Genomic DNA, 57671 nt, shown 5'->3' with positions numbered 1-57671 from the left:
GTTTCGGTGAATGACATCCTGAGCGCAGTCACTCCAAAAACCCGCATCGTCTTCGTCTGCAATCCCGGCAATCCGACCGGAACGGTTATCCCGAACGCTGAGATTGTGCGCCTGCGGACCAGCCTTCCCAAGAACGTTCTGCTGGTCGTCGATCAAGCCTACGCCGAGTTCTCGGATGCCGAACATGATCCGGCAGAGATATTCGCTATGATTCAGCGCGGCGATACGTTCATCACCCGGACGTTTTCCAAAGCCTATGGGCTGGCGGGCGCTCGGGTCGGGTGGGCCTATGCTCCGCCCGAGATTGGAGCAGAGCTGCGCAAGCTGTTGAACCCAAACAATGTCTCGATCCCCTCGCAGGCAGCGGCTGCTGCGGCGATGCGAGATCAGGCGCATATGCGAGAGGTTGTGGCAAAAACTGCCGAAATCCGTGATGCGTTCATCGAAGATTGTCGCTCTATGGGGTTAACCGTCCCGCAAAGCCACACAAATTTCGCCTTGCTGCGTTTTGCCTCAGTCGATCAAGCGCAGCGGGCCGATGCCGCTTTGCGCGCAGAAAACTTGCTGATGCGCGGGATGGGCGGCTATGGCCTAGGCGATTGCCTCCGCGCCACGATTTGCACACCAGACGTGATGAACCGCGCCCGCGATGTGTTGGAAGGAGTTCTGAAATGACCGAGACCCGAACTGCGGCCAAGATCGGCGTTCTGGTGCCTTTCACCAACACAAATCTAGAGCCGGATCTTGCGTTGATGCGCCCGCCCAACACCACGCTGCATTTTCAGCGCATGGGTGGGTATGACGTGGACGAAATCCCCGGCTCGGATCAGATGGCCGGTTTGGGCGCGTCGGATATCAGCCATGATTTGCGGATGATCTCCGGCGTGCGGCCCGACATCGTTCTGTACGGCTGCACCTCGGCCACGCTGACCCACGGCCCATCTTTCGACGCAGAGTTGGCCGAGCAGATCAAATCCGGTGCCAATGCCAAATCAGTCACAGCCGCTAGTGCTCTGATCGCGGGCATTCAGGCGTTTGGGGCCCGCAAAGTCGGCTTTTCGTCGCCCTATCTAGGCGAGATCAATACGCAGGCCATCGCGTTCATGGCCCAAAATGGGATTGAAACGGTTAAATGCGCCGATGTGGGCCGGGAACTGGGCAATTACGGTCAGGGAGAATTGACCCCGGACGAAGTCTTTGACCTCGCCTGCCAGGCCGACCACTTGCAGGCCGAGGCGATTGTTCTGAGTTGCACCGATATGCGGTCCGTTGAGGCCATCGAGCGGGTTGAATCCACGCTGGGCAAACCCGTCGTAACGTCCAACCAGGCGATGATGTTCTGCTTGCTGCGCGAACTCGGGCTACCACGGCATCATGGGCTGCCGGGGCGATTGTTCAACTGCATTTGAGGGACTAGGAACCGGGTGGAGCGTCATAAATCAACGCGCCAAGATCCGAGAAAGTCGATACCGGATTTCTCAGCCCCAGAACGGCGTCGCGTATGGCAGAGGCTCTTTTCTCGCCAAGCGAGGGTGTTGCGAACTCCATGAATTTCGCGGCCACTTCGGCCTGATCCATAGGAGCCTCGGGGCCGCCGCGCGCATGAACGTCGCCAGTCTCCAGCACCCGCCCGTCGTGCAAGCGGATCGTGACATCGGCAATACGACACTCGGGGAAGCGGGCCGAGTGCCGCTCGTCTTCGGCAACGGAAATACGCTCCAACAAAGAGGCCACCAAAGGATCGGAAAGACCCGCGCCCGATATATGCTCAACCCCGATCCTCCCATAGGCCATCATCACTGCAACCGCGAATGGCAGCGAATACTGTGCCTTTGAGGTGTCGTCTGGCATGCCCTGAAACAAACAGGCGCTCTCGCGGAAGGTATTGACCTGGACCGAGGCGATGTCTTCATGGCTCAGATCATGTTCACGCATGAGCTGCCGGACAGCGTCGATCGCGGCGTGCGCCCAACGGCAGATCGGGTAGGGTTTCACATATTGATGCTGCATCTGCCAGAACTGACCAAGGTCCTGCCAGTAACTCGAGACCTTTTCGGCTTCGATTGTGATTGCGGGCGCGCCTGTAAAGCCTTTCTCGGCCAGAACGGCCGAAGACACGCCCACCAAAGCCCCCCAACCCGAGCCATCATGCAACATTGTGGGGTTGGCGATCTCGCGCATCATTTGGCTGCGGGGGCCGTGATATTCGGCGATGCCCATAGCCTGCCGCAATTGGTCCACTCCCAACCCACGCATCCGAGCAGCGACAGCGACGACACCCAAGGCGTTCCACGCCCCCGAAGTGTGATAGTCGCTGACCGTATCATGCAGAGAAATCCCCGCGCGCCCGGCGACCTCATATCCGATGGTGACAGCAGTCAGAGCTTCGGGGCCCGAGAAATCCTGAATCGTTTCCGCAAGCGCGCATAGCGCCGGCACGACAGCGACACCAATATGCCCTTTGGTCGGGTTGTAACCGTCATGCCCATCCAGATTGTCAGTCTGCGTCGCAGCGGCATAGGCAGACCCGGCCGCGCTGACCCGGCGGCCATCAAACAGCATCCGCGCGCTGAGCGCCGGATCACCTGCCCCATAGAGCACAACAGCGGTTTCTCGGGCGATTGACCCCGCCGCCATAGGACCCGACGCTATCGTAATGCCCAGCGTGTCCAGCAGCATCAACGCGGCGGAGTTCAGTGTTGCATCAGGGATATCCTCGGGTGTCAAACCAAGGGTGAAATCAGCAACTCTTTGGAAGGTATCTGTCACGGCCTGCTCCTAGCTCAACACCTCTCGAGGCAGGTTAGGAGGTTTCGAATGGGATGGCACGAAAACAATTGAGAACGAACGGTCCGGCGTTCTAGTGCCGGACCGCCCCATGTTTAAAGTCCGAGGATTACTGCCCCATCGGATCAACCAGCTTGTTCAACACACGGTCTTTTGTGACCTGACCGATGATCGCCCCGTTCTCGATCACGCCAACCGGTGCGTTGTTCTGGTCGAAGCCCTGGATAACGTCGCGAATATCCGTATCCGCATCAATCGAGCGATCCGGCGTACCGGTTGCAGGCTCCATCACGTCCCGCGCGCGCAAAACGCCCAGTGGGTTCATATGCGCGACAAAGTCGGCCACATACTCGTCCTCAGGCTTTGAGTAGATCTCGGATGGGGTGCCACATTGCACGATGCGACCGCCCTCCATGATGGCGATGCGATTGCCGATCTTGAAGGCCTCATCAAGGTCATGGGACACGAAGATGATGGTGCGTTTCAGCTTTTCCTGAAGGCGCAGCAGCTCATCCTGCAGCTTGGTCCGGATCAGCGGATCGAGGGCCGAGAACGGCTCATCCATCAGCAGGATCGGTGCTTGGGTGGAAAAGGCGCGGGCCAGACCGACGCGTTGTTGCATACCGCCCGACAGCTCTCCGACCTTACGATCCGCCCAGTCGGACAGACCGACCAGAGCAAGCTGCTCATCGGTGCGCTGCAACCTCTCAGTGCGGGACATGCCCGACAGCTCCAGCCCCAGCCAGACGTTTTCGCGCACAGAGCGCCATGGAAGCAGGCCGAATTGCTGGAACACCATGGCAATATGGTTCTGCCGCATCCGGCGCAGGGTTCGGGCGTCGGCGTTGGTGACATCCACCATCTCCGATCCGTCCGAGACCCGAACCGCGCCGCGGATCACCGGGTTCAACCCGTTCACCGCCCGCAACAACGTGGATTTGCCAGAACCGGACAGCCCCATCAGCACCAGCGTTTCGCCCTCATGCACGGTCAGCGAGCAATTGTGGACGCCCAGCACCTGCCCGCAGGCCTCTTTCACGGTTGCGCGGTCTTTGCCTTCGTCCATGAAGGGTAACGCACTTTTGGGGTCGTTGCCGAACGCGATTGAAACATTGTCAAATTCAACTGCGGTCATGGATCAATGCTCCACTCTGAGGACGCGATCGAGGATGATCGCTACAACAACGATGACAAAGCCGGATTCGAAACCAAGGGCCGTGTTCACCTGATTAAGAGCCCGCACAACCGGCACACCCAAGCCGTCAGCGCCAACCAGAGCGGCGATCACAACCATCGACAGCGACAGCATGATGGTCTGGTTCAGACCGGTCATGATCTGCGGCAGTGCGTAAGGCAGCTCGACCTTCCACAGGGTCTGGGATTTGGTCGCGCCAAAGGCCTCGGCCGCTTCAAGTAGCGGGGTCGGCGTCGAGGAAACACCCAGATGTGTCAAACGGATCGGAGCGGGCAAAACGAAGATCACGGTTGCGATCAGGCCCGGCACCATGCCGATACCAAAGAACACGATCGCGGGGATCAGATAGACGAAGGTCGGCAGGGTTTGCATCAGGTCCAGCACCGGTCGCATGCCGACATAAAGCTTGGGCCTATGCGCCGCCGCGATGCCAATAGGCACGCCAATTGCCATACAGACCAGACAGGCGGATAGAACCAGAGTCAGGCTCTCCGTCGTTTCTTCCCAATAACCCTGATTGAGAATGAACAGGAACCCCAGCGCCACAAACAGGCAAACCTTCCAATTCCGCTGCAACAGCCACGTGATGCCTACGAAGACGCCTACAACGATCAAAGGATGCGGGGTTTGCAGCACCCACAATATGCCATCAATCAGCGCCTCAAGAACCCAGGATAACCAATCGAAAAATGGCTCCCCTATTTCTTGGAGCCATTCAAAAACCGCTCGGGCCGTCTTGCCGACGGGTATCTTGTTGTCGGTCAGCCAATCCATCTGTCTGCCTTTCAGAGTATTCCGGGCCTGAGATCAGGCCACAAAAAAGCCCTCCGCCACAGACACGCGGCGAAGGGCGTTTAAGGTTATTGACCCAGTGCTGCGCTTACTGCGGCGACTGCGTCACCACCGTCACGGGTCGTGACACCGTCCAGCCATGGGGTATAGGCATCCGGGTTGGCTTTCAGCCATGCGCTGGCTGCGTCTGCCGGGTCTTCGCCACCATCCAGAATCGCGGCCATGATCTCGTTTTCCATCGCCAGCGAGAATTTCAGGTTGTTCAGCAGCGCGCCAACATTCGGGCATTCCTCGGCATAGCCTTTGCGGGTGTTGGTGAACACGGTCGCGCCGCCGAAGTTGGGGCCAAAGAATTCATCGCCACCGGTCAGGTACGACATCTCGAAATTGGCGTTCATCGGGTGCGGTTCCCAACCAAGGAACACGATCGGATCGCCTTTGCGCGAGGCGCGATCCACCTGCGCCAGCATGCCCTGCTCCGAGCTTTCTGCGACTTCGAAACCAGAGAGGCCAAACGAATCGCCATCGATCATGGATTGAATCAGACGGTTGCCGTCATTGCCCGGCTCGATTCCGAAGATTTTGCCGTCCAGAGCATCGGAGTGTGTTGAAATATCAGCGAAATCCTTGATGCCCAGCTCGGCGGCTGCGGCGTTGACGGCCAGCGTGTACTTGGCGCCTTCAAGGTTCGCGCGCACGGTTTCAACTGTTCCCGCCTCGCGATACGGCGCGATATCGCCTTCCATGGTCGGCATCCAGTTGCCCAGGAACACGTCGATATCGCCTTCGGCCATCGAGGTGTAAGTCACTGGAACGGAAAGAATCTTGATCTCGGTATCATAGCCCAGAGCGTCAAGAATGGTTGTCGTTGCGGCAGTGGTCGCGGTGATATCGGTCCAGCCGACATCCGAGAATACGACCTCGTCGCAATTGGCCAATGCCGCCCCGGCAGATGCCAGAATGGCAAGGGTTGAAATGGTTGTTAGGGCTTTCACTGGAGCCTCCCTGTTTTTTTGATTGACTGGTTAGTTAGGAAAAATAAATGACACATAGTCAAGTCTAATTGTTCACATGCAGCCAGATTCAGGCAACAGTTTCTGTCGCGCGCTGAACAATTCACGGATTGCGTGGCATGGATTTCAGTTTGGCTGCGTTCGGGTTGTGGCGCAGGTTTGAAGTGCTGTTGCCCCATTGGGCTGGCATGTCCTAGTTTAATATGACACGCGCATGCAATCCGTTAGCAGGCCGCCCAAGGAACCCTTGGGCACAGCTGATAAAGTGTTACGGCCCCATCGAAAGAAGGAGCCGCCGAGAGGGTTCAGACCCCAAATTTGCTTACTTGCCTTTCCACACAGGATCACGCTTTTCCGCGAACGCGCGCGCGCCTTCCAGCTGGTCCTCACTGGCATAGAGAGTATCGACGGTACGCAGCTGCCGTTTGGTAATACGGTTCATGGCGTCCTGAAACTTGCTGTCTTCGGCATCGCGAACGACCTCTTTGATCGCGGCATAAACCAGCGGTGGGCCCGAGGCCAACAAGCGGGCGAGTTCCCACGCACGATCCATCAGCTGATCCGCGGCCACGATCTCATTCACCAATCCCCAGCGGTTGGCCTCTTCCGCGTCGAACCAGCGGCCCGTCAGTAGCAGCTCCATCGCGATGTGGTACGGGATACGTTTTGGTAATTTGACACTGGCCGCATCCGCGACGGTGCCCGAGCGGATTTCCGGCAGCGCAAAACTCGCATGGTCTGCGGCGAGGATCATGTCGGCGGATAGCGCAAGCTCCAGCCCTCCGCCACAGGCAATGCCGTTCACGGCTGCGATGACGGGCTTGTTCATGTCGCGCAATTCCTGCAGGCCACCAAAACCGCCAACGCCATAGTCCCCGTCCACCGCATCGCCATCGGCTGCGGCTTTCAGGTCCCATCCGGGGCAAAAGAACTTCTCTCCCGCACCTGTCAGGATCGCGACGCGCAGCTCCGGGTCGTCGCGGAACTCGGCGAAGACGTCACCCATGATCCGGCTGGTGGCCAGATCAATGGCATTGGCCTTGGGCCGGTCCAACGTGACCTCAAGGATCGCGCCGTTACGGCGGGTTTTGATCGGGTCCATATCTCAGGCCTTTCTGATGAGAGCATCCACGGCGACCGCCTTGTCGGGCGTGCAGAGGAGCGGGTTAATTTCGACCTCGCCAAGCGTGTCGGCGTTTTGCATGACATAGGCCTGAACGGCCTCAACAGCGGCCACGATGGCATCCATATCAGCCGCCGGTTGACCGCGATAGCCAGCCAGAAGCGGTGCAATCTTCAATTTACCCAAAGCGCTGCGGATATCATCGGCAGAACTGGGCACCAGCAGGGAGGCGGTATCGCGCAGCACTTCGGTCAGCACACCGCCTGCGCCCACGGTCAGGACAAACCCATGCGCCGGATCGCGCACCACGCCCACAAGAAGCTCGGCCACTGTTCCGGTGATCATCTCTTCAATCAGGATTTCAGGGGTGCCGACATCTGCGGCGACATCGGCCACGTCTTCGGCAAGAACACCCAATCGCACGGCCGCGTGTTCTGATTTATGAGCCAGCCCGACGCCCTTGACCGCATAGGGCGCGACCATGTCCTGAACGGCAGCGCGCGCCTGATCAGCACCTGTGACTGTACGGTTCTGCGGGATACGCAATCCGTGCTCGGCCAGAACGCGTTTGGACTCGCCTTCGGTGAGTGTCCGACTAGCCTCGGCCGTTCCGGGCAGTGTGACCGGTTTGTCCGAAGGGGCTGTGATCTGGCCCGCCGCTTCGGTTGCTGCAAGGGCTTCGCGCAGCCCCATGAAGGGCACCACGCCGCCGTCCATAAGCTCTTGCGCCACATCTTCGGGCAGCAATTCCGGCAGTGTCGCGGCAACGGCAAATCGCGCGCCGGTCTCCGCACGCACTTTCTTCGCCGCACGCGAGGCGTAGGCCCAGTCGCTCGCATCCGTGGTTGGATAGTCGAGGATCGAGAACGTCAAATCGATGTCATCGCCCGTCATCCCGGCCCAGGCCTGCGCCATCGCCGCTTCATCCCGCCAGATATAAGTGTGGTAGTCCAGTGGGTTATTCAGCGCCACCATCGGACCGAGTGCTTCGCGCAGGTGGGCTTTCTGACCGTCGCTCAGACGCGGGAAGGACAACCCGGTTCCAACGGCCATGTCAGCGATCAGGCTCGCCTCACCACCGGAACAGCTGATCGAGGCAATGTTGCTGCCCGGAAGCGGGCCACAGCAATGCAGCAGTTTCAGTGTTTCCAGAAAATCGGGCAAGGCCGACAAGCGTGGAATGCCGAGACGCTCCAAAAGGGCCTGCGCACCCGCGTCGCTTCCGGCCAGAGAGGCGGTATGCGACACGGTCGCGGCCTGCGCCTGTTCGGACGCGCCGACCTTAAGCGCCACAAGAGGGATACCTTTGGAGTGGGCCTTCTGCGCCAGAGCCTCCCATTCGCGGACGTCCTTGAAGCCTTCGATATGCAATCCGACAGCAGTCACACGCGGATAGTCCAGCAAGGCCGAGGCAATCTGCGCCTGACTGGTCTGCGCCATGTTCCCACAGGTCACCATATAGGCGATGGGCAGCGCGCGTTTCTGCATGGTCAGGTTGATCGAGATATTCGAGCTTTGCGTCAGGATCGCGACGCCAGAGTCGACCGGCTTTGCCCCGTGCTGGTCGGGCCACAGCAAAGCCCCATCCAACGCGTTGATGAAACCATAGCAATTGGGTCCCAGAATGGGCATGTCGCCCGCAGCTGCCACCAATTGTGCCTGCAGATCGCCGCCTGCGTCATCCTCGGCCACGGCCTCAGAAAAGCCAGACGCAAAACACACCGCTCCACCGACGCCGGTGGCGGAAAGGGTGCGAACGGCCTCAATCGTGGCATGGCGGTTGATGCCGATGAAAACGGCATCTGGCGGTGCAGGCAGATCTTCGAGGCAGGCATAGGCCCGATGGCCAGCGATCTCGGTCGCTTTGGGATGAACAGGCCAGATCTGACCCGCATAGCCCATACGTTCAGATTGCAGAATGACCTGCTGACACCAAGCACCACCGCCGATCACGGCGATGGATTTCGGGCGCAAAAGCCGGGTGAGGTCCTTGGTCATCGTCAGGCGCCCAAGGGACGCAGAAGATCGCGGCTGATGATGTGACGCTGGATTTCGCTGGTGCCATCCCAGATCCGCTCGACCCGCGCGTCGCGCCAGAAACGCTCGATCGGGAAGTCGTCCATCAGACCCATGCCGCCATAGATTTGCAGCGTCGCGTCGGTGACCCGCGCCAACATTTCCGAGGCATAGAGCTTAGCCGAGGCGATTTCGCGGTTCGAAGGCAGGTTTTCGTCCAGACGCCAGGCAGCCGACAGAGTTAACCAGTCTGCGGCATCAATCTCGGTGATCATGTCGGCGATCTGGAACCCAATGCCCTGGAATTTACCGATGGGCTGACCGAACTGTTTGCGCTCGGCGGCATAGTTCAGCGCATAGTCGAAACAGCGCCGCGCCCGACCGACCGAGAAGGCCGCAACCGTCAGACGGGTCGCATAGAGCCACTCGTTCATGACAGCGAAACCACCATCGACCTCGCCCAGAACCTGCGCGTCCGGCAGGCGGCAATTGTCGAAATAGAGGATGTAGTTCTTGTAGCCCTTGTGGCTGACCGAGTTATACCCTTCGCGCACCTCAAACCCGGGCGTGCCGCTATCCACCAGGAAGGTTGTGATGCGCTTTTTAGGCCCTTTTGGTGTCTCATCCACGCCTGTCGCAATGAAGACGATGAAGAAATCCGCGTGTTCCGCGCCCGAAATGAAGTGTTTGGAGCCGTTGATGACCCAATCGCCTCCATCCTTCACAGCCTGACACTTCATGCCCCTGACGTCCGAGCCCGCATCGGGTTCGGTCATCGCCAGCGCATCCATCCTTTCTCCACGCACAGCTGGCAGCAAATAGCGTTCGCGCTGTTCATCATTGCAGGCCATCAGAATGTTCTGCGGGCGGCCAAAGAAATGGGTCAGAGCCATCGAGCCACGACCCAGCTCGCGCTCGACCAGCGTAAAATCGAAATGCGAAAGGCCTGCGCCGCCGACCTCTTCGGGGAAGTTGCAGGCATAAAAGCCCAGGTCGATGCATTTCTGTTTGATCTCTTCGCCCAGCTCATGCGGCACCTGACCGGTGCGCTCGACCTCGACCTCATGTGGGTAGATCTCGTTTTCGACAAAGCTGCGGACTGTCGAGACGATCATGTCCTGTTCTTCGGTCAGACCAAACTGCATGGCGCGATATCCTTGGATGGGTGATTGACGCAGGAAATGAGATTCCTCATGGTCACGGCATGCAGTTTTCGCCGCATATCATGCAAAGTTAGTAAAATATTGAACCACAGATTTAACATCCTGCTGTTCGATGGGTTCTCGAACCACTGCCTCGCCAACATGGTCGAGCCTCTGCGGGCGGCCAACACTCTGTCCCGGCAGTCTTTGTATGAGTGGCGGTTCTGTTCCGTTGACGGAGACCCCGTCCACAGCTCCAGCGGGCTTGCGGTGACACCGGATGCCGCCCTGACCGACCAGCGTGGGGATGTTCTGGTTGTGATGCCCTCCTACGGGTTCTTGCAATTGGGCACGCCCCCGACGCTGCGTGCCCTGCTGGCGGCTGCAAAAAGGCACGCACAGGTGGCCGGACTGGATACCGGTAGCTGGTTGATGGCGCAGGCCGGGTTGCTCGATGGGCACCGAGCGACCATTCACTGGGATGAGCTTTCCCGATTTGAAGAAGGTTTTCCCGCCGTGGACGTCGTGCAAGAGCGCTACGTCGTTGATGGCAGGCGTCTGACCTGTTCCGGGGCGATGGCGGCGTTTGATCTTGCCCTGGCACTTATCCGCAAGGATCACGGCCCGCTTTTGTCGATGGAGGTCGCCCATCTGTTTATGAGCCGTGGCCGGAGCGACCACTATGCCTTACCAATGCAAACCGAAGACACTCTGGTGAATCGCGCCCTGGCCATCATGCAAGCAAACCTTGAAACACCGCTGTCGATCACGCAGGTCGCGCGCAAAGCGGGGTGCACTCAGAAACGGCTGGAAATGCGCGTTCAGGCGGACCTGAAAACCACACCGCAGGCGCTCTATCGTCGGTTGCGTCTGAACCTTGCGCGCAGGCTGACCGAAGAGACCGAGCAATCCATTGCCGAGATCGCCAGCCGGTCGGGCTATGAAAATGCCAGCGCGATGACCCGCGCCTTCAAGGCGGAGTTCGGGCAGACCCCCTCGGCCTTCCGCAACAGGGTTTAGCGGGGCAGCACAGGAAATACGCGCGCATAGTTCGACCAATTCGAAATTCCGCGCGAAACTGACAGGATTGACGATCTGCGAGAAATACAGAATTTTGACGCGTCACTCTACGCTGATCGGTGTCCAAAGCAAGAAACAGCGCGCACCCTCTTCCGGACTTGCCCGGCCGAGCAAAGAACATACCCACAAAAAGGAACACATCCCATGCCTCAGACCGCCGACACTAACCGCCGCATCGTTCTGAACGAACGCCCCAAGGGGGAACCCGATGAAAATACGCTGCGGCTTGAGACAACGGATATCCCTACTGCGGGCGCAGGCGAGATGCTGATCCGCACCTGCTACCTGTCGCTGGATCCGTATATGCGCGGGCGGATGAATGACGCAAAATCCTATGCCGAGCCTGTGGCGATTGGCGGGGTCATGACCGGACAAGTTGTGGGAGAGGTTGTGACCTCGAACCTCGATGGATTCGAGGCGGGTGACTACGTGCTGTCGGGAAGTGGCTGGCAGGACTACGCGATCTCGGACGGGACCGAGGTCATAAACATGGGCAAAGCGCCGCAAAACCCGTCCTGGGCGTTGGGTATTTTGGGTATGCCCGGCTACACCGCCTATGCCGGGTTGCTACAGATCGGCGAGCCCAAGCCCGGAGAAACCGTGGTCGTTGCCGCCGCATCCGGCCCTGTCGGAGCAACCGTCGGGCAGATCGCCAAGATCAAAGGGTGCCGGGTCGTCGGTGTTGCGGGCGGGGCCGAAAAATGCGCGCATGTGGTCGAAAATCTGGGCTTCGACGCCTGTATCGACCACAAGGCCGCCGACTTCGCCGATCAGTTGCGGGCCGCCTGCCCGGATGGGATTGATGTTTACTTCGAAAATGTCGGCGGCAAGGTGCTATACGGTGTCCTGCCCCTGCTGAACGCGTTTGCGCGCATCCCGATCTGCGGCGTGGTCTCGTGGTACAACCTGCCCGGCTTGCCGGATGGCCCGGATATGGGGCCTGCGATCATGGGCACGCTGCTACGGATGAAGGTTAAGGCGCAAGGGTTCATCATCTTCGACAGCTTCCCGGCCTCGCTCTACAAAGAGTTCGTCAGGGAAATGACAGGCTGGATTCAGGACGGATCGGTCAAATATCGCGAGCACATGGTCGAAGGGTTAGAGGCCGCGCCCGAGGCGCTGAACCAACTGCTGCGCGGTGAGAATTTCGGCAAGATGGTAGTGAATGTCGGGGCCTGATTGCTCCGGCCAGCCCCTAGATAGCGCCCCACTCCGAACTAAAAATGACAGTTGCCGCACCGATCCGCGGCGACTGCTCTACGTCAGGCCGTTTCAAGCCCACCAATCGCGGTAAGCGCGCTGACGATTTCGGGCACACCCTGCCGTTGACGCAGTGAGGCGAACAAGAACGGCCGACCTTTACGCATAAGCGTGGCGTCTTCCTGCATCACCTCTAGCGACGCGCCCACATGCGGTGCGAGATCCGTTTTATTGATGATCAACAGATCCGATTTCGTGATCGCAGGCCCACCCTTGCGCGGGATTTCTTCGCCCGCAGCCACATCAATCACGTAGAGCGTCACATCCGCCAGTTCAGGGCTGAACGTGGCCGACAGGTTATCGCCGCCGCTTTCGATCAGCACGACCTCAATCTCCGGGTGGCGCGATTGCATCTCGGCCACGGCCGCAAGGTTGATTGAGGCGTCCTCACGGATCGCGGTATGCGGGCAGCCACCGGTTTCAACGCCGATGATCCGGTCCTGAGGCAGGATCTGCATCCGCATCAGCGCCTCGGCGTCCTCTTGCGTGTAGATGTCGTTGGTGATCACGCCCACCGAACAGACATCGCGTAGCGCCTCGGACAGCGCGGCGGTCAGCGTAGTTTTGCCCGCGCCGACGGGGCCTCCGATGCCGACACGGAGTGGGCCGTTCGTACTGCTCATGTTCGGAAAATCCTTGAATACTGGGTTTCATGCTTCATTGCCGCGATATCCGGCAGGAACGCCGTCGAACTCAGATCCTCCAGACCCGCGTCCTGCGCCTTTGCGGCAATCGTTGTGCAGAGGGGCGTTAGGTCCCGTATCAGCCGCTGCGCATCGGTTTGCCCCAAGGGAACAAGGCGCGTTGCGCAGGCGACCAGATTACTCAGGAACGCCTGCAGGAACATCTCGGTCACCAACGGCAGCGGCAAGTTCTGCAATCGTGCCGCACGCCCTACCGCCACCGGATAGGTCAGGTGCTGCAAGTTCAAACCCCAGACATCCCCGGTCACGGCTCCAAACGCCTGCCCGAGCAAACTGGTTTCCATCAACCGCTCGGATGAGGCGCTGAACGCGCGCGCTGTGGCGTCGATGTCGGTCAGGTCGACCGGGGTTTCGGCGGCGTAAGCCGCCCCCAGAAAAAGCGCGTCGTTCCAGCCAGAGCCATACTCCAATACGTCCGACACCCAAGCGCCCGTATCCTGAGGGCTGGCAACCGAACCAAGTTCAATCGCGGCCTCCAACCCATGAGAATAGGCGAAGCCGCCAACCGGATAGGCCGGAGACAACCACTGCACCAAGGTTAGGATATCGGAATTAGTGAGCGTGGCCATGTGTCCTGCCATGACCATAGGCGCCGCCTTCGGGGGTGAAGGGTTCAACGACCTCTTGGATTTCGGCCCCCAGTTTCAACAGCATATCACGAATGACATGATCACGTTGGATCAGTAGCCGGTCGGTTTCGATCTGACAGGGCGTGTGGCGATTGCCGATGTGCCAGGCGAGGTGCAGCAGGTTGTCCCCGCTGATTTCCAGCAACTCTTCCGGTGCGGCGATGATTTCAATCTCGCGCCCATCCTCCAGCACCAGAACCCCACCATGGTCGAGGGATTTCGTGTGCGCCAGATCGACCAAAAAGGACTCACCATCATCGGTGGCCAGCATTTTACGGCGCAGGAAACGCCCGTCATAGTCCAGCGAGACCTGAGCATGCGCCGGATCGTGGTGGTGATCGTGATAGATACGGGCGGTTTTGATCGCAGTGGTCATCGTGGCCTCCTTTTCAAATCAGAACATGAAATAGCGCTGCGCCATCGGCAGCACTTCGGCAGGTTGACAGGTGAGCAGCTCCCCATCGGCTCGGACCTCATAAGTTTCCGGGTCAACCTCGATCTGGGGCGTTGCGTCATTCAGCAGCAAATCCTGCTTGCCGATATCGCGCGTGTTGCGCACGGCGACGGTTTGTTTCGCCAGACCCAGTGTATCACCAATCCCGCCCGCTTGCGCAGCCTCCGAGACAAATGTGATCGCCGAGTTTTCAACCGACCGGCCGTATGCTCCGAACATGGGGCGGCTATAGACCGGCTGCGGCGTAGGGATCGAGGCATTTGGGTCGCCCATCTGCGCACAGGCGATGGTGCCACCCAACAAGACCATCTCGGGCTTCACCCCGAAAAAGGCCGGGTTCCACAGGACCAGATCGGCGCGTTTGCCTTCCTCGATACTGCCGATCTGATGGCTCAGGCCATGCGCAATCGCCGGGTTGATGGTGTATTTCGCGATGTAACGACGGACCCGCAGGTTGTCGTTTTCACCTGTCTCGTCGGGCAGGCGGCCGCGTTGTTTCTTCATCTTGTCGGCGGTTTGCCACGTACGGATCAGCACCTCCCCCACCCGGCCCATGGCTTGACTGTCGGAGGCGATGATCGAGAACGCGCCCATGTCGTGCAGGATATCCTCGGCCGCGATCGTCTCGCGCCGGATGCGGCTTTCAGCAAAGGCCACATCCTCGGGGATGGATTTGTCGAGGTGGTGGCACACCATCAACATATCCAGATGCTCTTCGACCGTGTTCACGGTGAAGGGGCGCGTGGGGTTGGTAGACGAGGGCAGAACGTGGTTCTCGCCACAGATCTTGATGATGTCCGGTGCATGGCCGCCGCCTGCGCCTTCGGTGTGGAAGGCGTGGATCGTGCGGCCTTTCATGGCGCCCACGGTATTCTCGACAAAGCCGGATTCGTTCAGCGTGTCGGTGTGGATCATGACCTGCACGTCCATCGCATCGGCCACTGAAAGGCAGCAGTCGATGGCGGCAGGGGTCGTGCCCCAATCTTCATGCAGTTTCAGAGCGCAGGCCCCTGCGTTGACCTGCTCCTCCAGCGCGGCGGGCAGAGAGGCGTTGCCCTTGCCCGCAAAGGCCAGGTTCATCGGAAACGTATCCGCCGCCTGCAACATCCGCCCGATATGCCAAGGACCCGGTGTGCAGGTGGTGGCCAGAGTGCCATGAGCCGGTCCTGTCCCGCCGCCCAGCATGGTGGTTAGGCCGGAGTGCAACGCATCCTCAATCTGCTGAGGGCAAATGAAGTGGATATGGCTGTCAAAGCCCCCTGCGGTCAGGATACGCCCCTCGCCCGCAATGGCCTCGGTGCCCGGGCCGATGATGATATCGACGCCGGGCTGGGTATCGGGGTTCCCGGCCTTGCCGATTTTGGCGATGCGGCCGTCCTTCAGACCCACATCCGCCTTGTAGATGCCCGAGTGGTCCACGATCAGCGCATTGGTGATAACCGTATCCACGGCCCCCTCGGCGCGCGTGGCCTGAGATTGCCCCATCCCATCGCGGATCACCTTGCCGCCGCCGAACTTGACCTCTTCGCCGTAGAGCAGCGCATTATCGCCCGTCCCACCGGTAGCGGCAGCGCCCGCACGTTCAGCGGTCAGGTCGCGTTCGACCTCGATCACCAGATCGGTATCGGCCAGCCGCAGCTTGTCGCCGGTGGTCGGGCCGAACATGGCAGCATAGTCAAAACGTTTGATTGTTGCTGGCATCAGAGCGACCCCATGACCTTTTGATTGAACCCATAGACCTTACGCGCGCCGCCGATCGGGATCAGCGAGACCTCGCGCGCCTGACCAGGCTCGAACCGAACGGCGGTGCCCGGCGCGATGTCCAGGCGCAGCCCGTGTGCAGCTGCACGGTCAAAGTCGAGCGCCGGGTTGGTTTCGGCGAAATGATAATGCGAGCCGACCTGAACAGGGCGATCGCCGGTATTGGCGACCAACAGGGTGATCGCCTCTGCGCTTGCGTTCAGGGTGATCTCACCCTCGGCCGGGAACAGCTCTCCGGGGATCATTTGTTCAACTTTACCATCAGCGCGATCGCGGCCACTGCGACAACTGCCAGACCAACGCCAAGGGTCGCATAGTCCGTGCCGTGCGCATGGATATGCGTATCGGTGTGGGCTGCAGCAGGGCCAGCAACGATCAGAGCAGGGAAAAGCATACGGGTCATATCTTGGTTCCTTTGTTAGCGAATGGGGTTGTGGACGGTCACAAGCTTGGTGCCGTCGGGAAAGGTGGCTTCGACCTGAACCTCGTGGATCATCTCGGGCACACCCTCCATGCATTGATCCCGGGTGATCACTTCGGCTCCGGCCTGCATCATGTCAGCCACCGAGCGACCGTCGCGCGCACCTTCGACAACAGCGTCGGTGATCAGGGCGATGGCCTCGGGGTGGTTCAGCCTGACCCCTCGGGCAAGGCGTTTGCGGGCAACTTCGGCGGCCATGGCGACCATCAGCTTGTCTTTTTCACGGGGGGTCAGGTTCATCTTAGATCATCCAGCATCGGGGAAGAGTGTTGTTGTTGAGCTGCCGCAGAATCGGCATCAGCGCACGGCGCAGGGCAAAGCTGTTTTCGGCCAGCATCCGGATCACCAGCAGATCGTTTTGGATCAGCGTGGCACCCGCCGTGTCGGGCAGCATCCGGCGCACCGTGTCCAACTGACCCTCGGCCGAACTGCAGGCAAAGACGACCAGAGCCATTGCACCCGCCCCGTCTGCCATATGAGGTCTCAAAAGATGGGCGTGCAGGTCGCCGGCAAATCGCATTGTGTCTAGGAACAGAGGGGCTCCACCGCGCCGTATTTCGATCCGGTCCCACAGACGGATATCGGTCAGGTTTTCGCCCATCGCCGCGCGCCCAAAGACCAAAGGCTCGACCATCAGCAGCGTCGCGTCCGGCTCCATTTCGACCAGTAGTCGACGATCCAGAGCACTACCGTTGAACAGGATTGTCTCTTGCGGCATCCAGTTCATGCGAGCACCGGGCGCGACGGCCAGGTGATTGACGACCTGACCATAGGGACCGGGCTGCGCCTTGTAAGCGCGCTCACACGCCTGCGTCGTCATTGTCAGAGTGGTACCTTCACCCGCTGTTCCGGTGAACCGAAACGCATCCCCACCGGTGACGCCGCCAGCAGTGTTCAGCAAAACCGCGTCCAACGCGCGCGATTCAGTACGAGGGAACAAGCACTTAGAAGAACCAGATTGGCGGAATACGTCCAGAACCGACCGCATGCCCAACGGTTTGGTGCTAATCGACACGGCCCCCTTGGCACGGGGCGGGGTTTTGTCCGCTGTGGGTGTTATTTGGGCAAGACTAGTAATTGGGCACCCCCGAGGCGTCAGTTCATGCCCCGTGTTTCGGGCCTCGGATGGCGGAAAACCATTCTTGGGCGTCGCAATCGAACACAAAACCGATGCAGGTGACCAAATTTTTTGCACACACTCAGGCAATGGATTAAAAATTAATCAGATGCGGCTGATTTTTGCATTTACCTGATCGACAGGTTGCCAAGATTGCCGCGATGCAGAAACCGTATGGGTGCTCGTCGGGGGAAACGCCTCGAAGGGTGTGTGACGGCTGCGCGAATTGGACCTCGGACACAACCGCCACACGATAACGCAACAACAGTTGCGGGGATCAGGTAGAAGAAGAGTGCGCCTTTGTGCAAGCCCTCTCTCCCGGCCCCGCCCAGGAGGATTACATGAAATCGCTCAAATCCACGCTCGTCGGATCACTGGTATTTGCGGCCATGGCCACCGCTGCACTGTCGGCTGAAGACACGATCAAGGTTGGCGTGCTGCATTCGCTGTCTGGCACGATGGCAATCTCGGAAACCACGCTGAAAGACACGATGCTGATGCTGATCGACCAGCAAAACGCCAAGGGCGGCCTGCTGGGCAAGAAGCTTGAGGCGGTTGTGGTCGACCCGGCCTCGGACTGGCCGCTATTTGCTGAAAAAGCGCGCGAGCTGCTGACCGTGCATGAGGTGGATGTGATCTTTGGCAACTGGACGTCGGTCAGCCGTAAATCAGTTCTGCCCGTGATCGAAGAACTGAACGGCCTGCTGTTCTACCCGGTTCAGTATGAGGGCGAAGAATCCTCGAAAAACGTTTTCTACACCGGTGCTGCGCCGAACCAGCAGGCAATCCCTGCGACCGACTACTTTCTTGATGAGCTGGGGGTCGAAAAATTCGCTCTGCTCGGTACCGACTATGTGTATCCGCGTACCACCAACAATATCCTGGAAAGCTATCTGAAGGGCAAAGGCATCGCGGATGACGACATCTTCGTCAACTACACCCCCTTTGGTCATTCTGACTGGTCCAAGATCGTGGCCGACGTCGTTGCGCTGGGTGCGGATGGTAAGAAAGTCGGCGTGATCTCGACCATCAATGGCGACGCAAATATTGGCTTCTACAAAGAGCTGGCGGCTGCGGGCGTTTCAGCCGATGACATCCCGGTCGTAGCCTTCTCGGTCGGTGAAGAAGAACTCTCGGGTCTGGATACCACCAACTTGGTCGGTCACCTGGCCGCGTGGAACTACTTCCAATCAGCAGATACTGACGTGAACGCCGAATTCGTCGAAACATGGAAAGCCACCATGGGTGAAGACCGCGTGACCAACGACCCGATGGAGGCGCATTACATCGGCTTCAACATGTGGGTAAACGCCGCGACCGAGGCTGGCTCGACCGAGGTCGACGCGGTGCGCTCGGCCATGTACGGGCAGGAATTCCCGAACCTGACTGGTGGCACGGCTGTGATGCTGCCGAACCACCACCTGGCCAAGCCGGTTCTGATCGGTGAGATTCAGGAAGACGGTCAGTTCGATATCATCAGCGAAACCGACGTCGTTCCGGGCGATGCATGGACCGACTTCCTGCCGGAATCGGCGGTTCTGATCTCGGATTGGAAAGAGCTGGGTTGCGGTATGTACAACACCGAGACCAAGACCTGCGTCCAGACCCTGTCGAACTACTAACCTTCTCGCAAGGCGGGTGTCATCGCCCGCCTTGCCCTAAAGACACCTCGGGTTTCACCACATGTTACGACTATTCCTTGCGGGCCTCGCAATCCTGTGCGCCTGCCTGACGGCCAACGCGCAAGAGGCCGGTCTGCAACCGATCCTGCAAGAGCATCAGGAGATCATCGCCAAAAGCTCGCGCAAGACGATTGGGCCTGCGATTGATGCGATTGCCAGCAGTGGTCTACCGCAAGCACAGGTGATGCTTGAGACATGGGCCGCCAAAGACGTGTGGATGCGCAAGTCGGATGGCCTTTTCTTTGCAGGCAAAAAGGCCGAGGGGCGATCGTATGAACTGACCGATTTCGACACCGGAGAAGTCGTTGGCACGTATCAAAAATCCGACCTGAAACAGTTGAAACCCAATAGCGGCATCCGCGCGATGATCGGTACGGCGCTGGTGCAATTCCAGCTGACCGACTCAGATCGTGCAAAGCGACTGGCCGCTTTGACGTCTATTCAACGCGATCCCGAAGGCGCTCTGCTGGAGCCGCTGCGCGCCTCGATTGAGGACGAGCCCGATGCCGATCTGAAAGCGCAGAAGCAACGCCTCGAGCGGTTGCTGACCATCGGGTATGACGAGGACACGGCAGCGCGTGTGGCCGCGATTGAAGAGATGTCCGACGATCTGAGTGTGGACGTCCGTGCGGCTCTGAACCCTTTGGTCGTGACGAAGCGAGAGGCGGGCACTGATCTGCCTTCTGATGCGAATATCGCCACTATTCTAGACCCCGGATCGGAAGCCCTGTCGCGGGATGAGGCATATGATCTTTTGGTTGCCAATGATCTTGCTGCACCGCGCACGTCGCCCGATGACATACGCGCCGCACTGGCCGCCAATATCGACGGCGGCCGCGTTTGGGGCATTTCAGTCGCGCAACTGAACTCTGACGCCACGCGTGCTCAGGCTTACGCTGTTCTAGCCGAAGCCGGCCTCGTGCCTGCTTTGATCGCCGACGCCGATATCGATACCGCGTTGGAAACACATGTCTTCTTTGAGACCTATTCCGAACCATCACCCGAAGTCACAGCCGCCGCCGAAAAGGCGCTGGGACAAATCGAGCTGAAGGTTGGCCTAAATCAGACCCTCGACCTGACGCTGGACGCAATCTCGTTGGCGTCAATCTATTTCCTGGCTGCCATCGGTCTGGCTATCACCTTCGGCGTGATGGGTGTGATCAACATGGCCCACGGTGAGTTTATCATGATGGGCGCCTACACCGGCTACGTGGTGCAGCAGTTCATCCCCGACCATACGCTCTCAATCATCGTCGCCATCCCGATGGCCTTCGCGGTCACCTTCGCCATGGGCGTCGCGATGGAGCGGCTGGTGATCCGCTGGCTCTATTCACGACCGTTGGAAACACTGCTGGCAACGTTCGGCATCTCGATCGCCCTTCAACAGCTGGCCAAGAACATCTTCGGCACGCAGGCCCGGCCTCTGACTGCGCCCGGCTGGCTAGACGGGGCGTGGGTGCTGAACGATGTGGTCTCGATCAGCTATATCCGCATCGCAATCTTCGTTCTGGCGATGATCTTTCTGGGACTTTTCCTTTACATCATGAAACGCACCCGGCTGGGGCTTGAAATGCGCGCGGTGACGCAGAACCCGCGCATGGCGGGGTCGATGGGGATCAATCCAGGGCGGGTGAACATGCTGACCTTTGGGCTTGGTTCCGGTATCGCAGGAATCGCCGGGGTTGCGATTGGTCTCTTCGCCAAGGTCACCTCGGACTTGGGCAGCGACTATATCGTACAAAGCTTCATGACCGTGGTAGTCGGCGGTGTCGGCAACATCTGGGGGGCGCTGGCAGGCGCAGGCATGATTGGCTTCCTGCAAAAGGGGATCGAGTGGATGAACCCCTCGAACACCCTCGCGGCGCAGACCTACATGATCATCTTCATCATCATTTTCATCCAGTTCCGGCCAAGGGGCATCATCGCCCTCAAAGGCCGCGCGGCGGGGGATTGAGCCATGGAACGCAGCTTTGTCGCCAAGAACCCCTCGGTGCTGGTCTTTCTGGCCATCCTGTCGCTGTTCACTTTGGGCGTAACCGTCCTGTCCGAAGGGTTCGGGATCGGTGTGATCTCAACCAGCTTCGTCAAAACATTGGGCAAAACCCTGTGCCTGTGTCTGATTGCCGTGGCGATGGATCTGGTCTGGGGCTTTACCGGCATCCTCTCACTGGGCCATTTCGCCTTCTTCGGCCTAGGAGGCTACATGATCGGCATGTGGTTGATGTACGAGCGCACCCGCCTGATCGTGGTCGAGTCGCTATCGCAAGCCGAAATCCCCCCTACCCCGTCCGAGGTCGTGGACGCCATCGGAACGCAGATATTCGGCGTGGTTGGATCATCGGATTTCCCTCTGATCTGGGCCTTTTCCCATAGCCTGACCCTGCAACTGATACTGGTCGTTTTGGTGCCCGGACTTCTGGCGCTGATCTTCGGCTGGCTTGCCTTCCGCAGCCGGGTGACAGGTGTTTACCTGTCGATCCTGACCCAAGCCATGACGCTGGCGCTGGCGCTCTACCTGTTCCAGAACGACAGCGGATTGCGCGGCAATAACGGCCTGTCCGGCCTGCAGAACTTGCCCGGTGTCACAGCCTCGCAGGACGTGGTGTCTATCTGGTTCCTCTGGGCCTCGGCGCTGGCCCTGGGGCTGGGATATATGCTGGCGGCGTGGGTCGTGTCGGGCAAGTTCGGCTCGGTCATCCGCGGCATCCGAGATAATGAGGCGCGGGTGCGGTTCCTTGGCTACTCGGTCGAGGTCTACAAGCTGGCCGTCTTCACCCTGACCGCCTGTATCGCCGCCATCGCGGGCGCGCTCTACTACCCTCAAGCTGGGATCATCAACCCCGAAGAGATGGCCCCCATCGCTTCGATCTATCTGGCCGTTTGGGTCGCCATTGGTGGGCGTGGACGCCTGTACGGCGCAGTCATCGGGGCGGCTTTCGTCAGCCTGCTCAGCACATGGTTCACCGGTGGACAAGCGCCGGACATCCCACTTGGGTTCTACACGATCAAATGGGTCGACTGGTGGCAGGTGCTACTGGGCGTCTCCTTCGTGCTGGTAACCCTGTTTGCACCAAAGGGTATCGGAGGGCTGTTCGACCTCTGGACCAACCGCCGTGCGCCGCAGCGCCACGGTGCGCCGCTTGGACCCGACGACAGCGCCCTGCGCGAAAAGGAGGCTACGGAATGAGCACTCTGCTAGAGGTTAGCGGCGTTTCGGTTACCTTCGACGGGTTCCGCGCCATCAACAATCTCTCCTTCCAGATCGGCGAGGCCGAACTGCGCGCCGTGATCGGCCCGAACGGGGCTGGAAAGACGGCCTTCATGGACATCGTCACCGGCAAGACGCGACCAGACGAAGGCCGTGTGATCTGGGGGGAAAAATCCGTCTCTCTGCTGCGGATGAGCGAGGCGAAAATCGCGCAGGCCGGCGTCGGCCGGAAATTCCAGAAACCCACCGTGTTCGAGGACCAAAGCGTTAGAGAAAACCTGCTGATGGCCCTCAAAAACAAGCGCGGTTGGCTTGCGGTCTTATTCTATCGCCCCACGAACAGCGACCTGGACAAGGTCAAGGAGCTGGCCGAAGAGATCGGCCTGAAGGACGAGCTTGACCGCAAATCCGGTGAGCTGAGCCACGGACAGAAGCAATGGCTCGAAATCGGGATGCTGCTAGCGCAGGAACCGCGCCTTCTGCTGGTTGATGAGCCCGCCGCCGGGATGACTCCGCAGGAGCGTGAACATACGACCGATCTGCTGGTACAAGCCGCCAAGACCCGCGCCGTTGTGGTTGTCGAACATGATATGGAATTCGTTCGCCGCCTGAACTGCAAGGTCACGGTCCTGCATGAAGGATCGGTTCTGGCAGAGGGGTCGCTGGACCATGTGACATCAAATCAGGACGTCATTGACGTCTATCTGGGGCGTTGAGCGATGCTGAAACTAAACGATCTGACCTTGCACTACGGCCATTCTCAAATCCTCAACGGTATCTCGATGGAGGCCGAGAGGGGTGAGGTGACCTGTGTGATGGGCACCAATGGGGTCGGCAAGACAAGCCTGATCAAGGCGATCTCGGGCACCCATCCCCGCTCTGGCGGGTCGCTGACACTGGATGGCGAAGCCCTTGGCCCGCTGCCCGCGCATCAGATGGCCTGGAAAGGTGTCGCCTATGTCCCGCAAGGGCGCGAGATTTTTCCGCTGCTGACGGTGCGCGAGAACCTCGAAACCGGGTTCGCCTGTCTTCCCGCGGCTGAGCACTTCGTACCCGATGAGATCTTCGATCTGTTCCCGGTTCTGGCCCAGATGCAGCATCGTCGTGGCGGAGATCTGTCCGGTGGCCAGCAACAACAGCTTGCGATCGCCCGAGCGCTGATCACGAAACCACGGCTCTTGCTGCTGGACGAACCTACCGAGGGCATTCAGCCCAACATCATCCAGCAAATCGGAGAAGTGATCCGCCATCTGCGCGATCAGGGTCAGATGGCAATCCTACTGGTCGAGCAGTATTTCGACTTTGCCTACGACCTCGCCGACCGGTTTGTCGTCCTGCGTCGGGGCGAAATCCTGCTGGAAGGCCGCAAGCAGGATGTGTCACGGGATCAAGTCCTTCTAGGCGTCTCGGTCTGACCGAGACGACGCTTTTCAGTTACCGCTGTTGCGACGTTCCAACCGCTCAAGGTTGACCACGGTCGAAAGCATAAGCCGGTCTTGGCTCCATCCGTCGGTCTCGCGCAAACTGGCCGAGCCCCAGGCCAGTACAATCGCAAAGATCAGGCTGAAAGACAGGACCATCGCATGCAGCGGATGCCCCCCTTTGGGTCCGTCCGCCAAAGCGATCACACGCTGTCGCAGCACCCGCTTCGCCTTGCTCCCATTGACCAGCGCAACATTCAGGACCTGCGGACGCTCGCGCGAGACAGTGCGGGCACAATAGTCCAGCAGGCATTTGGCATAATCCACCGTATCCAGTCTGCGTCTGGCGACAATGGCCTGATCGCAGCCAAGCTCACGCAGCCGCTCAAACTGATAGCGCAGGATGTGATAGGCCGGATTCCAGAAGAACAGCGGGCGCAGAAACTCCAGCACCAGCTCCCATTCGACGTCGCCGCTGCGGACATGCTGGAACTCATGGGCAATCGCGAACCGCAATTCGTGGCGATCGTTCAGCAGGTTGCTGGGCAAGATCACGTGGCGACGGCGCAGGCCCCGCACGGCAAAGGGAACTTTGATGTGATCCGACAGACGGACATCCACCTTGGCTGAGCGTTTCCACAGGAAACTGTCCAGGACCGTCTGACGGATTTGCAACGCAGCCCAGATCACGCGGATGACCAGCATGGCCGAGACCAATGCCAAGGCCGCAAGTGCAGCAATCGCCCAGACTGAGCGACCATCCAAAGCGGCCTCGACCCAGCGCTGGCGCGTGTTCAAAAGCGTTTCAAACTGGGTTGCAGGCAGTGCGATCTCACCCCTCAGATAGGCCGCAACGGCCACGTCGCCGATGGCCATCGGCTGACCGGGCCAGAGAAGTTCGAACAGATGCGCCGCCCCAAAAGCCAGCAGCGGGCTGAGCATAAGGCAAAGCACCAGCGCCCTGAGCAGGCGAAACTGATCGGAAAAGGACAGTCGCATCGAGGTTCGAGACAGGACAAATCGGGCTGCGAACCACAACACGACCGATAGGATCAGAACAAAATTCAGTTCGAGATAGGCATCGAGAACCGGCTTAACCGCTGTCATTTTGCAGTCTCCTTTCTACCAATGCCCGAATATCCTCAAGATCCGCCTCGCTCAGACCCGCATCATCCACCAAGCGCGCCACCAGCGAGGCTGGTGTGTTGTCAAACAACGTCCGCGAAAGGTTCTGAAGCGAGCGGGCCTGATACCGATCCTTGTCCAGAAGCGGTCTGTAGATCAGGGTCTTTCCGTCCTTGCGGCTTTCGACAAAACCTTTTTCGTCGAGAATACGCAGGATCGTTGCACCTGAAGTATAGGCCAGATTCCGTTCCGGTGGCAGGCGGTCCAATACATCACGCACCGAGCCTTCCCCTAGGGACCAAAGCTCGTTCATGAACTCCAGTTCAACCTCGGTCAGCAGATTTGTCGTCTTTTTCTTTCGCATCGCTCTTGGTGTCGTCATGATTGGTGTGCCTGTCAGACAAGCATCCTTTCGTGTTTTGTCAAAGCCTAAACTTTCCAGAAAACGAAGAAACCCCAGCCGATGGACAGAAACAGCGGTGTCCAGACCGGTTGGCCCACGAAACCGAGCCAGGCCAGAAAGATATAGGCCGAGCCAAGCAGCGTGATGAACAGGCGGTCGCCCAGCGTTGTGGTCAGACCCAGCACGCCCTTGCGTTCAATGCCGTCGCGGAATTTGAACCCTTCCAGCACGCCGATCAGCGCAATGGCCGAAAAGATGCCGATGAACAAAGCCAGCGTGGCTGGCGTCCAAGCCATCCAGAAATCAGGCCAAAGTGGATCGGTCCACGAAAAGCCTTTTTCCTCTTGCTGGCCGACGCTGCCCCAACCCGCCTGCTGGGCAAATGCCGCAGAGGGCAGGAAGGGAAGGATGATAAGAAGTTTGCGCATATCGAACCTCATACACGTCCCATCGCGAAACCACGCGCGATGTAGTTGCGGACAAACCAGATGACGATGGCACCGGGGATGATGGTCAGGGTTCCGGCAGCGGCCAGCAGACCCAGCTCATACCCCGCGCTCGAGGCGGTGCGGGTCATCACGGCGGCGATGGGTTTGGCTTCCACAGCCGTAAGCGTCTTAGCCAACAGCATCTCGACCCACGAGAACATGAAGCAGAAGAACGCCGCCACACCCACGCCTGCTTTGATGTTGGGCAGGAAGATCGTCACGAAGAAGCGCGGGAAGGAATAGCCGTCGACATAGGCCGTCTCGTCCAGCTCTTTCGGGATACCCCGCATGAACCCTTCCAAAATCCACACTGCCAGCGGCACGTTGAACAGCGTATGCGCCAAAGCTACGGCCAGATGGGTGTCAAACAGCCCGATCGAGGAATAGAGCTGGAAGAATGGCAGCGCGAACACCGCCGCCGGAGCCATCCGGTTGGTCAGTAGCCAGAAGAACAGCTGCTTATCGCCCAGAAACCGATAGCGCGAGAACGCATAGGCCGCAGGCAAGGCCACACAGACCGACAGCACCGTGTTGATCGTCACATAGATGATCGAGTTGATATAGCCCCAGTACCACGTCGGATCAGTAAGGATGGTGGTGTAGTTCTCCAGCGTGAAAGTCTGGGGGAACAGGGAAAAGCCTGACAGGATCTCGTTCGTGGTCTTGAAGGACATCGCCACCAGCCAATAGATCGGCAGCATCAGAAACGCGATATAGAGGATCGGGATAAGAGACCGCTTCTTCATTGCGCGTCATCCTTTGTCATCAGAGTGTAGAAGACCCAGCTGACCAGCAGCGTGATAGCAAAGTAGATCAGGCTCATCGCGGCCGCAGGGCCAAGGTCGAACTGTCCCAGCGCGATCTTCACAAGGTCGATCGACAGCAAGGTGGTTGAGTTGCCCGGACCACCGCCGGTCAGAACGAAGGGCTCGGTATAGATGTTGAAACTGTCCATGAAGCGCAGCAGAACGGCGATGGTCAGAACGGTTTTCATCTTGGGCAACTGGATATAGCGGAACACCGACCATGGGCTGGCGCCGTCGATCTTCGCCGCCTGATAATAGGCATCCGGGATCGACACGAGGCCCGCATAGCACAGCAGCACAACCAGCGACGTCCAGTGCCAGACATCCATGACAACGACCGTGATCCAAGCCGACAGAGGCTGTTGCGTCATGTCATAGTTGATGCCCAGAACGTCATTCAGAAAGTAGCCAAGCAGGCCGATCTTGGGCAGCGTGAAGATGTTCCACATCGAGCCAACCACGTTCCACGGGATCAGCATCGGCAGGGCCATCAGCACCAGACAGACCGGCACCCAGAACCCTTTGCGCGGCATGGAAAGCGCGACGATGATGCCCAAAGGCACTTCGATAAGAAGGATCAGGAAGGTAAACAGGAACTGACGTCCCAGCGCGGCCTGAAAGCGATCCGAGCGCAGGATTTGCTCGAACCAACCCAACCCTTCCCAGAAGAACTGGTTGTTGCCGAAGGTTTCCTGCACCGAGTAGTTGACCACCGTCATCATCGGCACCAGCGCGTTGAACGCGACAAGTGCCAGCACCGGCAGGACAAAGAACCAGGCTTTTTGGTTTTCTGTTCTCATCAGCTGCGCTCCTCGGTTGCGATCCAGCCGTCGCGGTAAACGCGGGATTGTTCTGGTTTGAATTGCAGGAAGACCTCTGAGCCCGGTTCAGGCACACTATGTTCGGTCACGGCCTTGAGGGCCGTATTGCCGACCATCGCGCTTACGACATAGTGGCGGCCGATATCGGACACTTTGGTGACATGCGCCGGAATACCGGTATCGCCGAAGCCTACATATTCCGGGCGGATACCCAGATCGGTGCGGCCTCCGTCGCCATGGGTTGGGCCTTCCAAAATCACTTCATGGCCCTCAAACACGGCCCGGTCGCCTTTGGCCTCGCAGGGCAGAACATTCATGCCAGGGGAGCCGATGAAGTGGCCAACGAATGTGTGCTGCGGGCGCTCGAACAGCTCCACCGGAGTGCCGATCTGCACAACCTCGCCGTCTTGCATCACGACCACCTCATCCGCGAAGGTCAACGCCTCGGTCTGGTCGTGGGTCACGTAGATCATGGTTGCCTGCACTTTCTGGTGCAACTCTTTCAGCTTCGAGCGCAGCTTCCATTTCAGATGCGGGTCGATCACGGTCAGCGGCTCGTCAAACATCACCGCGTTCACATCGTCGCGCACCAGTCCGCGCCCCATCGAGATCTTCTGCTTGTTGTCCGGGCTGAGGCCGCTGGCACGGGTGTTCAGCATATCGGTAACGTCCAGCATCTCGGCGATCTCATCGACGCGCCGCTTGATCTTGGCAGGGTCGACGCCGCGGTTCTTCAGCGGAAAGGCCAGGTTTTCGCCCACGGTCATCGTGTCGTAGATCACCGGAAACTGGAACACCTGCGCAATGTTGCGCTGATCGGGTGGCAAAGCTGTAACATCCTGACCGTCAAACAGAATCTGCCCCTCAGACGGTGTAAGCAGACCTGAGATAATATTCAGCAGAGTGGACTTGCCGCAGCCCGAGGGCCCCAGCAACGCATAGGCACCGCCGTCGCGCCACGTGACATCGACTTCTTTCAGCGCATAGTCCTCAGGGCCTTTCGGCGCGGGCATATAGCTGTGTCGCAGGTTGGAAAGCTTGATCTGTGCCATGTCAGGCCACCCTTTGGCCATCTTGGCCGAAATACCGGCAATGCGCCGGGTTCATATAGAAACTGTGATCCTCACCGACTTGATAGGGGTGAACCCCTGCCGCCAAAGACACCCAGTCGTCCGCGCCATGCCGGAAATGCGCGCTGGAGTCCGATCCCGACAACTCGGTCACGATCACGCGGCCTGTCAGTTCCACGTCAGCCTCAGATGTCCGGATCGGCGTGACGCGATGAGGGCGTACGGCAACCATGTATTCGCCATCGGCCATGTCCTGAACCGCCCAGCCGCCGCCTCCGGCAAGCTGCGCTTGTGCGCCGGATACCGTGATACGCGCCACGTTGATCGGTGGGTCCGAGAATACGCGTGCGGCGGCCAGATTTTCAGGATTGCGGTAGATATCGGCCGTCGGGCCGAACTGCGTCACATACCCGTCTTCCATCAGCGCGGTATGACCACCCAGCAACAGCGCCTCTTCGGGTTCCGAGGTCGCATAGACCACCACGGCGCCACGCCCGGCGAACAGATCGGGCAACTGCTCACGCAGTTCTTCGCGCAGCTTGTAGTCAAGGTTGGCCAGCGGCTCATCTAGGAATACGGCACGGCTTTCTTTCGCAATCGCACGCGCCAGCGCGGTGCGTTGTTGCTGACCACCAGACAGCTCGTGAGGGCGGCGATGTAGCATCGGGCGCAGTTGAAGCAGATCAGCAGCCTCTTCCACGCGGCCTTCGATTTCGGATTTCGCCATACCAGCCACGCGCAGGGGCGAGGCGATGTTGTCGAAAACGGTCATATGCGGGTAGTTCACGAAGAACTGGTGGACCAGGCTGATCTGCCGCTTCTGCGTGTTCAGCTTTGTCACATCTTGCCCATCCATGAAGACCTTGCCCGAGGCAATTGGGTCCAACCCGGCCATCATCTTGATCAGAGAGGTCTTGCCCGATCCTGTCGCCCCCAGAAGCACATTGAAATGGCCGGTCTGCAGCGTCAGGGATGTCGGTTTGATATGGATGACGTTCCCGACCCGTTTGGTCGCGTCTTTAAGTTCGATCATGTCCGTGAATTCCGATACCGCAGCGCGATGCGCTGTCTTGGTCTTGGGATGGGGATGCCGCAATCGGCACCCCCGGTTTCAATCGCTTACTGAGACTGCCAGCGCTGAACCAGTTCGTCATAGTTGACGGTCTGGCCTTGCGGCTTTTCGTTCTCAAGCTTGGCCTTGGGCGAGCCCTCTTTCTCCAGCCAGAAGGCAGGATCCTGCGGCTCGTTCAGACGTGGGCCGCAGCCACCGTAGACACCGGCACTTTCATCCGCGGCCTGCATACGGGCCATGGTGATGTCCATTTCCTCGGCCAGGCGATCCATCGCCTCTTGCGGGGTGAAGGCGCCCGAGTTCACGTCACCGATCTGCTGCCACCAGATCTGGGCCAGCTTCGGATAATCCGGAACGTTGATGCCGGTCGGCGACCATGCCACACGGTCGGGCGAGCGGTAGAACTCGACCAGACCACCCAGCTTGGGTGCGCGTTCGGTGAACGACTCGTGGTTGACCGAGCTGTCGCGGATGAAGGTCAGACCCACATGGGACTTCTTCACGTCAACAGTCTTGGACGTCACGAACTGAGCATAGAGCCAAGCCGCCTGAGCACGATCCTCGGGGGTCGATTTAAGGAACGTCCAGGAACCCACGTCTTGGTAGCCGACCTTCTGGCCTTCTTCCCAATAGGGGCCGTGCGGGCTGGGCGCCATCCGCCACAGCGGCGTACCCTCATCATCCACGGTGTTGTTGCCTTCGGACTTCGGCTTCACCATGTCAGCGGTAAAGGCGGTGTACCAGAAGATCTGCTGGGCCACGTTGCCTTGGCTAAGCGCTGGCAGCGACTGGTAGAAGTCATAAGACGCCGCACCCGGAGGCGCATAGGCCCGAAGCCACTCATCCCATTTGCGGATCGCATAGACCGCAGCCGGGCCATTGGCCGCACCACCGCGCGATACGGAGGCACCGACAGGGTTACAGGTGCCCGCCTCCATGCGGATGCCCCATTCATCAACGGGTACACCGTTCGGCTCGCCTACGTCACCGGCACCGGCCATCGACAGCCACGCGTCGGTCATACGCCAGCCCAGGTCAGGCGCGCGTTTGCCGTAGTCCATGTGACCGTAGATTGTTACACCGTCGATCTCTTTCACGTCGTTGGTGAAGAATTCGGCAATGTCTTCGTAAGCGGACCAATTGACTGGAACGCCAAGGTCATAGCCATACTTCTCTTTGAAGGCGGCCTTGTTGGCCTCGTCATCAAACCAGTCCTTGCGGAACCAGTAGAGGTTCGCAAACTGCTGGTCAGGCAACTGATACAGCTTGCCATCCGGACCGGTGGTGAACTGAATGCCCATGAAGTCATCCAGATCCAGCGTCGGCGAGGTCGTCGCCGCCCAGTCGCCTGCCATCATGTCGGTCAGCGGATAGGCCAGTTGCAGGCGCGAGTGCGTGCCGATCAGGTCGCTGTCATTGACGTAACCGTCATAGAGGTTCCGGCCCGTCTGCAGCTGAGTCTGCACCGCCTGAACCACTTCGCCCTCACCGAGGATCTGGTGGTTGACCTTGATCCCGGTGATCTCTTCGAACGCCTTGGTCAGCACCTCGGATTCATACGAGTGCGTTGGAATGCCTTCTGACAGAACGTTGATTTCCATGCCGGCATAAGGCTGTGCAGCTTCGATGAACCACTTCATCTCGCCCATCTGTTCGTCTTTCGACAGAGTCGATGGCTGGAATTCGTCGTCGATCCAACGTTGTGCTGCGGCTTCGTCGGCCCAAACGGGACCGTGCCCCGCAATGACGGCAGCCGCCGCCACTGCGGAAAGTAGATGTCTCCGCATCTGTTTCCTCCCAAAAACTATGGATTCCGGCGCGAACCGGATGGCAACCAACATCAGCGATTTACCGCGCATCTGTCAAACTAAATTTTTAGTAATTGACGCGAGGGCAGAAATATTTCTCCTTAACCCCTGTTAACGTTGAGTTTTCCCAACATATCGAAGTATCCAGATTTCAGAACCTTGGCGGCAATAGACCGGATTGGAACCAGGTCACAAAGCTGACAATCGAGAAAACGGGTAATCCCGTCGCACTTTGAATATCTGCCGCATAGGGGCACATATTGGTGCATTCCAGAACGATTGCGCCCAGCTCAGGATGGTTCTCTTGCAACTGCAGAGCCGCCTCGACATTGTCAGCGCGCGCCTTTTCGACATCCAGAGCCTCCTCATTGCCCAGAATCGCGCGCGTGAATTCCTGCCCCCCTTCCGTCGTCCCGATCGGCGTTCCATCGGGCACCTGCGCTTTCCGCAAATGATCCTCGGTCAGAGTCGAGGCCGAGATGGTCAGGACCCCAGCACGTTTTCCAGCTGGCAGAATGCGATTGACCATCTCGACCTGCATCAACGACGAGGTCACCACCGGAACCGAAACGGCCTCGGACAATTCTTGCTGGAACAAGGACAGAAAACCACAATTCGTGGTGATGCCGTCCGCGCCATCGCGAACAAGGTCACGGGCCGCATCGACAAACGCGCTCAACATGCCTTCAGCGCCGCGCCGCACAACAAGGTCAGGCGAGGCATCGCGCACGATCCGATACAGCACCGGAAACGGCCAGGTCGTTGCGTTGCCCATGTCGCCCGGAATGCGCGGAAACCGCGCATCGAGCATCAAGATACCCACCGACGCCCCGTAGATGGATTTCCCCCCCTGTGCGATCATCTGCCCCTCCTCCTGCGTTCTGAGCGTCGAATCCGCCCGACAGTTTCACATCCTCATGCGACTTGCCAACAGCGTTATCCGCTCGTCTGCCGTTCGTCAGGTACCGCGCCCTTGGCAAAGGTCTCAATCGAGGTCATCAACTGCGCCAGAAACGCCTGCCCGATGGCGGAGAGCGGGCGGCCTTTGGCGGTGATGACCGCAAGATCCAGCATCACGGGCGGCTGAAACGGCCGGGTTTGATAGCCTGTTTCACCATCGAACGAGACAGTAAACGGGTCGATCATAGCCACGCCCATGCCCTGCTTGACGAAGCTGAGCAGGTTTTCCGACAGGTGCGTGTGGATCTTGGTCCGCCAATCGCGCCCGGCCTTCTGGAATACCTCACGCGTCCGGCGGTGGGTTTGATGCTCCGGCCCCATCACGATGAACGGCTCGTTTTCAAGCAGTTCAGGGGTCAGGACCTCGTGCGCAGCCAGAGGGCTGTTTTCAGGAAACGTCGCCAGCGTTTCAAACCGAAAAACCTTGGCGTTCAGGGTATCGTGCAGAATGGGCATCTCGACAATGCCGATCTCGAACAGGCCCGACGTCACCCATTCCTGAATTTTCGACGAATATTGCGATTGAAAGCTGACCGACAGATTGGGGCGGGATTTCGAGAAGCGCGCAATCTCACGCGGCATGAAGCCGAAGGAGAGCATATGCGGGGCGGCGACCTGCAACTGACCGGGGTGTTTGTTCTGCAAATCCGTAACCGCCTGCGCCACGTGATCGAGCCCGCGCACCACGGTATCGACCTCACGATAGAGAAGCTCCGCCTCGGGCGTGGGCAGCAAGCGTCCTTTGGTGCGTTCGAACAAGGGCAAACGCGCCTCGCGCTCTAGCTGAGACAGAAGATTGCTGATGCCCGGCTGTGAAATCCCAAGCACTGACGCGGCGCCGGTGACCGTACCGGTCTCCATGATCGCGTGAAAAGCCTGTAACTGACGAAATCTGAGGGACATTAGATCATCATTTTTTCTGATAGTATAAGCAAGATATAGTATTTGAAATGATATTCTGGTCAAGGCAGGCTGCGTCCTGACCGGAGGTGGGATGTCTGATCTACAACAGAAAATTACGGGCTACGATCTGTGGCACCTTGCGTTGCCAGTAAGGTCACGTCGGGATCATGGCATCGGCTCCGTCGAAGGGGTCTGCGAGGTCGTCATCCTCAGATTGACCACTGAGGACGGCACGCAAGGGTTTGGTGAGGCCTCGCCTTGGTCGGTTTTTACCGGCACGCCCGAGGCCACGTTTGCCGCGCTGGACCGCTATCTGCGCCCGCTGGTTTTAGGCGCGCGCCTGTCCGACCGGGCGGCGATCATGGCCCAGGCCGCCCATGCCGTCGCCCATTGTACCGAAGCCAAAGCCGCGTTGGAGGCCGCGCTGCTGGACCTGACTGGCCGCATCTCCTCACTGCCGGTTTGGGCCTTGTTGGGCGGCAAGTGCCGTGATGCGATCCCGCTGAGCTGCTCCATCGCCAATCCTGACTTCGCGCAGGATATCGACCTGCTGGCGCTGTTGCGCGACGACGGTGTTCGGATCGTGAAACTCAAGACAGGGTTCAAGGATCATGCCTTCGACATCATGCGACTTGAATATCTGGCCCAGAACCACCCCGAAATGGCCGTCCGCGTAGACTATAATCAGGGGCTGAGCATCGAGGACGCCCCGGCGCAGGTGCGCGACGTGGCCCAGTTTCAACCCGACTTCATCGAACAGCCCGTTCGGGCGCATCACTTTGGCATGATGGGCCAGCTGAGGCAGATGATCGACATCCCTCTGCTGGCCGATGAAAGCGTCTTTGGCCCCGAGGACATGGAGCGCGCCGCGCGCGAGGGGATTTGCGATGGCGTCTCGGTCAAGATCATGAAGTCTGGCGGTCTGACACGAGGCCAGACGGTCGCCCGCATCGCCGCCACCCATGGGCTGAGCGCCTATGGCGGCGACATGTTCGAAGCCGGCTTGGCCCATCTCGCCGGAACCCACATGATCGCCGCAACGCCCGAGATCACGTTGGGCTGTGAGTTCTATCAGGCCAGCTATTTTCTGACCGAAGATATCCTCGAAACCCCTTTCGAGGTACGGGACGGTCAAGTCATCGTGCCAGACGCCCCCGGACTAGGCGGGAGGCCGGAACTGGCCAAGCTCAACCACTATGCGGTTGCGAAATCGGGGGCAGCATGAGTGACAAGAAAACCATAGCCATTATCGGTGCCGGGATTGTCGGCGTCTCGGCCGCTGTCTGGCTGCAGCGGGATGGGCATGATGTAATCCTGATCGACAAGGCAGGACCTGCCGAGGGGACCTCTCATGGCAATGGCGGGGTACTTGCCTCCTGCTCGATCGTTCCGGTGACGGTCCCGGGCCTGCTAGGCAAAGCCCCCCGCATGCTGTTCAGCCCATCTGAGCCGCTGTTCATGAAATGGGGCTACTTCCCCAAGCTTGTGCCATGGCTGACCCGCTACCTGAGCCACGCAAAGGCCCACGAGGTAGACCGGATCGCCGCCGCCCTGACCCCGATCATTGGCGACAGTTTGAACGACCACAAGGCCTTGGCTGAAGGGACCGGGGCGGAGAAATGGTTGGTCCCCTCGGACTATCTGTTCCTCTATCGCGACCGGGCTCATTTCGAGGGGGACGCCTTTGGGTGGGGCATCCGGCGCAAACATGGGTTTCACTGGGATGAGCTCGAAGGGCAGGCCTTGCAGGACTATGACCCGGTCTTCAGCCGCGACATCTCATTTGCGACACGGTTGGCGGATCACGGCCACATCACCGATCCGGGCCGCTATGTGAAAGACCTTGCCGCCCATGTCGAGGCCAATGGCGGGCGCATTCTGCGCGCCGAGGTCGAGGACGTCACCCGTAATGCGGGCAAGGTAAACGGCGTGCGCGCGGGGGGCGAGACCATCTCCTGCGACACGACCATCGTCAGCGCGGGCGTCTGGTCCGGGCCTCTGGCCAAACGGCTGGGCATCTCGGTCCCGCTGGAAAGCGAGCGTGGCTACCATCTTGAACTGGTCACACCATCGGCCATGCCCCGTAGCCCGGTCATGGTGGCCTCTGGTAAATTTGTTGCCACACCGATGGATGGGCGCATACGGTTGGCGGGTATTGTCGAATTTGGCGGGCTGGACGCTCCGCCCTCACGCGCGCCATTTGAATTGCTGCGCAAGAACGCCCGTGCAGCCTTGCCCGGCGTGACATGGAAGGAGGAAATTGAATGGATGGGGCACCGACCGGCCCCGGCGGACTCGATCCCGATCATCGGTGAGGTTCCGGGTATTTCCGGAGCCTATATGGGCTTTGGTCACCACCATATCGGCCTGACCGGCGGCCCCAAAACCGGCCGTTTGCTGGCTCAGATGATTGCAGGGCGCACGCCAAACACAGATACCAGCGTTTATGCGCCAGCGCGGTTCGCAACATGAATAATCCGGCTCAAGAAGCCAGTCCAACGCATAACAATAGGGAGACTATCATGAAGAAACTCACCAGCCTTCTTGCGGCAACCGCATTGACCGCCGCCGCGGCCGCCCCCGCCATGGCCGAGAAATGGGACATGCCGATGGCCTATTCGGCCTCGAACTTCCACTCGGCCACGGGTGCTGAATTTGCCAAATGTGTAACCACCGGAACCGGCGGCGAGATCGAAATCGTGACCCACCCCTCGGGCTCTCTGTTCAAGGGTGCCGACATCAAGCGCGCGATCCAAACCGGGCAGGCTCCAATTGGTGAGCGCCTGTTGTCCGGCCACCAGAACGAAAACGCACTGTTCGGCTTCGACTCGATCCCCTTCCTTGCCACGTCCTTCGATGACAGCGCCAAGCTGTGGGAAGCGGCCAAGCCCTCGATCGAGAGCCTGCTGGCCGAGCAAAACCTGACGCTGCTTTACGCCGTGCCTTGGCCGCCGCAGGGGCTGTATTTCAAGAATGAGGTGAACTCGGTCGCCGATATGAAAGGCATCAAGTTCCGGTCATACAACAACGCCACCTCACGTCTGGCTGAACTGACGGGCATGCTGCCGGTGACGATTGAAGCCGCGGAGATCAGCCAGGCCTTTGCAACGGGCGTGGCGGACTCGATGGTGTCCTCCGGGTCGACTGGCTATGACCGCAAGGTATGGGAAAGCCTGAACTACTTCTACGAAGTCGACGCCTGGCTGCCGCGCAACTACGTGATGGTCAATTCGGACGTCTGGTCGGGTGTGTCTGACGCCAACAAGAACGTCATCAAAGCCTGTGCGGAACTGGCCGAATATGCCGGCAACTGGCGTGCCAAGGAGTATACCGGCTTCACACTGCAGGGTCTGCGCGATGGTGGCATGACGGTTGGCCCGGCCTCTGACCAGATGGTGGGTGAGCTGAAAGAAATCGGCGTCACCATGACCAACGAATGGCTTGAGGCTGCGGGCGACGAGGGCAAAGCCATCGTCGATGCGTTCAACGCCGCGCAGCAATAACGCCAAAACGGGCGGCAGGTCCTTCTGCCGCCCGCAACATCTCAAAAAAAACAAACCAAGCGGGGACAGTATGGCGGTTATGCGTGGGCTTCGGTCCGTTCTGGATTTCATTTATCAGGCCGCAGGCGTTCTGGCCGCGCTGAGCCTGATCGCCATTTTGCTGCTGATCGTGGTGCAGATGCTGGCTCGCTGGACCGGAGAGGTCTTTCCCGGCGCACCCGACTATGCCAGTTACGCGATGGCGGCCGCGTCCTTTCTGGCCTTTGCCAACGCGCTGAACCGAGGCAGCCATATCCGCGTTTCCATTCTGTTGAACGCCGTGCCGGACGGATTCAGGCGTGTTCTTGAAATCTGGTGTTTCGCCATTGGCACAGCGGTGATGTGGTATTTCTGCTGGTACGCCTACCGCTTTGTCTATTGGAGTTGGAAATTCAACGATGTCAGTCAGGGGCAGGACAGAACTGCTCTGTGGATTCCTCAATCCGCCATGCTGATCGGCGCCGTGATCCTCGCTATCGCACTAACCGACCATCTGCTCCACGTGCTGTTCAAGGGGGATCACCGCATCACCCCCGATCTGGCCGACCAGAGCCAGGGGGAATGAGCGTATGGAAAACCTTTCGATCATCATCCTGTTCATCTTCGTCCTCTTCACCCTGCTGGGCACCGGCGTTTGGGTCGGCCTTGCCCTGATGGGCGTCGCCTGGGTCGGGATGGAGCTGTTTACAACCCGCCCCGTCGGCGATGTCATGATCACCACGATCTGGTCCGCGTCCTCGTCCTGGACCCTGACCGCCCTGCCCATGTTCATCTGGATGGGGGAAATCCTGTATCGAACGCGATTGTCCGAGGATATGTTCAAAGGGCTATCGCCTTGGATGGCCCCTCTGCCCGGCGGTTTGGTGCATACCAATATCGTCGGCTGCACGGTCTTCGCTGCGGTATCTGGATCATCTGCGGCAACACTGACCACCGTGGGCAAAATGTCGATCCCGGAACTGCGCAAGCGCAATTACCCCGAACGTATGATCATCGGCACCCTGACCGGAGCGGCAACCTTGGGCCTGATGATCCCGCCCTCGCTGACGCTGATCGTCTACGGCGTCACCATCAATGAATCGATCACCAAGCTGTTCTTTGCCGGCATCCTGCCCGGCCTCGTTCTGGCCGCGATGTTCATGGGCTATGTTGCGATCTATTCGAAACTTGGCAAGGACTGGCAGCCCAACGTCGAAGCCAAGCTGAGCTTTCGCGAGAAAATCCACAACTCTCGCTTCCTTTTGCCGGTGATCTTGCTGATCACGGTGGTGATCGGCTCGATGTATCTGGGCTATGCCACTGCAACCGAAGCCGCCGCCTTTGGCGTGATCGGAGGGCTGTTGCTGGCCGCCGGTCAAGGTTCGCTCAACTGGAAGACCTTCACCGAAAGCTTGATGGGCGCAACGCGCACCAGCGCGATGATTGCCCTGATCCTTGCAGGCGCGGCCTTCCTGTCGTTGTCGATGGGCTTCACTGGCCTGCCTCGAGGCCTCGCCGACCTCATTGCCGGGTGGGAACTGACACGGTTCGAGCTGCTGATGGTGCTGCTGGTCTTCTACATCATACTGGGGTGTTTTCTGGACGGCATCTCGTCGGTCGTGCTGACCATGGCCGTGGTCGAGCCGATGATCCGCGATGCGGGGATTGATCTGATCTGGTTCGGCATCTTCATCGTCGTTGTCGTCGAGATGGCCCAGATCACGCCACCCATCGGCTTCAACCTGTTTGTGATGCAGGGCATGACCAACCACGAGATGAGCTATATCGCCCGCGCCGCCATTCCGATGTTCCTGATTATGGTGCTGATGGTATTTGTTCTGATCTGGTTCCCTGAGCTGGCCACTTGGCTGCCCGAGAACCTGCGCCAGAGCCCTGGCGGGTAGCGCCACTTGAACCCGCTACATCTGGCGGCCCGCAATGGCCCCAACGTACTGGTCGCGGGGCTGGTTGCCGGTCTGCTCTTACCCAGCCTCGCCGAACCGATGCGCCCGCTGTTGCCGCCGCTCGTCATGGTGCTTCTGTTCGTGACCGTCCTGAGGATGGAGCCAACTACACTCATTGGCTCGCTGTCAGACCTGCGCAGCGTGATCCGCACGATTGCGGCGCTTCAACTTGCGGTGCCGCTGACCCTATTGGCCATCGGATACACGGCTGGCTGGATGAGTTCGCCGATCTTCCTGTCACTGCTCATCGTCGCCGCAGCGCCCTCAATTTCCGGCAGCCCGAACATGTGCCTGATGATGGGACACCCGGCAGAACACGCCGTGCGGCTAGTGGTGGTGGGAACCGCGCTTTTGCCCCTGACGGCGCTGCCCGTCTTCTGGCTCATGCCAGAGCTGGAGGATATTCGCGCCGTCACCGGTGCCTCGGCCCGCTTGTTCCTGACCATCGCCGTTGCGGCCTCCGCCGCGATCGTCTTGCGCCTGACTGTCCTTCGAAACCCGTCCGCGTCCACGCTCAGTAGTCTTGAAGGGCTGGGCGCGATCACCCTGGCGGTTTTCGTCATCGGCCTGATGCCATCGCTCAGCGCAACAGCCCTGGAGGCCCCCGGCATCGCGCTGTTTTGGGTCGCTTTTGCCTGCGTGATCAACTTTGGCGCTCAGGTCGTGATGTTCAGCCTATTGCGCAGGCGGAGCCCACCAGCACAAGCGACGGCCGTTTCCTTGATCGCAGGCAATCGCAATATTGCCCTGTTCTTTGTCGCATTGCCGCCTGAGGTCATTGCCCCAATCATGGTCTTTATCGGGGCCTACCAGATTCCGATGTACCTGACCCCGACTCTGATGCGGCGACTTTATTGAACGAGCGCGTCTGCCCCCTAGGCAGATCCAATAGCCGCGCCTCGTGATTGCCTGAAGAATACGCACTCAGACGTTGTTCGCTTAAAAATTGATCTGCACTTGTGGTCCCTTTGCAAGCGCAGCAATCGATCTGTTGCCAACCCCATGCGGCGCGCCCAACTGACTCCGTATGAGCCAGAACCTGACAGTTGTTGTCGTAGAACAAAACCAAGACCGGGCCTTTGCCATCGTGGATGCGCTGAAGGAGTCCGGCGATGTCGATGTGTTCGTGATCGGCAATGCATCTGGACTAGCGCGTAAGATTGCCACCCACAGCCCCGATATCGTCCTGATTGATATCGACAACCCGTCGCGCGACATGCTCGAGGAATTGACGGTTGCGTCGGGCCCACTGGAGCGTCCCGTCGCCATGTTTGTGTCCGGCGCAGCCGGAGGGTTGGCGAAAGCCGCCGTTGAAGCCGGGGTGTCGGCTTACGTGGTCGACGGTCTGCAAGCCGAGCGCATCAAGCCCGTCATAGATACCGCCATCGCCCGGTTTCACGTGCTGCGTCAGATGCGGACTGAACTGGCCGAAACCCGCCGCGCGTTAGAAGAGCGAAAGGTAATTGACCGTGCCAAAGGCTTGTTGATGAAAGCCAAGGGCGTGTCAGAAGACGAAGCCTATGCGCTACTACGCAAAACCGCGATGAACCAGAACCGCCGCGTCGCCGATGTGGCCGAGGCTTTGGTGACTGCTTCGGGGTTGTTGTCATGAGAACCGTAACCCTGCCCGTCGCCTATATGCCGCTGGTCGACGCGGCCCCATTGATCGTCGCGCGCGAGATGGGGTTTGACCATGCTGAAGGTATTTCGCTCGACCTGCGCCCGGCCCCGTCATGGTCTTCGTTGCGCGATATGCTGGCTTTTGGGCATGTGGACGCGGCGCATCTACTGTCACCGGTCCCCGTTGCGATGGCTTTGGGTCTGGGCGGTATCGCGACGCGTCTGTCCGCCGTGTCTGTTCTGTCGATGAATGGCACCGTCATTGGGGTTGGCACGCAGTTGGCCGGACGGCTGTCCGATCAGGGATATGGGTTCGACTTCGCGAATGCCTCTGAGGCCGGGGCGGCATTGGCAAAAGCCGCCGGAGATGTACTTGTCTTTGGCGTCCCATTCCCTTTTTCGATGCATGTTGAACTGCTGCGCTATTGGGTGGCAGGAACCGAACTGGCTTCGAAACAAGTGGAAATCCGCACCGTCCCGCCCCCTCTGATGGCGCAGGCGCTTGCGGGTGGCGAGATCAATGCCTTCTGTGTGGGTGAGCCTTGGGGCTCGTTCGCCGTAGACGATAACGTTGGCGCGTTGCTGCTGCCTGGCAAGGCGATCTGGACCTGCGCGCCTGAAAAAGTATTGGCGGTCAGAAACGACTGGGCCGAAACCGAACCGCATGTGCTTGGCAGCCTCATGCGGGCTGTCTGGCGCGCGGGCCGTTGGCTGTACAACAAAGAAAGCCGAACAACTGCGTCCGAGATGCTGTCGCGCAAAACCTACCTCAACGTCTCACCCGAGCTGATTGACCGAGCGCTGATGGGTGAATTCACGATCTCGGCCCGCGGCGAGCAACGCCATGTGGACGGGTTTGTCGAGTTCTTTGACGGCGCTGCCACTTTCCCTTGGCGCAGTCAGGCAAAATGGGTTGCGCATCAATTGGCGAAAAGAAACGGGTTGGATGTGACAACCGCTGAGCGTCAGGCCGCCAAGGTTTTTCGCAGCGATCTCTATCGTCGCGAATTGCATGGACTTGGCGTGGAAACACCAGGTGCCTCAGAAAAGTTGGAAGGTGCCCTACCAGCATCAACCGCTGTGGCCTCAACCCATGGCAGCCTGATTCTGCCCCCGAATGTCTTTTTCGACCGGCGCATTTTCGAGCCGACCGGTTAAGATTGCCTATTTTTTTTGCAGCGCAGCATTCGACAACGCTGCATTGCAGAAAAAGTACCTCTGAAATGCCAAAAAAGGATGACGACCCAAGCCCGAAAAGGCTTAATCGGGTCATCGGCAGGCAACGAAGCCCACCGTAAGAATTCGCCCGCTGAAATGGGCATCCACCAAGAGCAGAGCCGCTCGACCACCCGCCAATCCTCCCGGCGGTGTGTGTCGGCGGCTTTTTTGTTTGCCCAAAGCGATTGGGCTGAACCGAAAGGGATCGAGATGAAAAAGCTACTTCTGGGCCTTATTGCGTCTACCGCGCTTGTCTCTCCGGCATTGGCCGAGCTGGAACTGGAGAAAGACGAACTGACCTTTGGCTTTATCAAGCTGACGGACATGGCCCCGTTGGCCGTCGCCTACGAACAGGGCTACTTCCTGGACGAAGGTCTGTTCGTGACGTTGGAAGCGCAAGCCAACTGGAAAGTGCTGCTGGACGGCGTCATCGGCGGGCAACTTGACGGCGCGCATATGCTGGCGGGCCAGCCTTTGGCGGCGACCATCGGATACGGAACCGAAGCCCATATCATCACGCCCTTCTCAATGGACCTGAACGGCAACGGCATCACCGTTTCGAACGAGATTTGGGAAGAAATGAAGCCCAATATCCCAAAGATGGATGACGGTCGCCCACAGCACCCGATCAGCGCCGAGGCATTGGCTCCGGTCGTTGAGAAGTACAAATCCGAAGGCAAGCCGTTCAACATGGGCATGGTCTTCCCGGTTTCGACCCACAATTACGAGCTGCGCTACTGGCTGGCCGCTGGCGGTCTGCATCCGGGGTATTACAGCCCCGAGAACGTGACCGGTCAGATCGGTGCGGACGTCTTTCTATCTGTGACGCCTCCGCCGCAAATGCCGGCCACGTTGGAGGCCGGTACGATCTACGGCTATTGCGTGGGCGAGCCGTGGAACCAGCAGGCCGTGTTCAAGGGCATCGGTGTTCCGGTCATCACCGACTATGAACTTTGGAAGAACAACCCTGAAAAGGTCTTCGGCATCACGGCTGAGTTCGCCGAAGAGTACCCGAACACCACTCTGGCCGTGACCAAGGCGCTGATTCGTGCGGCGCAGTGGCTGGATGAAAACGACAACGCCAACCGCCCCGAGGCGGTCGAGATCCTGAGCCGCCCAGAATATGTAGGCGCGGACTATGACGTCATCGCCAACTCGATGACCGGCACTTTTGAATATGAAAAAGGCGACAAGCGCGAGGTTCCCGATTTCAACGTGTTCTTCCGCTACAATGCGACCTACCCGTTCTACTCGGACGCGGTTTGGTATCTGACCCAGATGCGCCGCTGGGGTCAGATCGCCGAGGCCAAGCCCGACAGCTGGTATGACGAAGTCGCCAAGTCGGTCTACAAGCCCGAGATTTACCTTGAGGCCGCGCGCTTGCTGGTCGACGAAGGGCTGGCGAAGGAGGCTGATTTCCCGTGGGACAGCGACGGTTACAAAGCACCGACTCCGGCCGAGGATATCATCGACGGTATCGCCTATGACGGCCGCACCCCCAACGCCTACCTCGAAAGCCTCTCCATCGGTCTGAAGGGCGAGCAGAAGATCGTCGGTTCCGACGTACAAGGCTAATTCCCCAAACGCCGCGCCCGGCCCTCGTCGGGCGCGGACCTTAAAGTGCCCCGCCATCGCAAGGACACATCAGATGACAACGGTCGATCCCGAATTCAACGCAGACGCCGCCCGAGAGGAACGTCGCGCCCGCCTTTTCACCCGCATCAACGCAGCCGACAAATGGTTTCAGGTGTTGGGCCTTAGCTGGGCCACGCCTGTCCTTAAGGCCGCCGCCGGAGACAATCCCCGCGCGCAGATGACCGAGATTTGGCGGTTGCTGATCGTTCCTCTTTTGTCGATCTGTGCCTTTCTGCTGCTCTGGGCCACACTGGCCCCCAAGGTGCAGACCTCGCTTGGTGCTGTCCCCGGACCTGCGCAGGTCTGGAGCGAAATGGTCAGCCTGAACGCAGATGCGCAGGCCAAGGCCGCCAAGCGCGCCAAATTCGAAGCGATGGTCGAAAAGCGCAATCAGAAGTTCATTGATGCCGGTCAGCCCGAAAAGGTGAAGGAAGTCGCCTTTACCGGAGCGCCTTCGTATTACCAGCAAATCTGGACCTCAATCAAAACCGTGTTCTTCGGCTTTCTGATCGCGACGGTGGTCGCCGTGCCGCTTGGCATTGCTGCTGGTCTGTCCCCGACAGCCAATGCCGCGCTGAACCCGCTGATCCAGATCTTCAAACCGGTGTCTCCGCTGGCCTGGTTGCCGATCGTCACCATGATCGTATCGGCCGTTTACGTCACAAATGACGGCTGGTTCGCGAAGTCGTTCCTGATCTCGGCCATCACCGTGACACTCTGTTCGCTGTGGCCCACACTGATCAACACCTCTCTGGGTGTAGCCTCCATCGACAAGGACTTAGTGAATGTCTCCAAGGTGTTGAAAATGAACACCTATACCAAGATCACAAAACTGGTTCTGCCCTCGGCGCTGCCACTTATCTTCACCGGCCTGCGCCTGTCGCTGGGCGTCGGCTGGATGGTTCTGATCGCCGCCGAAATGCTGGCGCAGAACCCCGGTTTGGGTAAGTTCGTCTGGGATGAGTTCCAGAACGGCTCGTCCAGCTCGCTTGCCAAGATCATGGTGGCAGTCTTCACCATCGGCATCATCGGTTTCCTGTTGGACCGGGTGATGTACGCGCTGCAATCCCTCTTCACCTTCACAAACAACCGGTGAGCGCGATGAGCATTCTGAGCTTCAAAAACGCCTCGAAGTCCTTCGGAGAAGGCACTGCACGAACCGATGTGCTGAAAGGTATCGACCTTAACGTAGAAGAGGGTGAGTTTCTGGTGATCCTCGGCTTCTCAGGCACCGGCAAGACGACCCTTATAAACTTGATGGCTGGGCTGGATACGCCGACCAAGGGTGAGGTCACGTTCAAAGGTACTCCGATCAAGGGGCCGGGTCCGGAGCGGGGCGTGATCTTCCAGAACTACTCGCTGATGCCCTGGCTGACGGTCAGCGGCAATGTGGGTCTGGCCGTGGATACTGTCTTTCCCGGCCTCAGCAAGGCCGAGAAAGCCGAGAAGGTCGCGCATTATGTGAAGATGGTGGGCCTCAGCCACGCCGCAACGCGTCGCCCTGCAGAACTGTCCGGCGGTATGCGCCAGCGAGTCAACGTGGCGCGTGCCTTGTCGATGAACCCCGAAGTACTGCTGCTGGATGAGCCTTTGTCGGCGCTTGACGCGTTGACACGTGCCAATCTGGCGGATGAGATCGAACATATCTGGGAGGCCGACAAAAAGACCTGCGTGCTAATCACCAACGATGTCGACGAGGCGATCATTCTGGCCGACCGTATCATTGCCCTGAACCCCGATGGGACTTTGGGGCAGGAATTCCGCGTGTCGATCCCGCGCCCACGCGATCGGGGTGCGATGAACAACGATGAGACCTTCAAACGCCTCCGCGCCGACGTCACCAAGTACCTGATGGATGTGGGGATCGAAGCCAAGGTCGAAGGCTCTCGTATCCTGCCGGATGTCACCCCAATCCACGGCGTTCCAACGGCAGTGGCCGAGGCGCAAAAGGGGATGATCGAGAACCGCTTCCTCGACTTCTCGCAGCTGCACAAGGTGTATCCGACGCCCAAAGGTCCGCTGACCGTGGTCGAGGATTTCGATCTGAAAATCGACAAGGGAGAGTTTATCTCGCTGATCGGCCATTCCGGCTGCGGCAAGTCCACGGTTTTGACTATGGCTGCGGGTCTGAACGACATCTCGAAAGGCGCGATCAAGTTGGATGGCCGTCACGTCGAAGGGGCCGACCCGGAACGCGCGGTGGTGTTCCAATCGCCAAACCTGTTCCCGTGGCTCAGCGCCAAAGAAAACGTCGCGATTGGCGTCGACAAGGTCTATCCCAAGGCCAGCATATCCGAACGCCAGGACGTGGTGGAGTACTATTTGGAACGCGTCGGACTGGCCGATGCGATGGACAAATCCGCCTCCGACCTCTCGAACGGTATGAAGCAACGCGTCGGCATCGCCCGCGCTTTTGCCTTGTCTCCCAAACTGCTGTTGCTGGATGAACCGTTTGGAATGCTCGACAGCCTCACACGCTGGGAGCTGCAGGAAGTCCTGATGGAGGTCTGGTCCCGCACCAAGGTCACCGCAATCTGTGTGACCCACGACGTGGATGAAGCGATCCTGTTGGCCGACCGCGTTGTGATGATGACCAACGGCCCGCAAGCGACCATCGGCAAGATCACCAAGGTCGACCTGCCGCGCCCGCGCACGCGCAAGGCCCTCTTGGAGCACCCGGATTACTACGCCTACCGGCAGGAAGTCCTCGATTTCCTCGAAGAATACGAACACGGCGCCAAGCCCAAAACACCCGCCCCCAAGGCGATTGCAGCGGAGTGAAACTATGAAGCAAAGACTTGTTGTCATTGGCGCAGGGATGGCCTCCGGTCGGGTGCTGGAACACCTGACCGATGCCGCGCCGGATGCGTTCGACATCACCCTGTTCAACTCCGAGCCGCGCGGGAACTACAACCGCATCATGCTCAGCCCGGTCCTGTCGGGCGAGAAGACGTATGAAGAGATCGTCACCCATGACGACACCTGGTATGCCGAGCGCGGCATCTCCTGCCGCTTTGGCGAGCAGGTGGCCAAGATCGACCGCGAGATGAAGGTGGTTGAGGGGGTCAACGGACATGTGCCCTACGACAAGCTGATTGTTGCGACGGGGTCAAATCCGTTCATCATCCCTCTGCCCGGTCATGATCTGGACGGCGTGATCGCCTATCGTGATCTGGAAGACACCCAGCGGATGATGGGCATGGGTTCGGGCAACAAGGTTGTCGTCATCGGCGGCGGCCTACTGGGACTTGAAGCCGCCGCAGGTATGGCCGCGCATGGGGTCGACGTGACCGTCGTGCACATCATGGGCCACCTGATGGAACGCCAGCTGGACGAAGCCGCAGGCTATCTGCTGAAGAAATCGCTGGAAGACAAAGGCATCAAGATTTGCCTGCAGGCGAACTCCAAGGAAATCCTCGGGCAAGATGGCAAAGTCCGCGCCTTGCTTCTGGACGACGGGACCGAGCTGCCCTGTGACCTGCTGGTCATGGCCGTGGGTATCCGCCCCAACACGGCTCTGGCGCAAGAGGCTGGTCTGGCCACCGGGCGTGGCATCCATGTGGATGACCAGATGCTGACCTCGGACCGGGATGTCTTTGCCGTGGGCGAGTGTGTCGAACATGACGGGGCGGTCTTTGGCCTCGTCGCGCCGCTGTACGATCAGGCGAAAGTGGCCGCGCAGGCCCTGTTAGGCGAAGAGGCTGCGTTTGTTCAGAAAACCCTCTCGACCAAGTTGAAAGTCACCGGCTGCGATCTGTTCAGCGCGGGCGATTTTGCAGACGGGCCGGGGCGCGAGGATATCGTGTTCCGCGACCCCGCGCGCGGGGTCTACAAGCGGCTGGTCATCGAAGAGAATCGTCTGGTTGGCGCGGTCATGTATGGCGACACTGCCGATAGCAGTTGGTTCTTCGGGCTGATCAAGGACGGCACCAGCATCGAAGACATGCGCGAGACGCTGATATTCGGGCCTGCCTATCAGGGGGGCGATACCGCGGACCCTCTTTCAGCCGTTGCAGCATTGCCGCCTGAGGCGGAGATTTGCGGCTGCAACGGCGTTTGCAAAGGTGACATTGTCGAGGCGATCAACGCGGGTGCCAGCGATCTGGGCGCCGTGCGTGCAAGCACCAAGGCCAGCGCGTCTTGCGGGACATGCACGGGGTTGGTCGAACAGGTGTTGCAAGTCACTCTGGGCGATGAGTTTCAAATGCCAACGGCGCAACCGATCTGCGGTTGCACCGACCTGACTCACGAGGATGTGCGACGACTGATCAAAGGGCAGGAGTTGAAAAGCCAGGCCGCCGTTTGGCAAGAACTAAGCTGGACAACGCCGAATGGCTGCCATGTCTGCCGTCCGGCGATCAACTATTACCTGCTGGCCGACTGGCCTCTGGAATATCAGGACGACCCGCAAAGCCGCTTCGTCAACGAACGCAAGCACGCCAACATCCAAAAGGACGGCACTTTTAGCGTTGTACCGCGTATGTGGGGAGGCATCACCACCCCCGAAGAATTGCGCGCCATCGCGGATGCGGCAGACAAATACGATGTGCCGACGGTGAAAGTCACGGGCGGTCAACGCATCGACCTTCTCGGCGTGAAGGGCGAGGATCTGCCTGCCATCTGGTCCGATCTGAACCAGGCTGGTCTGGTCTCGGGGCATGCCTATTCCAAAGGTCTGCGGACGGTCAAAACCTGCGTCGGCACCGATCATTGCCGGTTCGGCACGCAAGACAGCACGGGTCTCGGCATCAAGCTTGAGAAAATCCTGTGGGGGTCGTGGACTCCGCACAAGCTGAAACTGGCGGTGTCGGGGTGCCCCCGCAACTGCGCCGAGGCGACCTGCAAGGATATCGGTGTGGTCTGCGTGGACTCAGGGTACCAGATCAGCATCGGCGGGGCCGCCGGTATGTACGTCAAAGAGACCGAGCTCCTGTGTCAGGTTCCAACTGAAGACGAAGCGATCGAGGTCGTGATGGCCGTCACGCAGGCCTATCGCGAAGGCGGCAAGTATCTGGACCGTTTGTATAAATGGCTAGACAAGGTGGGCATGGACTGGGTCAAGGCTCAGGTCGTGGACGACCGGGAGAATCGCGCCGCTCTGGTCGCACGGTTCGAACTGTCCCAAAGCATCTATCGCAAGGATCCGTGGGCGGAACACGTCAAGGAAAAGGCGCAAACCTATGCGCCGATCGCAGATTTCACACTGGAGGCCGCGGAATGAGCTGGATCGACATCGGACATATCGAAGACATCCCCCTGCGCGGCGCGCGTTTGGTGAAAACGCATATCGGCTGTATCGCGGTCTTCCGCACCGCCGAGGCCGAGGTCTTCGCCGCCACCAACAGCTGCCCCCACAAAGGCGGGCCACTGTCCGAGGGCATCGTGCACGGGCAATCGGTTACCTGCCCTCTGCACAACTGGGTCTTCGACCTGAACACAGGTCAGGCACAGGGTGCTGACGAGGGGCAGATCACCACCTATCCGGTGCGTCTTGAAGACGGCCGCATCCTGCTGGATGCCAGCACTGTCGCCCATCGGAGCGCCGCCTGATGGACGGTACCGGCCTACCCGAGATCCGCTCGACCTGCGCTTATTGCGGGGTCGGCTGTGGCGTCCTGCTGCGCCCCGACGGGGCCGGAGGGCTGGCCGTGCGCGGTGACCCGGACCACCCAGCCAATCATGGCCGGCTCTGTTCCAAGGGCTTGGCTTTGGGCGAGACCATCGGTTTGGACCACCGGTTGCTGACACCTCGCGCGTTTGGTAAGGATGTCGGCTGGGATGACGCCCTTCAACTGGTCGCGGATCGGTTCTCGGCAGCGATCAAGGCGCACGGGCCGGACAGTGTTGCCTTCTACGTCTCGGGGCAGTTGCTGACCGAGGACTACTATGTCGCCAACAAGCTGATGAAAGGGTTCATCGGATCGGCAAATATCGACACCAATTCGCGGCTCTGCATGGCGTCCACCGTCGCCGGGCACAAACGCGCCTTTGGCACGGATACGGTGCCCGGAACCTATGAGGATCTGGATCAGGCCGATCTGGTTGTTCTTGTCGGCTCGAACCTAGCTTGGTGCCATCCGGTTCTTTACCAGCGGCTCATGGCTGCACGTCAGGCACGCGGGACCCGGATCGTCGTGATTGACCCGCGCAGAACGGCGAGTTGCGATCAGGCGGATCTGCACCTGCCTCTGGCACCGGGCAGCGATGTGGCTGTGTTCAACCATTTGCTTGCCCGCATTCACGAAGCCGGAAAGGTCGACGCGGGTTTTCTGAGTCACACTACAGGGTTCACCGACGCATTGGCCGCCGCGCAAAAGGAAAACCCGGCGGCGACGGGTCTGGACCAGAAAGACCTCGACGCTTTCTGTGACATGTGGATCGGGACCGAGCGCGTGGTCACGATCTTCAGCCAAGGTGTCAATCAATCCTCCAGCGGGACGGACAAGGTCAACGCGATCTTGAATTGCCATTTGGCTGCGGGCCGGATCGGGCGACCCGGCATGGGGCCGTTCTCCGTCACCGGGCAGCCGAACGCCATGGGCGGGAGAGAGGTTGGTGGCCTCGCCAATATGCTCGCCTGCCATCTGGATATTGAAAACGAAAGCCACCGCGCGGCGGTTCAGCGGTTCTGGGCTGCCCCAACCATGCCCAAGAAACCGGGGCTGAAAGCCGTCGACCTGTTTCGAGAGATCGAAAAGGGGCAGATCAAGGCCCTCTGGGTGATCCATACCAACCCCGCAGTCACCATGCCCGAGGCCGACCGGGTGCAGGCCGCCATCAAAGCCTGTCCCTTCACGGTTGTCAGCGATCTGACAGAACACACAGACACCGCCCGCGTCGCAGATGTGGTGTTGCCCGCAGCTGGATGGGCCGAGAAAAGCGGCACCGTCACCAATTCGGACCGAACGATCAGCCGCCAGCGCGCCGTCCTGACGCCTCCGGGCCATGCTCGGGCCGATTGGGATATTCTCGCCGAAGTGGGCCGCCGTATGGGATGGCAAGAGGCGTTCGATTATACCTCGCCTGCGCAGATTTTTCGCGAATACGCTGCCCTGTCGTTGGTAGCCAAACCCTTTGGGCGCGATTTCGACATCTCCGGATATTCGGACCTGTCGGGCGACGACTATGCTGAACTTCAGCCAACCCGCTGGCCAGTCACGCCTGAGGGCACCGGAGGGAGGCTTTTTGGCGACGGGCAGTTCTTTCACCGTGATGGCAAAGCCCGCCTGATCCCGGTCAGCCACAGACCGCCCGAGGCGAAGACCTGCGACCGCTTTCCCTTCCTATTGAACACCGGGCGTACACGGGACCAATGGCACACCATGACCCGCACTGGCCTGTCACCGCGCCTGTCGTCGCACCTTGCTGAGCCTTTCATCGAGGTTAACCCGGAGGATGCAGATCGTCTCGGGCTAGACCCCGAAAGCTTGGTCGAGGTTAAAAGCACGGTCGGGGCATGTATCTTCCGGTTAAAGACATCCGATGTCGTCGCGCCCGGGCAGGTGTTCGCGCCGATCCACTGGACAGGCGAAACAGCGCCCTCGGCCCGTGTCGATGCATTGATACCCAGCGTTACTGACCCGGTGTCAGGCCAACCCGAAAGCAAAGCCGCCGCAGTGTCCCTGCACCCCATGAAAGCGGGTTGGTATGGTTTTGCAGTCTCCGCAACACCTCCGTCACCGTCGGCAGAGTATCGGGCAACGGCGAAAACCGAAAAGGGCTACAGAACAGAGCTGGCAGGCTATGAGATGCCTTCAGATTGGGAGGAAACGGCCCGAGATTGGTTCCAACTGCCTGACGCCCTGTCCACATCGGTCGAAGACCCCAAGCGCGGGTCGTTCAGGATCGCCCTGTCAGACGGTCCGCGCGTTCTTGCCGTTCTCTTTGTCTCTCGGGAACCTGCGACCTTGATGAGGGAGTACCTTGCAACCCTGCCCGATGCCGAACCTCATCAGCTCCTGTCCGGACGATCCGCAAACGGCGTCGAGAATGGCGGGCCGATTGTCTGCTCCTGTTTCGGGGTCGGACTCAATACGATCGTCCGGGCCATCGGCACCCAGAACATCGGTGATGTCGATGAAATCGGCAGGCTCTTGCAAGCGGGTACGAACTGTGGATCATGCCGCCCGGAACTGTCAGGATTGCTTGCCAAGCATTCGGTTCCGATCTTGCAAGACGTTGAACCTTAGGCGCAGGACCTATTCTGGGTCCCGCAAGGCCGCCAATTTCTCCACAACGAAAAGCATATCTGGCGCGTGGTCCTGCGCTCTAGCGCCATGGCCAAAAAGACCGAGGCCGCAGCATTTGCTGCGGACTCTTTTTTGCTCTCAGATGTCCAGTGTATGTTGTTTTTCCCAGTTCGAGAAGTGGGATACAAACGAGTTCCACTCCTGATGCTTCATCTTCAGGAAAGCACTGGAGAACTCCTGCCCCATCATCTCTTTCAACTCGGCGTCCTTGTCGTATTCGCGCAACCCATCCAGCATGTTCAGCGGCAATTTGGGCGCGTCGGTGACCGTGTGGCCATCGGCATACATGTCGATGTCATAGCGCGGTCCCGGATCAGCCTTGTTGCGGATGCCCGACAATCCGGCGGCGATGATTACTGCCTGCAGCAGATACGGGTTCGCCGCCCCATCGGGCAGGCGCAGTTCGAACCGGCCCGGGCCGGGGACGCGCACCATATGGGTGCGGTTGTTTCCTGTCCATGTCACCGTGTTGGGCGCCCATGTGGCCCCTGACATGGTGCGCGGCGCGTTGATGCGCTTGTAGCTGTTCACCGTCGGGTTGGTGATCGCCGCCAGCGCGCTGGCATGTTTCATGATGCCGCCGAGGAAATACTTGCCTTGCTCGCCCAGCCCAACCTCTCCGGTCGGGCCGTCGCCTTCGCCCGCAAACACGTTGGTCTTCGCATCCGCGCCCGGCGCGTCCCAAACCGAGATATGGGCGTGGCAGCCATTGCCCGTCAGCCCCTCGACCGGTTTGGGCATGAAGGTTGCACGCAGCCCATGCTTCTCGGCCACGGATTTGGTCATGAACTTGAAGAAGGAATGCTTGTCGGCGGTTCTCAGAACATCATCGAATTCCCAGTTCATCTCGAACTGGCCATTGGCGTCCTCGTGGTCGTTCTGATACGGGCCCCAGCCAAGGTCCAACATGTAGTCGCAGATCTCGCGCACCACGTCATAGCGGCGCATTACAGCCTGCTGGTCATAACAGGGTTTTTCCGCGGTATCGAACGGGTCGCTGATCTGCTCGCCATCGCGGGTCAGCAGGAAGAACTCGGCTTCGATCCCGGTTTTGACATGCAGGCCCATATCGGCGGCCTCGTCGATCAGGCGGCGCAACACGTTACGGGGCGCTTGGGCAACATCCTGCCCCTCCATCACGCAATTACCTGCGACCCAAGCGACCTCGGGCTTCCAGGGCAGCTGGATCACGGAGGACGGGTCAGGCACCGCCAGCATGTCGGGATGCGCGGGGGTCATATCCAGATAGGTGGCAAACCCGGCGAAACCCGCGCCGTCTTCCTGCATCTCTGCAATGGCTTGTGCAGGCACCAGCTTGGCCCGCTGTCCACCGAACAGGTCAGTGAACGAGATCATGAAGTATTTGACGCCTTTTTCCTTGGCGAAAGCTGCCAGATCTATCGTCATGGTCGGCTTTCCTTTCCCTGTTGTTTTCAGAAAACGCGGCCCCGTTAGGGACCGCGTGCTTTATGTTCAGAACCCGGCCTTGCCCGGATACCAATCGGTCCCCGCCAGAGGCACCCGCGCCATGGCGGCGGCCTCCATCGTCAGGGCGCACAGATCCTCGGGTTCGAGGTTATGCAAGTGATTGTGCCCGCAAGCCCGCGCGATGGTCTGCGCCTCAAGCGTCATGACCTTCAGGTAGTTGCGTAGCCGTCGCCCGGCATCAACCGGGTCAAGACGCGCGGCAAGCTCGGGGTCTTGGGTGGTAATACCCGCGGGGTCTTTGCCTTCGTGCCAGTCGTCATACGCCCCGGTTGTGGTGCCCAGCTTCTGATACTCGGCTTCCCATTTCGGGTCGTTATCGCCAAGGGCAACCAGAGCCGCCGTGCCAATCGCCACCGCATCCGCGCCAAGCGCCATCGCCTTGGCCACGTCTGCACCGGTGCGAATGCCGCCCGAGATCACGAGCTGCACCTCGCGATGCACCCCCAAATCCTGCAGCGCCTGCACGGCGGGTCGGATACAGGCCAGCGTCGGAATGCCCACATGTTCGATGAACACATCCTGCGTGGCCGCCGTACCGCCCTGCATCCCGTCCATGACGACAACATCGGCCCCGGCCTTCACCGCCAGTGCGGTGTCATAGTAAGGCCGCGTCGCACCGACCTTGACGTAGATTGGCACCTGCCAGTTGGTGATCTCACGCAGTTCGAGAATCTTGATCTCAAGATCATCCGGCCCGGTCCAGTCCGGATGTCGGCAGGCCGAGCGCTGGTCGATCCCCTTTGGCAGGGTCCGCATTTCGGCCACACGGTCGCTGATCTTCTGGCCCAGCAGCATACCGCCGCCGCCGGGTTTGGCGCCTTGCCCCACGACGATCTCGATCGCGTCGGCCTTGCGCAGGTCGTTGGGGTTCATGCCATAGCGCGACGGCAGATACTGATAGACCAGCTTGCTGGAATGGCCGCGTTCCTCGGGCGTCATGCCGCCATCGCCGGTTGTGGTCGAGGTGCCCGCCGCCGAAGCGCCGCGGCCCAAAGCCTCTTTCGCCGGTCCCGACAGCGCGCCAAAGCTCATGCCAGCGATGGTGATCGGGATATCCAGCTGGATCGGGTTCTTGGCAAAACGCGTCCCCAACGTCACCGAGGTATCACAGCGCTCGCGATACCCCTCCAGCGGATAGCGGCTGACCGAGGCCCCCAGAAACAGCAGGTCGTCAAAATGCGGCACCTTGCGTTTGGCCCCGCCACCCCGGATGTCATAGATGCCGGTTGCCGCCGCGCGGCGGATCTCGGCGTTGATCGGGTTGGAAAAGGTCGCCGACTGGATCGGCACGGTGCGGGGGGTCTGATCGTCCATATCTTTCATACCCTTCATCCTTAGTAAGCGGCCGAGTTGTCGACGTCGAAGTTATACAGCTGACGGGCCGAGCCATAGCGTTTGAACTCTTCCGGTTTGGCGTCGCTGCCTGCGCGGTCCAGCAGATCCTTCAGGATCTCAAGATGTTCGGGGCGCATCTCTTTCTCGATACAATCCGCGCCGAGGCTCTTGACCGAGCCGCGCACGAACAGCCGCGCCTCGTAGAGGGAATCCCCCAGCGCGTCGCCCGCATCGCCACAGACCACCAGATTGCCCGCCTGCGCCATGAAGGCCGACATGTGACCGATATTGCCATGCACCACGATGTCGATCCCTTTCATCGAGATCCCGCAGCGCGAGCTGGCATTGCCCTTGATCACCAGCAATCCACCATGGCCCGTGGCCCCGGCATATTGGCTGGCATCACCATCGACGATGACCTGACCCGACATCATGTTCTCGGCCACGCCCGGCCCGACCGAGCCCTCGACCCGCACGGTCGCCTGCTGGTTCATGCCCGCGCAGTAATAACCGGTCGAGCCTTTCACCGTCACCTCGATCGGCGCGTCCAGCCCGACCGCGATGGCGTGGCTGCCCTTGGGGTTCACCACCTGCCAGCTGGTCTGGTTGGTCTCTTTACTCTGGTCCTGCAGGGTGGCGTTCAGCCCGCGCAGGCCGTCCGCCTCAAGATCATAGGTCTGCATGTCAGGCGGCCTTTTTGTTAGGGGAATCGGTGTGGGACCAGAAGTAGACCGTCGCCGGCTCCGGCTCCCAGACGCGGGCGTCTTCGATGCCGGGCAGGTTCACCAGCGCGCGGTATTCACTGCCAAAGGCCACATATTGATCGGTTTCCGCCATAACGGCCGGTTTGCAGGCAATCGGGTCACGGACCACGCCGAACCCGTCCTTGGTGCCGACGACAAAGGTGAAGAACCCGTCCAGATCCTCAAGGCTGCTTTCCAGCGCCTCACCCAGAGACGCGCCGTTCATCATCTTCCATGTCAGATAGGCCGCACCGACTTCGGTGTCGTTCTCGGTCTGGATATGCACGCCCTCACGGCGCAGCTTGCGCCGCAATGAGTTGTGGTTGGACAGCGATCCGTTATGCACCAGACACTGATCATCCCCGGTGTTGAACGGGTGCGCACCCATCGTGGTCACCGCCGATTCCGTGGCCATCCGCGTGTGGCCGATCCCATGCGTGCCGGTCATGCCGCTGAGGTTGAAGCGCGCGGCAACATCCTTGGGCAGCCCGACCTCCTTGTAGATCTCAAGGCTCTCCCCACGGCTCATGATCCGAACCGTTGGGCGGATCTCGGCCAGCGCGGCGCGCGCGGCCTCGAACTGATCGCCGGGGATGTCCAGCACCGCATGGGTGTCGTTGATCGTCTGGGTCACGGACGTGTTCAGCCGTTGACCCAGCTCATCCGCCAGACTGGCAAAATCCTGTTCGGGGTTTGCAGACTGAACGGTGATTTTTGTAGTGCCCTGAGATGGATCGCCATAAATCGCGATACCAGCGCTGTCGGGGCCACGGTCGGTCATGGTGATCAGCATATCCGTCAGCATCTCACCCAGCTTGGGCGACAGTGACTGGTCCTTAAGGAATAGTCCGACAATTCCGCACATGGCAGACAGCTCTCCTTGCGTGTTTCGTTGCGCGTTTACGCTAGCAACAAAACATAGGATTCTCAATAACTAGAGGAAATGTTTTTTCCTAGCAGGCAAATTTTGCCCAATTTCTGAGCGCTCACTTACAAGCCACGGCAAGAGAGCCCGGCCAACATAGCTGTTGGCTTAGCGAATTGATCATCCGCTTTCTGCTAGAAGTCGGATCAGCTTGTCTGAGGGTAACTGATCACCGAGAGATACCGCGCCGGCAGGCTGACCAGTCGCTCAGGTCCATGCGGCGCATCCGCGTCGAAGAACAGAGTATCACCGGGTTTCAACGGATAAACCTGCTCCCCATGGCGATAGTCCACCTCACCCTCCAGCATATAGATCGTTTCAATCCCGCCATGCTGAAAGGTTGGAAAAACATCCGATTCCGCTGTCAGGGTGATCAGATAAGGCTCGACAATCACGCCCGAACCATTGGCGCCTAGATGGCCGAGAAGGTTGTATTGGTGATGCGCCCGAGTTCCTTCGCGCTCTAGCTCGACGCCTTCACCGGCCTTGGTGTGGACAGCGTCGCGACGCTCTTCAAAACGGCGAAAAAAGCTGGTCAGTGGAACCGACAACGCATCGGCCAGCAGTTGCAGCGTGGTCAGCGAAGGCGACGTGTTGCCGTTTTCGATCTTGGACAACATCCCGATCGACAGGCCGGTAACCTGCGCAAGCTCGGCGACCGTTGTGTTCTGTTGCTTGCGAAAGGCCCGAACCTCGCGACCGATGGCCACTTCCAGAACCTTTTCCCGGTCACCGGACCGGATCGAATGAGGATCCTGCGTGAGTTTCGTCATAGAGGCTCTGTCGTTTGGGTTGGCTGTCATATCCACTGTCCTTGCTACAAGTGTTTGAGCCTGTTCGGCAAGGCGCTGAGCCTGCAAGTTGGATAGCGAAGCCTTTGGCGAAAGTCTATTGCCCGCCAAAGGGCAGGAAGACTTGAGGGCATTGCCAACCTCCAACGCCTGGTGAGCGTGCATTGGATCGCGCGCGGTCACCTTCCAAAGCGTGACACGTTCGGCAGCGGCGACCGCTCAATCTTGTGTCGTGGCTTCTATGCGTTTGACCATTCGAAAGGAGATATCACGCGGGCACCAGGAAACGCTTGCAAGACATCTGCCTCCGCTTCTTTCAGGAAAGCTAGCTTGACGTTCGCCCCGGCATCCATCGTGGCATAGGCTGCAAGTCCTTCTGTGCGGGCCTGCCACAGTCGCTGCAGGATCGCCCAGCTTTGATCTGTCAGGTAGCTCAGTGCGGGGCGTGCAGCTTGCATGGTCGCGTGCATGGCCAACGCATTCGCCTCTGCCGTTTGGCCCAGGGTTTCAAAGTCTCTCTGGTTGATCGCTTGCTCGATGGTCTTGCAGTCCCGCTCGGCCATCTCGGGCCAGCTGGAAAACAGAGGGCTGGTATCGACCGTGTGGTTCATTCCATCGCGGGACGAGTGCAGTTTCGGGCCTGTGTCCACCTCGACAATCGCGATGCGGAATTCAGGCCAGACCAGATCAAGCGGCACGCCGTGGCTGTCGCCACCGTCATCGCGCGCGCCCTTGTCCCAACGCACAAAGCCATGCCAGAGCGAACGGGTTGCGCTACCACTGCCCAATCGGGCGATCCGGCTCATGTCCTGTGCTTGCAGGTCCAACCCGAAGCTGCCGCAGAGCGCACGGGTCAGCGCC

Annotated in this window: 54 protein-coding genes (2 of these 54 cut by a window edge); 23 read left to right on the top strand and 31 right to left on the bottom strand. The window is 59.6% G+C overall.

All coding sequences use genetic code 11. The features are described 5' to 3' along the window. Positions 1–675: the 3' portion of a histidinol-phosphate transaminase gene (locus J7394_RS12190; RefSeq protein WP_209253349.1), read on the top strand. The gene continues 393 nt to the left of window position 1, outside the view; the window shows 675 of its 1068 coding nt (coding positions 394–1068); the start codon falls outside the window, past its left edge; its stop codon occupies positions 673–675. Then, positions 672–1409 carry an Asp/Glu racemase gene (locus tag J7394_RS12185; protein ID WP_209253347.1) on the top strand — a complete coding sequence of 246 codons (738 nt, stop codon included), beginning with the start codon at positions 672–674 and terminating at the stop codon, positions 1407–1409. Before J7394_RS12190 ends, J7394_RS12185 begins: the two co-directional genes overlap by 4 nt. A 4-nt stretch (positions 1410–1413) precedes the next feature. Here the strand turns inward: J7394_RS12185 and J7394_RS12180 are convergent, their stop codons facing one another. From J7394_RS12180 to J7394_RS12150, 7 genes are all read right to left on the bottom strand, one after another. Further along, the gene (locus J7394_RS12180) at positions 1414–2769 is read right to left on the bottom strand and encodes an MmgE/PrpD family protein (protein WP_209253345.1); all 1356 of its coding nucleotides are present in this window, start codon (positions 2767–2769) and stop codon (positions 1414–1416) included. Positions 2770–2896: 127 nt separating this feature from the next. Continuing rightward, positions 2897–3922, bottom strand: coding sequence for a choline ABC transporter ATP-binding protein (gene choV / locus J7394_RS12175; protein ID WP_209253343.1), 1026 nt, complete (start codon positions 3920–3922; stop codon positions 2897–2899). 3 nt (positions 3923–3925) lie between these two features. Continuing rightward, the gene (gene choW, locus J7394_RS12170) at positions 3926–4756 is read right to left on the bottom strand and encodes a choline ABC transporter permease subunit (protein WP_209253341.1); all 831 of its coding nucleotides are present in this window, start codon (positions 4754–4756) and stop codon (positions 3926–3928) included. An 86-nt stretch (positions 4757–4842) separates the two neighbouring features. Continuing rightward, positions 4843–5769 carry a choline ABC transporter substrate-binding protein gene (gene choX, locus J7394_RS12165; RefSeq protein ID WP_209253339.1) on the bottom strand — a complete coding sequence of 309 codons (927 nt, stop codon included), beginning with the start codon at positions 5767–5769 and terminating at the stop codon, positions 4843–4845. A gap of 340 nt (positions 5770–6109) precedes the next feature. Further along, the gene (locus J7394_RS12160; RefSeq protein ID WP_209253338.1) at positions 6110–6889 is read right to left on the bottom strand and encodes a carnitinyl-CoA dehydratase; all 780 of its coding nucleotides are present in this window, start codon (positions 6887–6889) and stop codon (positions 6110–6112) included. A gap of 3 nt (positions 6890–6892) precedes the next feature. Next, entirely contained in the window at positions 6893–8908 is a 2016-nt protein-coding gene (locus tag J7394_RS12155) for an acetate--CoA ligase family protein (RefSeq protein WP_209253337.1), read from the bottom strand. A gap of 2 nt (positions 8909–8910) precedes the next feature. After that, on the bottom strand, positions 8911–10071 hold the full coding sequence (locus J7394_RS12150) for an acyl-CoA dehydrogenase family protein (protein ID WP_209253336.1): 1161 nt from the start codon (positions 10069–10071) through the stop codon (positions 8911–8913). Between the two features lie 99 nt (positions 10072–10170). Between J7394_RS12150 and J7394_RS12145 the strand changes: the two genes are divergently transcribed. Together J7394_RS12145 and J7394_RS12140 are read left to right on the top strand one after the other, a co-directional pair. Then, a complete protein-coding gene (locus J7394_RS12145; protein ID WP_247748190.1) occupies positions 10171–11088 on the top strand; it encodes a GlxA family transcriptional regulator in 918 nt (305 codons plus the stop codon). Between the two features lie 204 nt (positions 11089–11292). Beyond that, positions 11293–12327, top strand: a complete 1035-nt coding sequence (locus J7394_RS12140) for an NADP-dependent oxidoreductase (RefSeq protein ID WP_209253334.1) — start codon at positions 11293–11295, stop codon at positions 12325–12327. A gap of 83 nt (positions 12328–12410) precedes the next feature. On the opposite strand, the gene ureG is transcribed toward J7394_RS12140, so the two are convergent. From ureG to J7394_RS12100, 8 genes are read right to left on the bottom strand one after another with little or no spacing between them, the layout of a single operon-like run. Then, the gene (gene ureG, locus J7394_RS12135) at positions 12411–13031 is read right to left on the bottom strand and encodes an urease accessory protein UreG (RefSeq protein WP_209253332.1); all 621 of its coding nucleotides are present in this window, start codon (positions 13029–13031) and stop codon (positions 12411–12413) included. Then, the gene (locus tag J7394_RS12130) at positions 13028–13681 is read right to left on the bottom strand and encodes an urease accessory protein UreF (protein WP_209253330.1); all 654 of its coding nucleotides are present in this window, start codon (positions 13679–13681) and stop codon (positions 13028–13030) included. Before J7394_RS12130 ends, ureG begins: the two co-directional genes overlap by 4 nt. Then, positions 13665–14117, bottom strand: a complete 453-nt coding sequence (ureE, locus tag J7394_RS12125; RefSeq protein ID WP_170549323.1) for an urease accessory protein UreE — start codon at positions 14115–14117, stop codon at positions 13665–13667. Before ureE ends, J7394_RS12130 begins: the two co-directional genes overlap by 17 nt. A gap of 18 nt (positions 14118–14135) precedes the next feature. Next, positions 14136–15896, bottom strand: a complete 1761-nt coding sequence (gene ureC / locus J7394_RS12120) for an urease subunit alpha (RefSeq protein WP_209253328.1) — start codon at positions 15894–15896, stop codon at positions 14136–14138. After that, positions 15896–16201, bottom strand: coding sequence for an urease subunit beta (locus J7394_RS12115; protein WP_209253326.1), 306 nt, complete (start codon positions 16199–16201; stop codon positions 15896–15898). Before J7394_RS12115 ends, ureC begins: the two co-directional genes overlap by 1 nt. After that, on the bottom strand, positions 16198–16359 hold the full coding sequence (locus J7394_RS12110) for a hypothetical protein (RefSeq protein WP_209253325.1): 162 nt from the start codon (positions 16357–16359) through the stop codon (positions 16198–16200). The genes J7394_RS12115 and J7394_RS12110 overlap by 4 nt, the downstream gene beginning before the upstream one ends. A gap of 15 nt (positions 16360–16374) precedes the next feature. Beyond that, positions 16375–16677 (bottom strand): urease subunit gamma, encoded by a 303-nt coding sequence (locus tag J7394_RS12105; protein WP_170378531.1) that lies wholly within the window; start codon positions 16675–16677, stop codon positions 16375–16377. A gap of 1 nt (position 16678) precedes the next feature. Further along, positions 16679–17338: an urease accessory protein UreD gene (locus J7394_RS12100; protein ID WP_247748189.1), complete on the bottom strand. Its 660-nt coding sequence runs from the start codon at positions 17336–17338 to the stop codon at positions 16679–16681. Positions 17339–17895: 557 nt separating this feature from the next. On the opposite strand from J7394_RS12100, the gene urtA reads away from it, so the two are divergent. The 5 genes from urtA (at position 17896) to urtE (ending at position 23859) form a co-directional block, all read left to right on the top strand. After that, complete coding sequence (urtA, locus tag J7394_RS12095) at positions 17896–19176, top strand: urea ABC transporter substrate-binding protein (RefSeq protein WP_209253324.1); 1281 nt, start codon at positions 17896–17898, stop codon at positions 19174–19176. Between the two features lie 61 nt (positions 19177–19237). Continuing rightward, entirely contained in the window at positions 19238–21190 is a 1953-nt protein-coding gene (urtB, locus tag J7394_RS12090; RefSeq protein ID WP_209253323.1) for an urea ABC transporter permease subunit UrtB, read from the top strand. 3 nt (positions 21191–21193) lie between these two features. Then, positions 21194–22423, top strand: coding sequence for an urea ABC transporter permease subunit UrtC (urtC, locus tag J7394_RS12085; protein ID WP_209253322.1), 1230 nt, complete (start codon positions 21194–21196; stop codon positions 22421–22423). Beyond that, complete coding sequence (gene urtD / locus J7394_RS12080; RefSeq protein ID WP_209253321.1) at positions 22420–23160, top strand: urea ABC transporter ATP-binding protein UrtD; 741 nt, start codon at positions 22420–22422, stop codon at positions 23158–23160. The genes urtC and urtD overlap by 4 nt, the downstream gene beginning before the upstream one ends. A 3-nt stretch (positions 23161–23163) precedes the next feature. Next, entirely contained in the window at positions 23164–23859 is a 696-nt protein-coding gene (gene urtE, locus J7394_RS12075) for an urea ABC transporter ATP-binding subunit UrtE (RefSeq protein WP_209253320.1), read from the top strand. 15 nt (positions 23860–23874) lie between these two features. Here urtE and J7394_RS12070 read toward each other — a convergent pair whose 3' ends face one another. The 10 genes from J7394_RS12070 to J7394_RS12025 form a co-directional block, all read right to left on the bottom strand. Beyond that, the gene (locus tag J7394_RS12070) at positions 23875–24972 is read right to left on the bottom strand and encodes a M56 family metallopeptidase (RefSeq protein WP_209253318.1); all 1098 of its coding nucleotides are present in this window, start codon (positions 24970–24972) and stop codon (positions 23875–23877) included. Then, complete coding sequence (locus J7394_RS12065) at positions 24959–25354, bottom strand: BlaI/MecI/CopY family transcriptional regulator (RefSeq protein ID WP_209253520.1); 396 nt, start codon at positions 25352–25354, stop codon at positions 24959–24961. The genes J7394_RS12070 and J7394_RS12065 overlap by 14 nt, the downstream gene beginning before the upstream one ends. 65 nt (positions 25355–25419) lie before the next feature. After that, positions 25420–25821, bottom strand: coding sequence for a DUF2160 domain-containing protein (locus tag J7394_RS12060; protein WP_209253316.1), 402 nt, complete (start codon positions 25819–25821; stop codon positions 25420–25422). 8 nt (positions 25822–25829) lie between these two features. Then, positions 25830–26627: a carbohydrate ABC transporter permease gene (locus J7394_RS12055; RefSeq protein WP_170378551.1), complete on the bottom strand. Its 798-nt coding sequence runs from the start codon at positions 26625–26627 to the stop codon at positions 25830–25832. Further along, positions 26624–27487 (bottom strand): carbohydrate ABC transporter permease, encoded by an 864-nt coding sequence (locus J7394_RS12050; protein WP_085807799.1) that lies wholly within the window; start codon positions 27485–27487, stop codon positions 26624–26626. Before J7394_RS12050 ends, J7394_RS12055 begins: the two co-directional genes overlap by 4 nt. Then, positions 27487–28560 carry an ABC transporter ATP-binding protein gene (locus J7394_RS12045; RefSeq protein ID WP_209253314.1) on the bottom strand — a complete coding sequence of 358 codons (1074 nt, stop codon included), beginning with the start codon at positions 28558–28560 and terminating at the stop codon, positions 27487–27489. Before J7394_RS12045 ends, J7394_RS12050 begins: the two co-directional genes overlap by 1 nt. A gap of 1 nt (position 28561) precedes the next feature. Next, positions 28562–29611, bottom strand: coding sequence for an ABC transporter ATP-binding protein (locus J7394_RS12040; protein WP_170705549.1), 1050 nt, complete (start codon positions 29609–29611; stop codon positions 28562–28564). Positions 29612–29697: 86 nt separating this feature from the next. Next, positions 29698–31437, bottom strand: coding sequence for an ABC transporter substrate-binding protein (locus tag J7394_RS12035; protein ID WP_170461605.1), 1740 nt, complete (start codon positions 31435–31437; stop codon positions 29698–29700). Positions 31438–31609: 172 nt separating this feature from the next. Next, the gene (locus J7394_RS12030) at positions 31610–32320 is read right to left on the bottom strand and encodes an aspartate/glutamate racemase family protein (protein ID WP_209253313.1); all 711 of its coding nucleotides are present in this window, start codon (positions 32318–32320) and stop codon (positions 31610–31612) included. Positions 32321–32394: 74 nt separating this feature from the next. Then, on the bottom strand, positions 32395–33321 hold the full coding sequence (locus J7394_RS12025; RefSeq protein ID WP_209253312.1) for a LysR family transcriptional regulator: 927 nt from the start codon (positions 33319–33321) through the stop codon (positions 32395–32397). A 91-nt stretch (positions 33322–33412) separates the two neighbouring features. Between J7394_RS12025 and J7394_RS12020 the strand changes: the two genes are divergently transcribed. The 14 genes from J7394_RS12020 (at position 33413) to J7394_RS11955 (ending at position 51468) form a co-directional block, all read left to right on the top strand. Then, a complete protein-coding gene (locus tag J7394_RS12020; RefSeq protein WP_209253311.1) occupies positions 33413–34546 on the top strand; it encodes an enolase C-terminal domain-like protein in 1134 nt (377 codons plus the stop codon). Further along, a complete protein-coding gene (locus J7394_RS12015; RefSeq protein WP_209253310.1) occupies positions 34543–35793 on the top strand; it encodes an FAD-binding oxidoreductase in 1251 nt (416 codons plus the stop codon). Before J7394_RS12020 ends, J7394_RS12015 begins: the two co-directional genes overlap by 4 nt. A 50-nt stretch (positions 35794–35843) precedes the next feature. Continuing rightward, positions 35844–36824 (top strand): TRAP transporter substrate-binding protein, encoded by a 981-nt coding sequence (locus J7394_RS12010; RefSeq protein ID WP_170378565.1) that lies wholly within the window; start codon positions 35844–35846, stop codon positions 36822–36824. A 70-nt stretch (positions 36825–36894) separates the two neighbouring features. Continuing rightward, positions 36895–37428, top strand: coding sequence for a TRAP transporter small permease (locus J7394_RS12005; protein WP_209253309.1), 534 nt, complete (start codon positions 36895–36897; stop codon positions 37426–37428). Between the two features lie 4 nt (positions 37429–37432). After that, positions 37433–38746: a TRAP transporter large permease gene (locus J7394_RS12000; RefSeq protein WP_170461618.1), complete on the top strand. Its 1314-nt coding sequence runs from the start codon at positions 37433–37435 to the stop codon at positions 38744–38746. A 6-nt stretch (positions 38747–38752) separates the two neighbouring features. Then, positions 38753–39664, top strand: a complete 912-nt coding sequence (locus J7394_RS11995; RefSeq protein ID WP_209253307.1) for a hypothetical protein — start codon at positions 38753–38755, stop codon at positions 39662–39664. Positions 39665–39833: 169 nt separating this feature from the next. After that, complete coding sequence (locus tag J7394_RS11990; protein ID WP_209253306.1) at positions 39834–40418, top strand: ANTAR domain-containing response regulator; 585 nt, start codon at positions 39834–39836, stop codon at positions 40416–40418. Further along, positions 40415–41584: an ABC transporter substrate-binding protein gene (locus J7394_RS11985; protein ID WP_209253304.1), complete on the top strand. Its 1170-nt coding sequence runs from the start codon at positions 40415–40417 to the stop codon at positions 41582–41584. The genes J7394_RS11990 and J7394_RS11985 overlap by 4 nt, the downstream gene beginning before the upstream one ends. A gap of 270 nt (positions 41585–41854) precedes the next feature. After that, positions 41855–43219, top strand: coding sequence for a CmpA/NrtA family ABC transporter substrate-binding protein (locus J7394_RS11980; RefSeq protein ID WP_209253302.1), 1365 nt, complete (start codon positions 41855–41857; stop codon positions 43217–43219). A gap of 73 nt (positions 43220–43292) precedes the next feature. Beyond that, positions 43293–44375 carry an ABC transporter permease gene (locus tag J7394_RS11975; protein WP_209253300.1) on the top strand — a complete coding sequence of 361 codons (1083 nt, stop codon included), beginning with the start codon at positions 43293–43295 and terminating at the stop codon, positions 44373–44375. 5 nt (positions 44376–44380) lie between these two features. Beyond that, positions 44381–46060: an ABC transporter ATP-binding protein gene (locus tag J7394_RS11970; RefSeq protein WP_209253297.1), complete on the top strand. Its 1680-nt coding sequence runs from the start codon at positions 44381–44383 to the stop codon at positions 46058–46060. Between the two features lie 4 nt (positions 46061–46064). Further along, positions 46065–48500, top strand: a complete 2436-nt coding sequence (nirB, locus tag J7394_RS11965) for a nitrite reductase large subunit NirB (RefSeq protein WP_209253295.1) — start codon at positions 46065–46067, stop codon at positions 48498–48500. After that, positions 48497–48829: a nitrite reductase small subunit NirD gene (gene nirD, locus J7394_RS11960; protein WP_209253293.1), complete on the top strand. Its 333-nt coding sequence runs from the start codon at positions 48497–48499 to the stop codon at positions 48827–48829. The genes nirB and nirD overlap by 4 nt, the downstream gene beginning before the upstream one ends. Next, on the top strand, positions 48829–51468 hold the full coding sequence (locus J7394_RS11955; RefSeq protein ID WP_209253291.1) for a nitrate reductase: 2640 nt from the start codon (positions 48829–48831) through the stop codon (positions 51466–51468). The genes nirD and J7394_RS11955 overlap by 1 nt, the downstream gene beginning before the upstream one ends. Positions 51469–51606: 138 nt before the next feature. Here J7394_RS11955 and glnT read toward each other — a convergent pair whose 3' ends face one another. From glnT to mvaD, 6 genes are all read right to left on the bottom strand, one after another. After that, on the bottom strand, positions 51607–52935 hold the full coding sequence (gene glnT, locus J7394_RS11950) for a type III glutamate--ammonia ligase (protein ID WP_209253289.1): 1329 nt from the start codon (positions 52933–52935) through the stop codon (positions 51607–51609). 66 nt (positions 52936–53001) lie between these two features. Beyond that, positions 53002–54330, bottom strand: coding sequence for an FMN-binding glutamate synthase family protein (locus J7394_RS11945; RefSeq protein WP_209253518.1), 1329 nt, complete (start codon positions 54328–54330; stop codon positions 53002–53004). A gap of 20 nt (positions 54331–54350) precedes the next feature. Further along, positions 54351–55034, bottom strand: a complete 684-nt coding sequence (locus tag J7394_RS11940) for a protein GlxC (RefSeq protein WP_209253287.1) — start codon at positions 55032–55034, stop codon at positions 54351–54353. 1 nt (position 55035) lies between these two features. Then, positions 55036–55959 carry a glutamine amidotransferase family protein gene (locus tag J7394_RS11935; RefSeq protein ID WP_209253285.1) on the bottom strand — a complete coding sequence of 308 codons (924 nt, stop codon included), beginning with the start codon at positions 55957–55959 and terminating at the stop codon, positions 55036–55038. A 206-nt stretch (positions 55960–56165) separates the two neighbouring features. After that, complete coding sequence (locus J7394_RS11930) at positions 56166–56792, bottom strand: helix-turn-helix domain-containing protein (RefSeq protein WP_247748188.1); 627 nt, start codon at positions 56790–56792, stop codon at positions 56166–56168. A gap of 257 nt (positions 56793–57049) precedes the next feature. After that, positions 57050–57671, bottom strand: partial view of a diphosphomevalonate decarboxylase gene (gene mvaD / locus J7394_RS11925; RefSeq protein WP_209253281.1) — the 3' portion only. It continues 383 nt past the right edge of the window; the window shows 622 of its 1005 coding nt (coding positions 384–1005); its start codon lies beyond the right edge, outside the window; it ends in the stop codon at positions 57050–57052.

The organism is Ruegeria sp. R13_0, assembly GCF_017743995.1.
In the GTDB taxonomy this organism is placed as follows: domain Bacteria; phylum Pseudomonadota; class Alphaproteobacteria; order Rhodobacterales; family Rhodobacteraceae; genus Ruegeria.
This window is presented reverse-complemented; position numbering and strand designations above follow the sequence as displayed.

Coding starts and splice junctions, on each gene's coding strand:
- choV (WP_209253343.1), bottom strand. CDS start 3,922: ATGACCGCAGTTGAATTTGACAATGTTTCAATCGCGTTCGGCAACGAC.
- J7394_RS12055 (WP_170378551.1), bottom strand. CDS start 26,627: ATGAAGAAGCGGTCTCTTATCCCGATCCTCTATATCGCGTTTCTGATG.
- J7394_RS12030 (WP_209253313.1), bottom strand. CDS start 32,320: ATGATCGCACAGGGGGGGAAATCCATCTACGGGGCGTCGGTGGGTATC.
- J7394_RS12115 (WP_209253326.1), bottom strand. CDS start 16,201: ATGATCCCCGGAGAGCTGTTCCCGGCCGAGGGTGAGATCACCCTGAAC.
- J7394_RS11970 (WP_209253297.1), top strand. CDS start 44,381: ATGAGCATTCTGAGCTTCAAAAACGCCTCGAAGTCCTTCGGAGAAGGC.
- J7394_RS11945 (WP_209253518.1), bottom strand. CDS start 54,330: ATGGACGATCAGACCCCCCGCACCGTGCCGATCCAGTCGGCGACCTTT.
- J7394_RS12150 (WP_209253336.1), bottom strand. CDS start 10,071: ATGCAGTTTGGTCTGACCGAAGAACAGGACATGATCGTCTCGACAGTC.
- J7394_RS11980 (WP_209253302.1), top strand. CDS start 41,855: ATGAAAAAGCTACTTCTGGGCCTTATTGCGTCTACCGCGCTTGTCTCT.
- J7394_RS12155 (WP_209253337.1), bottom strand. CDS start 8,908: ATGACCAAGGACCTCACCCGGCTTTTGCGCCCGAAATCCATCGCCGTG.
- J7394_RS11930 (WP_247748188.1), bottom strand. CDS start 56,792: ATGACGAAACTCACGCAGGATCCTCATTCGATCCGGTCCGGTGACCGG.
- J7394_RS12140 (WP_209253334.1), top strand. CDS start 11,293: ATGCCTCAGACCGCCGACACTAACCGCCGCATCGTTCTGAACGAACGC.
- J7394_RS11935 (WP_209253285.1), bottom strand. CDS start 55,959: ATGTGCGGAATTGTCGGACTATTCCTTAAGGACCAGTCACTGTCGCCC.
- urtD (WP_209253321.1), top strand. CDS start 22,420: ATGAGCACTCTGCTAGAGGTTAGCGGCGTTTCGGTTACCTTCGACGGG.
- J7394_RS12020 (WP_209253311.1), top strand. CDS start 33,413: ATGTCTGATCTACAACAGAAAATTACGGGCTACGATCTGTGGCACCTT.
- J7394_RS12010 (WP_170378565.1), top strand. CDS start 35,844: ATGAAGAAACTCACCAGCCTTCTTGCGGCAACCGCATTGACCGCCGCC.
- glnT (WP_209253289.1), bottom strand. CDS start 52,935: ATGACGATAGATCTGGCAGCTTTCGCCAAGGAAAAAGGCGTCAAATAC.
- J7394_RS12185 (WP_209253347.1), top strand. CDS start 672: ATGACCGAGACCCGAACTGCGGCCAAGATCGGCGTTCTGGTGCCTTTC.
- J7394_RS12105 (WP_170378531.1), bottom strand. CDS start 16,677: ATGAACCTGACCCCCCGTGAAAAAGACAAGCTGATGGTCGCCATGGCC.
- urtA (WP_209253324.1), top strand. CDS start 17,896: ATGAAATCGCTCAAATCCACGCTCGTCGGATCACTGGTATTTGCGGCC.
- J7394_RS11940 (WP_209253287.1), bottom strand. CDS start 55,034: ATGCAGACCTATGATCTTGAGGCGGACGGCCTGCGCGGGCTGAACGCC.
- J7394_RS12040 (WP_170705549.1), bottom strand. CDS start 29,611: ATGATCGAACTTAAAGACGCGACCAAACGGGTCGGGAACGTCATCCAT.
- ureE (WP_170549323.1), bottom strand. CDS start 14,117: ATGACCACTGCGATCAAAACCGCCCGTATCTATCACGATCACCACCAC.
- J7394_RS12035 (WP_170461605.1), bottom strand. CDS start 31,437: ATGCGGAGACATCTACTTTCCGCAGTGGCGGCGGCTGCCGTCATTGCG.
- J7394_RS12065 (WP_209253520.1), bottom strand. CDS start 25,354: ATGCGAAAGAAAAAGACGACAAATCTGCTGACCGAGGTTGAACTGGAG.
- urtC (WP_209253322.1), top strand. CDS start 21,194: ATGGAACGCAGCTTTGTCGCCAAGAACCCCTCGGTGCTGGTCTTTCTG.
- J7394_RS12130 (WP_209253330.1), bottom strand. CDS start 13,681: ATGGCCACGCTCACTAATTCCGATATCCTAACCTTGGTGCAGTGGTTG.
- urtB (WP_209253323.1), top strand. CDS start 19,238: ATGTTACGACTATTCCTTGCGGGCCTCGCAATCCTGTGCGCCTGCCTG.
- J7394_RS12060 (WP_209253316.1), bottom strand. CDS start 25,821: ATGCGCAAACTTCTTATCATCCTTCCCTTCCTGCCCTCTGCGGCATTT.
- J7394_RS12160 (WP_209253338.1), bottom strand. CDS start 6,889: ATGGACCCGATCAAAACCCGCCGTAACGGCGCGATCCTTGAGGTCACG.
- choW (WP_209253341.1), bottom strand. CDS start 4,756: ATGGATTGGCTGACCGACAACAAGATACCCGTCGGCAAGACGGCCCGA.
- J7394_RS12025 (WP_209253312.1), bottom strand. CDS start 33,321: ATGTCCCTCAGATTTCGTCAGTTACAGGCTTTTCACGCGATCATGGAG.
- nirB (WP_209253295.1), top strand. CDS start 46,065: ATGAAGCAAAGACTTGTTGTCATTGGCGCAGGGATGGCCTCCGGTCGG.
- ureG (WP_209253332.1), bottom strand. CDS start 13,031: ATGAGCAGTACGAACGGCCCACTCCGTGTCGGCATCGGAGGCCCCGTC.
- J7394_RS12000 (WP_170461618.1), top strand. CDS start 37,433: ATGGAAAACCTTTCGATCATCATCCTGTTCATCTTCGTCCTCTTCACC.
- urtE (WP_209253320.1), top strand. CDS start 23,164: ATGCTGAAACTAAACGATCTGACCTTGCACTACGGCCATTCTCAAATC.
- J7394_RS11985 (WP_209253304.1), top strand. CDS start 40,415: ATGAGAACCGTAACCCTGCCCGTCGCCTATATGCCGCTGGTCGACGCG.
- J7394_RS12015 (WP_209253310.1), top strand. CDS start 34,543: ATGAGTGACAAGAAAACCATAGCCATTATCGGTGCCGGGATTGTCGGC.
- J7394_RS11990 (WP_209253306.1), top strand. CDS start 39,834: ATGAGCCAGAACCTGACAGTTGTTGTCGTAGAACAAAACCAAGACCGG.
- ureC (WP_209253328.1), bottom strand. CDS start 15,896: ATGCCAGCAACAATCAAACGTTTTGACTATGCTGCCATGTTCGGCCCG.
- J7394_RS11955 (WP_209253291.1), top strand. CDS start 48,829: ATGGACGGTACCGGCCTACCCGAGATCCGCTCGACCTGCGCTTATTGC.
- J7394_RS12070 (WP_209253318.1), bottom strand. CDS start 24,972: ATGACAGCGGTTAAGCCGGTTCTCGATGCCTATCTCGAACTGAATTTT.
- J7394_RS12005 (WP_209253309.1), top strand. CDS start 36,895: ATGGCGGTTATGCGTGGGCTTCGGTCCGTTCTGGATTTCATTTATCAG.
- J7394_RS12050 (WP_085807799.1), bottom strand. CDS start 27,487: ATGAGAACAGAAAACCAAAAAGCCTGGTTCTTTGTCCTGCCGGTGCTG.
- J7394_RS11975 (WP_209253300.1), top strand. CDS start 43,293: ATGACAACGGTCGATCCCGAATTCAACGCAGACGCCGCCCGAGAGGAA.
- J7394_RS12045 (WP_209253314.1), bottom strand. CDS start 28,560: ATGGCACAGATCAAGCTTTCCAACCTGCGACACAGCTATATGCCCGCG.
- J7394_RS12110 (WP_209253325.1), bottom strand. CDS start 16,359: ATGACCCGTATGCTTTTCCCTGCTCTGATCGTTGCTGGCCCTGCTGCA.
- nirD (WP_209253293.1), top strand. CDS start 48,497: ATGAGCTGGATCGACATCGGACATATCGAAGACATCCCCCTGCGCGGC.